The organism is Rhodococcus sp. SJ-3, from assembly GCF_051918125.1.
Lineage (GTDB): Bacteria > Actinomycetota > Actinomycetes > Mycobacteriales > Mycobacteriaceae > Rhodococcus.
In genome coordinates this window covers 3719340-3777010 of the sequence record NZ_CM123306.1, presented here as the reverse complement: position 1 = coordinate 3777010, position 57671 = coordinate 3719340, and the positions used below count along the sequence as shown (strand labels likewise).

The following is a 57671-nucleotide window of genomic DNA, read 5'->3' as shown; positions in this document are numbered from 1 at the left end:
GACCCGCAGGGTCACGGGTTCGATTTCACCGAGGCCGGGCGCCATGGGCTGCACGAGAGAACGCACGGTCGCGACGATGACGCGCAGTTCGGAGCCGAGGTCGCGGTCGTCGGGTCGTGCCAGCCGGCGCAACACCTGCAGTCGCTTACCCACGGTGTCGGCGCTCGGCGACAGGCGCTCGTGCGGCAAGGTCTCCCACGACGGGAACTGCGCGACGGACTCACCGAGCATCTCCGCGAGTTCGGCGGTGAGATCATCGGCTTCGCGGCCTGTGGCAGTGACGACGAGCAGCGGGGCCTTCTCGGCAAGGGCTGCGGCGACGAACGGACGCACGGCAGGCGGCGCGACCAGTGCTTGCTCGGCGGATCCGGCGAGTTCGGAGACCTTCCGGAACTGATCGTCGGCGAGCGCGATCCGCGCCAATCCGGACAGAGGGGTGGCGGCCGGGGACACAGCGGACAAGGAAAGCGCTCCTGAGTGTGAGACGAAGACCGTGACAAGTCTATGCGGTGGGGCCGACATGTGTGGACGGCCAGGGCCCCGGCGCTACCGGAACCGCGCCTCGTCCGCATAGGCGGCGAGGAGCCCGGCGCAGCTGGGGCCGAGTTCCCGCCCCGCCCACGCCGAGAGCCGGCCGAGCAGTTCGGCGTCGGTGGGAGCATCGGCCTCGACGGCCTCGGGAGCCCGCGACGGGTCGGGCTGCGGTGGCAGCCAACGGCGCCGCACCAGAGAAAGGAGGGTGCGCTGCGCGGCCTCGGGAGCCGCGTCGAGAACGAAGGTGACGAATGCGTCGGCGGTCCACGGTTCGACGTCGACCCGTTCGAGTGCGTCGGCCAGGGCGGGGGTCTGGGTGACGACGGCGTCGGCGTGGGAGAGCAGCGCCACCGACATCATGTGTGTCTCCGCGGGGTCGACGACATACGGCACCTCCCGCAGCACGGTCGCCGGCCACGTCACCCTCGCCTCGGGGAACGCGCGCTCGAGCTCGGCGAACAGGTAGTCCCGTGTCGCGCGGGACAGATCCGCAGGAAGCCGGCGGTCGACCTCCGCAATGATGCCGTCACTCCAGAAGGGTTGGCAGTGGCCGTCTTCGGCGAAGGCCAACGCGATGTCACGAACTCGTGGCCGGACCAGCGCAGTCGCCCCCAGTACCACCCGGACCGGCACGGCTGTCCCCCTTTTTCGTAGATCGTCAGAACTCGTCGTACAGGCCTTCTCGCCGAGACAGTTCGGCGAGGCTGTCGAGCACCTGGGTGCGGATCCGGCTCTGCCGCTCGGCGAGGGCCAGCACATCGGCACGCGACACCCTGCGGTGCAGGCCGTGGAACTCTGCGGGTAAGGCACCGGAGTCGATCAGTCGTGCGACATGATGCCGTGAACTGCCGAGGACCTCCGCTGCTTGCCCGACGGTCAACAGTGCGGGCACCGCCGAGAAGGTGATCGCGGCGTCGGGGCCGAGGTCGTCGATGGCGCGCGCGAGTGCGCTCGGGGCCTGCTTCGCGTCGAAGGGTCCGAAGTTCACAGCGCGACCCTACGAGACGCGCAACCGCCGCGACACGAACTGGAGGAAATAGCCGAGTTTGTCTGCGGGGACGAGCGCGGGCAGCATGATCGACCACATCGATTCGATCTGCTCGGTCAGTTGCTCGTTCCTGCTGAGTGCGGCGGCCACGGTGCGCGCACCGATAAGGGACTGCAGGAGCAGATACGCCAGAGCATCGACGTCGATCGAGGGCTCCAGGTCGCCTTCGTCGTGGGCGCGCTGCATGAGCTCGAGCATGGACGTGAACCATGAGCCGAACGGGGCTACCTCGTTGCCGTGGTAGTCACCGATCTCCACGACCAGCCGGAACATCGCCCGCACGATCCGGTCGGATTCGGACAGGCTGGCGTTGAGGACGGACACTTCGATGGCGGTTTCGAGTGCGGGCGCACGCTGTTCCATCTTGCTGCGCGCAGCGGCGGCGAATCGTTCGCAGCCTGCATCGATCACACCGCGGGCGAGCTCCTCCTTGGAACCGAAGTGGAAGTACAACGCGCCCTTGGTGACGCCTGCTTCATCGATGATCTCGTTGAGGCTCGCATTGGCGTACCCGAGCCGCACGAAGACTTCCGCTGCGCCACCGAGTACCGCTTCGCGCGTTACTTCCGCCCGAACCTGGCGCCCCATTCCACCGCCTCCTCGCTCGATGACCGTGTCGGCTGAGCCAGCGAAGCCGACGGCAGGTACGAAATCAGCAAGTATGCCTCACATGCACCTCGATGTCGCCCCTCATAGACGACGTCTTGCATACCGTAACATCCCAGGACAGACCGCATACATGCCACATAGGGCGCAAAACCGGCTCACTCCAATGGACATTCGTCCAGTGGTTCAGTCGGTTCCGAGCGTCGGATCGGCCTCGAGCCGGGTCAATCCGTTCCAGCACAGGTTGACCAGATGCGCGGCCACCACTTCCTTCGAAGGAGTCCGCTCGTCGAGCCACCACGTGGCGGTCGTTGCAACCATGCCCACCAGCGCCTGCGCGTACAACGGCGCGAGTTCGGGATTCAGTCCCCGCCGCGAGAAGTCCCCGGTGAGCAACTGGCCGACCTGACGCATGGCCTCGTTGAGCAAACTCGAGTAGGTGCCTTCCTCGGCCGCCATCGGCGAGTCACGCACCAGAATGCGGAAGCCCTCGGTGCGTTCCTCGATGTAGGTGAGCAGGGCGAGTGCGGCCCGCTCGACGCGGACGCGCGACCGGTTGCGCGTCAGGGATTCGGTGACCATCGACATCAGGATCGTCATCTCCCGATCCACGACCACCGCGTAGAGGCCTTCCTTACCTCCGAAATGCTCGTACACGACAGGCTTGGACACTTGCGCCCGCTGCGCGATCTCCTCGATGGACGCACCCTCGTATCCCCGCTCGGCGAACAGGGCACGGCCGATCTCGATGAGTTGCTCCCGCCGCTGGGTACCGGTCATGCGGGTGCGCGGATTCCGTTCGACCGGGGGTTGCGATGATCGCGACACCTGACTCCTTCTCCCCACGGCACCACACCGGGACCGTCGTTCGGTTGCTCCGTGTCACCCTAGCGATACCCGCGGAGCGGGCCCCCACATTCGACGTCCGTGCGGTCGCATGCGAAGATCGGGGACGCATACTTCGGAGCTCGGGCTCCGAGGGTGTCGCAGTCCGCCGTGGTGTAATCGGCAGCACCTCTGATTTTGGTTCAGATAGTTCAGGTTCGAGTCCTGGCGGCGGAGCGGGGACATTTGCCGGAGCCACGAGCTCCAGTGCGCACGTCGTCGGGGCGTGTGCACGCACGCCGCGCCGAGGGAGCTACATGCAAGTGCAGACCGCGATGATCGTCCTGGCCGCCGGAGCGGGAACGCGAATGCGATCCAAGACGCCGAAGGTCCTGCACGCACTCGGCGGCCGCTCGATGCTCTCACATTCTCTGCATGCCGCCTCCGCGGCCGACCCGAGCCACCTCGTCGTGGTGGTCGGGCACGAACGGGAACGCGTCGAGGCTGCCGTCTCCGACATCGCGAACGAACTCGGCCGCACCATCACCCTCGCGGTCCAGGACGCCCAGAACGGAACCGGGCACGCCGTCCGATGCGGTCTGACGCAACTCCCCAAGGACTTCACCGGGACCGTCGTCGTCACCGCGGCCGACGTGCCACTGCTCGACGCCGACACCATCGGTGAGCTGCTCCAGGTACACGCCGATCCCGAGCCCGCCGCAGTCACCGTCCTGACCACGACGGTGACCGAACCCACCGGCTACGGACGCATCATCCGCACCACCGACGGCGACGTCGCCTCGATCGTCGAGGAGAAGGACGCCACCGCTGCCGAGCGCGCCATCACCGAGGTCAACTCCGGGGTGTACGCATTCGATGCCGCCCGGCTACGGACCGCGCTCGGCGAGCTGGGCACCGACAACGCACAAGGTGAGCTCTACCTGACCGACGTGATCGGCATCGCGCGCCGCCACGGCGACATCGTCCGCGCGGTACACACCGACGATGCGCTGCGTGTAGCCGGTGTCAACGACCGCGTCCAGCTCGCCGCACTGACATCAGAACTCAACCGGCGCATCCTCGAGCGCTGGATGCGCGACGGAGTGACCGTCCTCGACCCGTCGACGACGTGGGTGGATGTCGAGGTCGTTCTCGCCCCCGACGTGACCCTGCATCCCGGCGTCCAGCTCTGCGGACGCACCGTGATCGCGGAGGACGCCCGGATCGGCCCCGACACCACACTCACCGATGTGCAGGTGGGTTCGGGGGCATCCGTGATCCGCACCCACGGCTCCGAAGCGGTCATCGGTGCGCACGCAACCGTCGGCCCGTTCACCTACCTGCGCCCCGGCACCGAACTGGGCGCGCACGGTAAGCTCGGCGGATTCGTCGAGACCAAGAACGCGCAGATCGGTGCCCACTCGAAGGTCCCCCACCTCACCTACGTCGGCGACGCCGAGATCGGCGAACATTCCAACATCGGCGCGTCGAGCGTGTTCGTGAACTACGACGGGGTGGAGAAGTACCGCACCGTGGTGGGATCACACGTCCGCACCGGGTCCGACACGATGTTCGTAGCGCCGTTGAACGTCGGTGACGGGGCCTACACGGGTGCCGGGACGGTGCTGCGTCGCGACGTTCCGCCGGGGGCACTCGCGGTGTCGGGTGCGCCACAGCGCAATATTGAGGGGTGGGTCCAGCGAAACCGCGCTGGGACCGCGGCTGCCGAGGCAGCATCGCAAGCACAGCAAGCAGAGCACGAAAACGAGCGTCAGAAGGACGGCCAGGACCAGTGACCAATTGGATCGACAACCAGAAGAACCTGATGCTCTTCTCCGGCCGGGCACACCCCGAGCTGGCAGAGCAGGTCGCTAAGGAACTCGGTGTCCCCCTGACCCCGCAGACCGCCCGCGACTTCGCGAACGGCGAGACCTTCGTCCGTTTCGAGGAGTCCGTCCGCGGCTCCGACGCATTCGTACTGCAGAGCCACCCGTTCCCGCTCAACGAGTGGGTCATGGAGCAGCTCATCATGATCGACGCGCTCAAGCGTGGTTCGGCCAAGCGCATCACCGCGATCCTGCCGTTCTACCCGTACGCGCGCCAGGACAAGAAGCACCGCGGTCGCGAGCCCATCTCTGCCCGTCTCATCGCCGACCTGCTCAAGACCGCAGGCGCCGACCGCATCATCACGGTCGACCTGCACACCGACCAGATCCAGGGCTTCTTCGACGGCCCGGTCGACCACATGCACGCGCAGGGCCAGCTCGCCGAGTACATCCGTGGCAAGTACGGCGTCGACAACATCGCCGTGGTCTCCCCCGACTCCGGGCGCGTGCGTGTCGCCGAGAAGTGGGCCGACACCCTCGGTGGCGCTCCCCTGGCCTTCATCCACAAGACCCGCGACCCGCTGGTGCCGAACCAGGTGAAGTCGAACCGCGTGGTCGGTGAGGTCGAAGGACGCACCTGCATCCTCATCGACGACATGATCGACACCGGCGGCACCATCGCGGGCGCCGTCAAGATCCTGCGTGAGGCCGGTGCGGGCGACGTCATCATCGCCGCAACACACGGCGTGCTCTCCGACCCGGCCGCCGAGCGCCTCGCCGCGTGCGGCGCTCAGGAGGTCATCGTCACCAACACGCTGCCGATCCCGCCGGAGAAGCAGTTCGATTCGCTCACGGTGCTCTCGATCGCGCCGCTGCTTGCGCAGACGATCCGCGAGGTGTTCGAGAACGGCTCCGTCACGTCGCTCTTCAACGGCGTCGCCTGACACCCGGCGTCACCGCACGGCACACTGGCGGGATGTTCTCAGGATTTCCCGTCTCGGCGCTGGACTTCTACGAAGATCTCGAGGCCGACAACAGCAAGGCATTCTGGGCCGCGCACAAGGCCGTCTACGACGACTGCGTGCGCGGCCCGATGCTTGCGCTGCTCGGCGAACTCGAAGACGAGTTCGGCCCGGGCAAGGTGTTCCGTCCGTACCGGGATGTCCGGTTCAGCAAAGAAAAGACCCCGTACAAAACCCACCAGGGCGGCTACGTCGCGACGGGGCCGGGGGTCGGGTTCTACGTCGAGATCAATGCTGCGGGATTGCGGATCGCCGGAGGGTTCTATCACGGCAGTTCTGTTCAGCTCGCGACCTTCCGCTCCGCGATCGACGACGAGCGCCGCGGTACCGAACTCGAGACTCTCGTGCGCCGTCTGACGCGCACCGGTTACGAGATCGGTGGTGACCGGCTGAAGACCCGGCCCCGCGGCTTCTCCGCGGATCATCCGCGCATCGAACTGCTTCGGCACAGGGCGCTGCACGCCGGCCGCACCGATGTGTCGCCCCCGTGGCTCGACAGCGCCCGCACTCTCGACGAGGTTCGCGGCGCGTGGCGTTCTTTCCGCCCACTCGTGCAGTGGCTCACCGCTGCAACTGCGACCTGACCACCGAGCAAACCGGTCGGTATGCAAATACCGTGCGGCGCAATGCTTTGTCGTCATCCTCACGTCCTCCGGCCGTCGCCGCACGTACACGGATGATCTTCGTCACGCCGCCGCGAAACAGTGCAGGTCGGATCGGACCCCGGCCGACGGAGCCCCGGGGGTTTGACCTAAGGTGGCTCCTCGTGATCGACGCGCAGACTCTCGAGGCCCCCATGGAAACCCCGACAAATCGGATTGCGCGAAGGTGGTCGCCCGGCGCATGCGTGTGGTGCGGCGACACCGACTCGGTCGAAGAGTTCCGAAACGAACCCCGTTGCGCCACTTGCCTCCGCCACGAATCCGTGATCGACGAGGCCCGGCGGTTCATGGGCACGTACGGTCTGCGCCCCATCGGCGGAACCCTGCAGTCGGACGACGAGGAGGAGTACGAGCACCGGGTCGCCGCACGCGATGCACGCCGCGCGCTCAACGACATTCGGCTGGCCGAGCAGCCCGACCCCGCGCTCGTCCGTAAGGCGCTGCGTCCGCGCGCCGCAGCCATCGTCGCCGACAAGCCCGCCGCGACGAAGTCGAGTTCCGCATCGGGTTCGTCGGGTTCGGCGTCGTCGGCCCCGCGCCGCACCCCCGCTGCCGCCGCAGCGACCAAGAGCGTCGACCTGGACGAGATCCAGAGCCGCGCACTCGTGTTGCTCGATCAGCTCTCCACGATCGATGCACAGCTCGCGTTGGTCGCCGAACAGTCCGGTCTCGCGGCCCGTGCTCGTCGCAGCGATCTGGAGAAGCAGAAGGCGACGGTGCTGCGCACTCTCGCCGCATTGGAGAAGGCTCGGCTCAGCGCCGCGAAGTAGACACTCCGCCGTTTCGGGTCTCGGGTGCTTCGATCACGTGCCCGAGATCGCGACGGCGAGCCGTCAGGTGAGCGCACCGTCGGCAATGTCGACTGTCAGCGGGACCAGGTCGTCGCAGTTCGGGGTGTCGCTCATCAGGATCACCGCCGGGACGTTACGGCCGCGCGACCTGTTGTAGCGCTCGGCGCCGGGTCGATTGGTGTCGATCACCGATTCGATGGGCGCCGAGATCCGGCAGGAATCCCCTGTCTCGCGGACCTGCAAGGTGAGGCCTTCGAACGTCACTTCTCTGACGTCGTCGCGATCCGGCGGCGCGAACTCGGGTTCGAGTCCGTAGTAGATGCTCCATGACTCCGGCGCGACGCCGTCCTGGTGGGGAGTGAGGACACACCGATACGGGTCGCTGCCGATCTGCCATCCGACCAGTTCTTCGGGTGCGAAGCTGCCGACTATCTCGCACGGGTCTGCCGCTGCCAGCCGGATTCGGCCCGGACCGCTGGTCGGCCGCCCGGGCAGCGATGGCACGAGTGCCAGCGTCTCCGACAGAACATCTGCCGCGACCGCACATACCGGAACGCTTTCCCCGCTCGACTCCGCGGAGCGGTACTGCGTGACCGCGATCGTCGCGAACCGTGAGGGTGGTACCGCATCGGCTGTCACGGTGACGGGGATGTCGAGCGCGAATGTCAGCGTGCAGTCGAGGGAGTTCTCGTGGACGCTCGTGGTCCGATACACCTCGGTGTCGCCGAAAGACCGGTCGCGCTGGCCGTCGGTGGACGGCACAGGCGAGAGGTCGATGGTGACGTCCAGCTCGTCGTATTTCGCTCCCCCGGATGGATGTGCGACGGCGGTGCACGTGTCGAGCGCTCGTTGCGGTCCGAACTGACGTATTTCGCCGTACCGGGCAACCACCGGTTCCGGGAGCAGCCCGCACGGATCGAGTCGTCGTAGTCTTTCCGCGACCTCGAGGAGCATTTTGTCGGACGGGCCGATCGAGCGACTGTGGGTGTTGGGGGCGAGGTAGTCGACGGGGGCCGGTGGTGTCTCGACCGGGGTTCCCGCCATGACCGTTGCGCATCCGGTCAGGACCGAGGGCACGAGGATGCACGCGAGGACAGCAGCTGCCGTCGAACGCGCCTCTCCCCACACAGGGACCACCGACTTCCCAAGTATTCGTCAACCGATCGTCAAGGTCGACGGGCACCAACCTACGCCATTGTCCGCAGATCGGCCTCGCTCAGCGCGCGGCGTAGCGCGTGCTGAGCGAGGCGCGCTTCATGGTGCTCGGGTCATCACACCCCGCTGGGCTCCGTGATGGATCCCAGATAGTCGCACACTGCGGCGAGGACTTCACTGCTCCGAGGCACCGCTCCCGACATCCAGAACACACCGTGAACGAGCCCGCCGAATCGACGCACCGCGGTGTCGACCCCGGCTGCCTTCAGCTTCGCCGCGTAGTCCTCTGCTTCGTCGCGGCCGACCTCGTACTCGTTGGTGAGCACGAGTGCGGGTGGCAGCCCGCTCAGATCGTCGGCGCGGGACGGCACGGCGTACGGGTTGCCCGCGTCGCCGGGTCCGGGCAGATAGTGAGACCAGAACCAGTCCAGAGCCGGCTTCGTGATGATGTAGCCCTCCGCATATTCGCGGGCCGACGGGAAATCCGCGTTCGGGTCGATCACCGGATAGATCAGCACCTGCCCGCGCAATCGCGGCCCACCTTCGTCCCGGGTGCGCAGCGCGGTCACGGCTGCGAGGTTGCCGCCCGCGCTGTCGCCTGCGATCACGATGCAGTCCGGATCGCCGCCGAAGTCCACGATGTGAGCGGCAACCCATCTCAGCGCGGCCATGGCGTCGTCGGGCGCGGCGGGGAACTTGTGTTCGGGCGCCAGTCGGTACCCGGCGGACACCACGATGGCTCCCGTCCCATTCGCCATCGCCCGGCAGGGCTCGTCGGCGACGTCGATGCTGCCTCCGATGAAGCCCCCACCGTGCAGGTAGAGCACGACGGGCCGCGGTCCTGGCCGTTCGTGAACATGTTCGGGAACATATAGCCGCAGCGGAAGGTCCCCGTTTCCTCCCGGGTAGGTGAGGTTCTCGATTCGCGAGACTTCCTGCGCGGGCGCCTGAAGCCCGGTGAATGTGTCGACGACTGCGCGCGCCTGGTCGACGGAGAGTTGTTCGAACGAGGGCACCCCCTGCGAATTCAGGGAATCGATGAGCTGAGATACGTGTTCGTCCAGAGCCATGGGGAATCCTTCGTTGTCGGTGGTGGACAAGGGTGAGCTCAGGAGGCCATCGACACTTGGTGGGTATCCGCACCGGTGAGGGCAAAGCCCTCGTACCCGCGCTCGACCACCTCCGCGCACTTGGCCCGGTAGGTCGGGGCGCCACCGAGGTACACGAGGCACGCCCGCGGCTTGCCGTGGATGTTCGCGCCCATGTACCAGGAGTCCGTACCCGGCATCAGCGTCGCGTTCGCGAGCTCGGCGCAGTGCTCGACCCACAGTGTCTCGGCGTCTGCGAGCGGTTCGATGGTGTCGAGACCGTCGGCACGCAGGTCTGCGATGGCTTCGGCCGCGAAATCCACATGGTCCTCGATGGCCAACGGCATGTTGTAGAGCACGGACGGCGACTGCGGGCCGGTGATCAGGAAGAGGTTCGGGAAGTCGTGCATCATCAGGCCCAGGTAGGTGCGGGGGCCGTTCTCGAACTTGTCCTCGAGGCGGTGTCCGTCGCGCCCGACGATCCCCATCGCAAGGAGCGGACCGGTCATCGCGTCGAATCCGGTGGCGAGGACGAGGACATCGAGTTCGTGTTCGACGCCGCCGGTGCGCACACCCGCTGGGGTGATCGCGTCGATCGGCGCGTTCTTCACATCGACGAGGGTGACGTTGTCGCGGTTGTAGGCCTCGTAGTAGTCCGTCTCGAGCGGGGGCCGCTTCGTGGCGTACGGGTAGGTGCTCGGTGCAAGGAGCTTTGCGACCTCGGGGTCGTTCACCCGCTCGTGGATACGCTCGCGGATGTACTCGGATACGGTGTCGTTGGCCTCCTTGTCGAACAGGATGTCGCGGAAGCTGTCGATGAAAAGACGGAATCCACCGGCGTCCCACCTCTCGTCGAATACCTTGCGCCGCTCCTCCGCAGACACCGCGAGTGCGGAATCCTGAACTTGGTGGTACGGCACACCGAGAAAGTGATTGCGCGCTGCATCTCGCAATTGTCTGTAGTTCGCCTTCGCATGCGCGGTTTCTGCTTCGTTCGCGGGTGCGTTGCCGATCGGCGTCGCATAGTTCGGGGTGCGCTGGAAGACCGTGAGGTGACCGGCCTGCTTCGCGATCTCACTGATCGCCTGGATTCCGCTCGACCCGGTTCCGATGACACCGACCCGCTTGCCTGCAAAATCGACTCCGCCGTGCGGCCAGTTGCCCGTCATGTAGACCTCGCCTGCGAACGTGTCGATGCCCGGGAACTCGGGGGTCTTCGGCACCGACAGGTTTCCGGCGCCTGAAATGATGTACCTACTGGTCACGACCTCACCGGTGTCGGTGGTCACGGTCCAGAGGCGGGCTTCGTCGTCCCACACCACCGACTCGATACGCGTGTCGAACGTGATGTCCTTCCGGAGTTCGAAACGGTCGGCCACGTGTTCGAGATATCGCAGAATTTCGGGTTGCGCGGCGAACTTCTCACTCCAGGTCCACTCCTGCTGGAGCTCGTCGGAGAAGGAATACGAGTAGTGCACCGACTCGATGTCGACTCGGGCACCCGGATAACGATTCCAATACCAGGTACCTCCCACGTCACCCGCGGCATCGAAGACCCGAGTCGACAGACCCAGCCGGTCGCGGAACTTGTGTAGTGCATACAGCCCGGTGAAGCCGGCCCCCACTACGAGGACGTCGATATCGGGAGTCGCGGGACGGAATGTGGACATAGCTTCGCTCCTTGTGAAGTGCGGTGATGCAGGTCGCGAGGCCGGCGACCAGGTGGGCCGCTCGGGCCGATAGCAACCATGACGCACGTCACACACCCCCGGCACGGGGTGAATCACCCCCTTCACTACCTGTGTTGCACGACACACCCGGTGGAGTAAGTTCGGGCGGCAACCGGAAAACACAGGAGCCCGCCCTGCCTTCGAACACACTGCCTTCGAACACACTGCATCGCAGATCCATGACCAGCTTCGTCGGGCGCAGGCACGAACTCGACGCGGCTCGCGTGTGCCTGGAGCAGTCGCGGCTGGTATCGCTGGTCGGTCCCGGAGGTGTGGGTAAGACCCGGGTGGCCGAGGAACTCGTCGACCGCACCGCGCGGGTGTTCCGCGACGGGTCGGCATGGATCGATCTGGCCCCGGTCCGCGAACCGGATGCGGTGCCGTCCGCGGCCGCCGCGGCACTCGGGGTCACCGACCAGTCGAGCAAGCCGGTGGTCGGCAAGATCACCGACCGCGTCCGCGACCGGCACCTGCTGATCGTCATCGACAATTGCGAACACCTGCTGACACCTGCCGTCGAACTGGTTTCGCTCCTCCTCGCGGCGGCTCCCGAATGCCGGATCGTCACGACGACCCGTGAGCCGTTGCGCGTCGCCGGCGAGAAGATCTACGACCTGCCTCCTCTCGCTCTCCCGGAGCCCTCGGACCATTACCGCGCCGCGGAGGCCGCTCACTACGAGGCCGTCTCGCTGCTCGTCGAACGTGCACAGAACGTCATCGACGCTTTCGAGCTCACCGAAACCAATGTCGTTGCAGTGGTTCAGCTCTGTCGCAGACTCGACGGTATTCCGCTGGCCCTCGAGCTCGCCGCCGCGAAACTGCGCTCGCTCTCCCCGGCTCAGCTCGTCGAACGACTCGACCGCCGCTTCGCCCTGCTCACAGGTGGTGATCGGAACGCACTCCCCCGCCAGCAGACACTCCGGGCGCTGGTCGACTGGAGCTACGAATTGTGCTCCGCCCCCGAACGTTCGCTGTGGGCGCGATTATCGGTCTTCGCAGGCGGTTTCGATCTCGATGCCGTGGAGTCGGTGTGCGGGTTCGGCGATATCCCGGTCGAGGACGTCGTGGATCTGCTGGACCGGCTCGTTGCCAAGTCCCTCGTCGTCGTGGAGCGGTCGCCCGGGTCGGTCCGCTACAACCAGCTCATGACGGTGCGCGAGTACGGAAGCGAACTGCTCGACGCTGTGGCCGACACCGAGGCCGTCGGTCGCAGACACCGGGATCACTTCGCAGCACTCGCGTCGCGGTCTGCCCGATACTGGTGCGGTCCGGACCAATCCGAGCTTCTTGCGCAACTGCGGCGCGACCACGCGAACCTCATGGCCGCCCTCGATTGGTCGCTGCGCACGCCCGGAGAGGTGGCGATCGCAGCCGAGTTCATCGTGGCATTGCGTTACCACTGGATCGCAGGCGGCAATCTGTCGTACGGTCGGCGCCGGGTCGAGCAGGTGCTGGACCATCTGACCGATCCGGTGCGTGAACGCGGAGACGCACTGTGGGTGGCCGCGTGGATTGCATTGATCCAGGGCGACCGCGACGCCGCACGTCGGCATCTGGACGAATGCACTTCTCTCGCCGTCGCGCTCGATGATGGTGCGCTGCATGCGCATGCCGATCACTGGCTGGGTCTGCACGAGCTGTTCAGTGGTGACACCGCGCATTCGATCGCGCTCTACCGCTCAGCGATCAGGGTGCACCGCGACAACGACGATCCCGCGTCGACGCTCATGGCCGAGTTCCAGCTCGCGATGGCCGAATGCTACGAAGGTCTCTACGACGAGGCATTGGAGACGTGCAACCGCGTCCTCGAACTGGCGAATCGATACGGGGAGAGGTGGAACCGCGCGTACGCGTTGTGGGTGTCCGCGCTCGTGCACGTACACCGCGGCGACACCGCGAAAGCTGTGTCTGCCGCGCAACTGGCCTTACGGATACAGCAGCACTACAAGGACAAGATCTGCACCGCGCTGTCCATCGAAGTCCTCGCGTGGGCTGCGGTCGCCGATGCCGATGCCGAACGGTCGGCGCGCCTGTTCGGAGTCACCGCAGTCGTGTGGACGCGGCTGGGCACTACTGTGGCCGCGTTCGGCCCACACACCGCCGACGATTCGCGTGCCGCCCGCGAAGCGGCCCGTACGAAACTCGGCCACAACGCATTCGACAGGCTTTCGGCTCCCCCGGCCGACATGACGATCGATCAGGCCGTCCTGTTCGCGCTCGGTGAGCACACCGTCCCACCGAATCGCTCCGTCCGGGACACCTCGCCACTGACCAAACGCGAGTTCGAGATCGCCCGCCTCGTGGCCGACGGAATGAGCAATCGTGCCGTCGCCGACAAACTCGTCATCTCGCGCCGCACGGTCGACGGCCACGTCGAACGGATCCTCGCCAAACTCGGCGTCACGTCCCGGACGCGCATCGCGACGTGGGTGGCTGCTCGTGACGGCTGAGCCGCAGGTCGGTCGACGACAACGCGGCTGCGCACCCGTCGAGCAGGACTTCGAGACTGCCGTAGGCTTCGCCGGGACGGGAGGGAGCGGCGTGGAGACGCATACACAGTGGAGTCGACGACGATTCTTGGGAGGTGTCGCCGCGACCAGCGTGGCACTGACCAGCGTGGCCTGGTCGTTCACCGGTGAGGCCGCAGCGCGGCCGACGTCGCCGAACCCCTCCGTCCGCGACACGATCAACGGGATCCTCGCGTTCGTCGTCCCCGGAAACGATCCGTACTCGCAACACCAGGGCGTGTCGACCGAGGCGCCCGGCGGCGTCACACAGGGTGCCGCCGAGACCCTGGAGCGCACCTTCGATCTGGCCGTGCCGATCCCCCTGATCGACGTGCTCGGAATCGACGTCACCGGCTCCGCGGCGATCGCGGCACTGGTGAACCTTTTCGCGGTCACCGCCGCCCCGAATGCCGTTGCGGGACCGTTCGCATCACCGTTCGCGAACCTCTCGTACGCCGCCAAAGCGCGCGTGTTCGAACTCCTCGACACCGAGCCGCAGTTCCCCGGCCGCCCCATCGAATACGCGGTCAATGCCATTCCGACACTCGCTGCGTTCGTCGCCTACTCGGAGGTCTCGACGTTCGACGGAGCACGCCGCCAGCTCACCGGCCGCCCGGTGGGCTGGGAGCTGACCGCATACCAGGGCGTCAGCGACGGGTGGGACGAGTTCCAGGGTTACTACGGTGGCGTCGAACGCGTGGAGGAATGACGTTGACCGATGTGATCGTGATCGGCGCAGGCGGTGGCGGGCCGGTCGTCGCGAAGGAACTCGCCGCACGTGGACTCGACGTACTGGTACTCGAATCCGGGCCACGCTTCGAGGACCCCGAGAATCAGTGGACCCACTTCGAGAACGACGCGAACAACCCGATCACCGGGTTCCTCCGCGAAGGGCCGGGCGACCGATCCGAGGGTCCGTGGCTGCGCGATCTTCCGCAGAACTCGTTCGTATGGCAGGTCTCCGGTGTGGGCGGCGCGACACTCCACTATTTCGGTAATTCGCCCCGGGCGTACCCCGGTGTGTTCGAAGGATACGACGGCGCCGACCGCGACATGTACGACAACGAGCACCTGTTCCCCTTCGGCTACGAGGAACTACGCCGCTACTACGAATGGGTCGAGGCGACGCTGCCCGTGCAGACAGCACCGATGGGGACGAAAGAACAGGTGTTCCTGCGGGGTGCCGCGGCAATGGGTCTCCCCCACCAGATCTCGCCCGACACCGCCGGGCCTGCGCATCGCGCGCAGCAGAACGCGATCCTGCAGCCCGGCGGCACGGCCGGGCGCACCCGCGACCCCGCGCTGCTCCGTCACCCTCACGCCCGCGGATGCACCATGTGCGGCCACTGCTACCAGGGCTGTTACCTGCCGTTGGGTGCGCCGCGGAATCTGAAGGCCCGCCGCTCCACCGACAACTCGTACGTGCCGATGATGCTCACCGCCGATGCTTGGTCACCGCACGGCAAGTCCGCGACCCTCATGACCGGTGCCGGTGTCACCAAGATCCTCGTCCACGAGAAAGGCGGCGAGACGGTCGCGCACGGCGTGCGGTTCCGGACGGCCGACGGCGAGGAACACGAGGCGGAAGCGAAGGTCGTGGTGCTCGCCGCGGGCGCCATCGAGTCGCCGCGTCTGTGGCTCAACTCGGAGCTTCCCGACCCGGACGAATGGGTGGGTCGCGGGTTGACCGACCACTACATGGACGCGGTGTTCGGCGTCTTCGATGAGTACACGGGCGAGACGCGCGGCGCCGGTTCCAATGCGCGCGTGGATCTTCCGGGATACGGCGCAATCGAGCAGGTGGGTATGCCGCCGGCACTGCTGGCGTACTCGCTGGGCTACAGCGACTCCGGTATCCACGGCTATGGTCGCGCGGGCGGCGTGGTCGACAACGCGGGTGCCGACAGCCTCGGCCGGCTGGTCGGCCGCGATCTGCTGACCACGCTCTCCGATGCCGACCGTGTGCTCGGCGCACTGGTGATCACCGACGACGACGTCGAATCCGGCAACCGTGTGAGCGTACCCGGCCTGCTGCCCGCCGACGAGCACGGTGTCGTTCCTCGGGTGACGATGCAGCACCGTAAGAGGTCCGAACGCACCCGACGCAACCGGGAGTACTGCACCCGCAAGGCTGTCGAGCTGATGCGCGCGGCGGGTGCGAAATCTGTGCATCGCTGCGACTGGCCGCCGCTGATCCTGCACGCACAGTCGAGCATGAGAATGGGCCGCAACGAGAAGGATTCGATCCTCGACTCCTCCGCGCAGGCACGCTGGGTCAAGCAGCTCTACATCGCCGACAATTCGGCGCTCCCCAACAGCCTCGGCGGCCCCAATCCGACTCTGACGACACAGGCCCTCGCGACCCGCACCGCCGAGAAGATCATCGAGACGTACTTCGGTGGCGAAGGGTGGGTGGGACGCGAAACTCCGGTGTCGTCCATCGACGATCGGGTCACCCAGGCCGTGGTTGCGCAGGGGCTCTAGAGAGGAAGAAGACCTGGAAAGTCATCGACGCGACGCGGCGAACAGCACGAATCTCCCGTCAGGATCCACCCATTCGTGCCGGACGGTGAATCCTGCGTCGTCGAGTTCTCTGCCGATTCCGTCGAGCCGGAATTTTGCCGAAATCTCTGTACACATCTGCTCACCCGTGGCGAAGGTCAGATCGAGATCGAGATCGCGGACCTTCACCGTCATCGCCTCGGTCGCTTCGAGTCTCATTTCGATCCACTCGTTCTCTGCGTCCCACACGGCGCGGTGCACGAACTTGTCGGGATCGAAATCGGCGTCGAGCCGCCGGTTGACCACCCGCAGCACGTTGCGGTCGAACTCGGCCGTCACACCGGCGGCATCGTCGTAGGCCGGAATGAGGATGTCGGGGTCGACGACGAGTCCGGCACCGAGCAGCAGCCATTCATCGGTTTCCAGGATCGTCCCGAGGTGGGTCAGGAACTCGATGCGTTCGGCGGGTGCGAAGTTGCCGATCGTACCGCCGAGGAATGCGACCATGCGGTGCCCGCCGGCAGGTAGATGTTCGAGAGAACCGGTGAAATCGCTGACGACGCCGCGCACCGTGAGGTCCGGATAGTCGACGGACAGGCGCCGTACCGCCGCGCTCAATGCCGGCTCGGACACGTCCTGCGGTACATACGTATGGATGTACGGTTTCAGTGCGTCGAGCAGCACTCTCGTCTTCTCCGACGATCCCGATCCGAGCTCCACCAGCATCTCGGGTCTCGCTGCCTCCGCGATGTCCGCCGCGTGGCGCTGCAGCAGCGCGAATTCGGTACGGGTGGGGTAGTACTCGGGCAGCGACGTGATCTGATCGAACAACTCGCTTCCCCGCTCGTCGTACAGCCATGTCGGCGACAGGCGCTTGGGGGTCGAGGTGAGACCACTGCGCGCATCACCGCGCAGTGTCTCGTCCAATTGTTCGGGCGTGATGAACACGTCGATGGTCACGTAGCGGACACCTCCAGGGGAGTGACGACGAGCTTGCCGGGTATTGCATGGACGAGATGCTTGTCGGCGACTTCCTGCCAACGCGGGTCGTCGTCGAAACGTTCGGAGCTCACGATCGCGACGTTCTCGTCCACGAGGGTCCACAACGAGTGATACCACGCGGTCGCCCACATACCGTTTCCGTCGCACAGCAGCATGTTCAAGCGGGATTCCGGTGCCCGCGCCAGGACGTCGTGGACGAGGGAGATCAGCGCGGGCTCCGGTTCTGCCGATCGGAGCCGCGACCGCAACATCGCCCACAGCGCAGCAGAATCGGTGGGTGCGTCCAGTTCGAGCAGCTCCGACACCGGGAGGTTCTTCGCGAGGTCCACCAGCGATCCGGGCCAGCCGCGCACCACACCGTTGAGACTGAAGGCCCAGTGTCCGTCCGAGAACGGCGCACTGGCGCTTCGTTCGACCGGCATCCCCTCCGTTGCGGATCGGAGCGCGATCATCACGGCCCCGGACCGGATGGTGGGCAGCCCTTCGGTGACGAACGGATCGGACCACACCGGCAGGGACGAGCGGTAGCGGCCGAGAACACCGACGTCCGACCACCAGGCGACGCCGAACCCGTCGGCGTTGATGGTGCCGCCACCACGCATGTCGGTCGGCGCCCACGATTGCCGCATGAGCGAATTGGGGCCGTCGGTGAGCAGTGAGGCAACCGATTCGACCGGGCCGAGGTACCCCAGGTGTCTACACATCCGGAGCCTTCTCCACATCGTGCGCAAGGCGGAACCCGGCGAAGATCTGGCGGCGGACCGGGTGATCCCAGTTCCGGAAGGTTCCGCGGCACGCAACGTGATCGGTGCCGAAGGAACCACCGCGGAGAACGCGGAAGTCGCCGCCGAAGAACACCTCCGAGTACTCCCGGTACGGAAACGCACTAAAGCCCGGGTACGGTTCGAAGCCCGACGACGTCCACTCCCACACATCACCGATCAGCTGATGCACACCGAGCGGCGACACACCCGCCGGGTACGCACCCACCACCGCGGGACCGAGATGTCGCTGGCCGAGATTCGCGTGCGCCGGGCCGGGATCGTCGTCTCCCCACGGATACCGCCGGCTGCGGCCGGTCTCGGGATCCCACCGCGCGGCCTTCTCCCATTCCGCCTCTGTGGGAAGACGTGCTCCGGCCCAGCGCGCGAAGGCATCCGCCTCGTAGAAACACACATGCACGACGGGTTCGTCCGGGTGCACGGGTGCTTCTCGCCCGAAACTGCGGCGCCACCAACGCCCGTCGGATTCGCGGTGCCAGAATTGCGGCGCTTCGAGCCCCGCGTCGCAGCGGTGCGCCCACCCCTCGTCGCTCCACAGGTCTCGGCGCCGGTAGCCGCCGTCCTCGATGAATCGAGTGAACAACCGGTTGGTCACCGGCAGGGTGTCGAGCGCAAAGGCGGGCACATGAACCCGGTGCGCCGGCTTCTCGTTGTCGAGCGCCGACCGGTCGGCCGAGGTGCCCATCTCGAACTCCCCCGCGGGGATCACCACCCGCTCGCACACCGGAGACGCCGCCTCGCGGGGCGCCTCCGGGGCATCGAGCAAGGGGGGTCCGGCGCGCAACTGGTGGGTCGCGAGCATCGTCTCGTCGTGTTGTTGTTCGTGTTGCGCGATCATCGAGAAGACGAAACCGTCGCGAGTGAGTTCTTCATCGAAGTTGTTGCTTTGCAGTACTTTCTGCGCCAGGTCACGCACCTGCGCTGCGTAGCGGCGCGCCTCGCCTGGGCCGAGCAACGGCAGCGTGGTCCGGCTGGCCCGGGGGTGCAGAAATGCATCGTAGAGTTCGTCGATCCCCTGACGCACCGGCTCTCGGCCCGCGACTTCACGCAGCAGCCAGCGCTCCTCCTGATTCGCGATATGCGCGAGGTCCCACACGAGGGGACTCATCAAGGTCGAATGTTGCTGCACCAGTTCGTCATCGTCGATATCCGTGAGCGAACATGTCCGTGCGCGAGCGCGTTCGAGGTCGCGTTCGAGACGGTCGCGCAGCATCCTCACCGGTCGGCCACCCCCGGCGACTGCCCGCGCATGCAACGTGCCGCGGCCGCGTCGAGCGCAGTGGTGAACCTCATGTCGGGTGACGACTCCGCAGCCAGAGACAGCAATCCCACTGCTGCAGCACGTAATTCGACAGCAGCGAGCCCTTGCTGCGCGGCCTCCACCCAAAGCTGCCGAACCGGCTCGGCGATCGCCGATGCCTCGGTCATGACCTCCGGACTCCTCAGCAGAGCTTCGATCGTCGCGATCGGCACCTGCCACAGGTTGTCGGGCTGAGCATCCAGGTACCGGACCTCGAGATGTCCATACGGGCGCACCGGCGGAAACAGCGTGGTCAGGTGATAGTCGAGGTCGGCGAATGTCGGCCGACGACCGATCTCGCCGTCGAGACCGCCACTGAGCCAATCGGCGAACGACGCCCCGGGTGGTGCATGCCATTCCGGGCCTGCCGACCGGACACACAACAAGGGGGCGTCGAGCGCCCAGGCCGGGTACTTCTGCGGGTCGGCCACGGTCGCGGTGCGGTCCGGGTCGAGCGACAACCACGTGCGCATCCGCTGCGAGACCCACTCGCCTTCCGGAGCGCCCTGCAGCGTGGCCGAACGCCCGAACGCGGCGATCAACGCCGGACCGATCGCGTGGAGCAACTCCCAGCGTCGGGCGAGTTCGGCGTCGTCGGCTCCCGCATCGACGCTGACCTGTACCGCGGCCGTGCTGTTCATCATCAGCCGCCCGAGGGGACCGATCCGGTCGAAACGCAATTCCATTGCGGAGTACCGCGGTGTGCGGAGAAGACGATGGGGCGGCCGAATCTCATCGGTCGCGCTGTCGAGCATCGACACCGCGCGGCGGGCGAGCAACGATCGCAACATCTTCGCGTCGGCGACGAGACGATCGACCGTTTGCCTGGCCGACGTGCACGGCACACTGGCCAACTCCACCTGCCCGCCCGGTTCCAGACTCACCGCGCTCCCCGACGGCAGCGGACGGGCCGACGACGACGGAGCGATGGTTTTCGGGGCGTGAGGCCCGAGCGCCTCGACGATCGACGTGAGTTCCGGCCGTGACGCCGTTCCGTCCGCACGCGCAGTCAGCCATTCGAGTTCCGCGCCGATCAGCCGCGGTGGACCGAACCGGAAGCTCACCCGACGTACGTACGCTTCGGCGGAGGCGCGCGGACCGAGCTCCCTGTCGGCGCGCGGCATCGCCGCGTCCATCGCCATCACCACTCGATCCACCCTCCTTTGTCGGTGGGCCAGGTCACTGAGCGAGCCTAACGCGCGCATCGCCGCAACGCCCGTAGAACGCTCCGGCGGCGCACTGACCACACTAGATTCGGTCGAAGGATCTTGCCGACAGGAAATGGAGGCCACCTTCATGCTCGACGTGCAGCAGGCCCGGCGCGATACCCCCGGTTGTTTCGACCGGGTGTTTCTCGACAGCGCGGGCTCGTCGCTCCCACCGACTCCGGTGGTCGACACCGTCGTCGCCCATCTGCGACGCGAGGCCGAGATCGGCGGATACGCAGCCGCCAACGAGCGCCTCGACGACCTGGCCGGGGTGAAGACCTCCCTCGGACGCCTGTTCGGGGTCGATGGCGCCTCCATAGCGTTGTCCGACAGCGCGTCGCGGGCATGGACGTCGTTCTTCTACGCGGTGCCGCTGGAGCCGGGCGACCGCATCCTGCTGTCACAGGCCGAGTACGCCGCCAACGCAGTCGCAGCGCTGCAACGCGCCCGCGCCACCGGCGCGAGCGTCGAGGTGGTTCCTTCCGACAGCGACGGCCGCATCGACACCCAGGCACTGGGCGGACTGCTCGACGAGCGCGTCAAGATCGTCTCGGTCGTGCACGCACCGACCAACGGCGGTTTGGTCAACCCGGTCCGCGAGGTCGCCGACGCCGCCCACGCCGTGGGCGCGCTGGTGCTGCTCGACGCATGCCAATCGGTGGGGCAGCTTCCCGTGAGCGTGCCCGAACTGGACGTCGATGCGCTCTCGGGGACCGGCCGCAAATGGGTGCGCGGCCCTCGGGGCACCGGGTTCCTCTACGTGCGGCCGCGACTGATCGCCGACCTCGAGCCGGCGCCGATCGATCTGCACAGTGCGACGTGGACGTCGCCCGACACCTACGAACTCGCGTCCGACGCGTCGCGCTTCGAGATGTGGGAGGCCGACGTCGCGGCCCGGCTGGGACTCGGCGTCGCGATCGACTACCTGCTCGATCTCGGAATCGATGCCGTGGCGGAGGCCATCGGCTATCGCGCCGAGCACACCCGAGACGGGCTCGAGCGGATCCCGGGCGTCACCGTGCACGATCGCGGCGCACCGCTCAACGGGATCGTCTCGTTCACCGTCGACGGGATCGAACCGAGCGCGGTACGCGACGCGCTGGCCGAGCAGTCGATCACCGTCACCGTCAGCTCACGCAGCTCCACTCTGCTCGACATGTCACAGCGGAAACTCGATGCCGTGGTGCGCGCGTCGCCGCACTATTTCGTCTCCCCCGCCGACGTCGATCGTTTCCTCGCCGCCGTTCGCTCCCTCGCATGATGAGGCCCGTTCGCATTGCGCAATCGGATCCGGTAAAGTATGTCGAGTTGTCTCGGCGAGGGTGAACCGCGTTATCGCTGGCTCACCGTGATCGACGCGGCTGCGGCTCCGTCAGAGCGTAGAAGCGCTCCTACTGCCGCGCGTGTCCGGTCCCGCATTCGCCGAGAAGACCGACCCCGTGAGAGTTCACTAGCGTAGGAGCCGTTGCACCATGTCCAACGAGAACCGTCTCGTAGCCGCTGTCCGCACCGAGTTCGGCAAGGGCGCAGCCCGTCGCACCCGCCGTGCAGGCCAGATCCCCGCCGTCCTCTACGGCCACGGCACCGATCCCAAGCACCTGTCGCTTCCCGGCCTCGAGTTCGCCGCTGTCCTGCGTAACCACGGCACCAACGCCGTCCTGACCCTCGAGGTCGACGGCACCGAGCAGCTCGCCCTCACCAAGTCCGTCACCACGCATCCGATCCGCCGCAACATCGAGCACGCCGACCTGCTCGTCGTGAAGAAGGGCGAGAAGGTCACCGTCGAGGTTCCCGTCGTCCTCACCGGTATTGCAGGCCCCGGCGCGCTGGTCGTCCACGAGGTCAGCACCATCAAGCTCGAGGCCGACGCCCTCAACATCCCCGAGGAGATCTCGGTGTCGGTCGAGAGCGCTCCCATCGGCACCCAGATCCTCGCCGGTGGCGTCGAGCTTCCCGCGGGCGCGACCCTGCAGGACGATCCCGAGCTGCTGCTCGTGAACATCGTCGAGGCCGCTGCTCAGGCGAGCGCCGAAGAAGCAACCGACGAGACCGAGGGTGCAGCAGAAGAGGCCTGAGCCTCGACTGCGTGAACCTTTCGGGCTCAGTGAAGTCTTTCGTGCGGCGCGTCATCCTTCGGGATGGCGCGCCGCACGCGCGTTCTACCGAGCGGAACACCGCCACACATGATTCGAGGAAGGACCCGCACGTGAGCGAGGACACCGCGCTCGTCGTAGGGCTGGGAAATCCCGGCCCCAAGTACGAGACCACCCGGCACAACATCGGTTTCATGGTTGCCGATGTGCTGGCCGATCGGGTCGGCGGGAAGTTCAGCGCACACAAGAAGAGCAACGCCGAGATCGTGCAGGCACGCCTCGACGGGCGACAGGTCATCATCGCGAAGCCCCGCACGTACATGAACGTGTCGGGTGGTCCGGTCGCAGGTCTCGCGAAGTTCTTCTCGGTCTCGCCGGGAAACATCATCGTGATCCACGACGAACTCGATCTCGATTACGGCACGATCCGGCTCAAGCAGGGCGGCGGTGAGAACGGGCACAACGGCCTGCGGTCCACGTCGTCGGCGCTCGGCACGAAGGACTACCTGCGAGTGCGCATGGGGATCGGCCGGCCGCCGGGCCGTCAGGATCCGGCGGACTTCGTACTCAAGCCGTTCTCCTCCGCCGAGCGCAAAGATCTCGGTGTGCTGTGCGAGGAGGGCGCCGACGCCGTCGAACTGCTCCTGAAACTCGGCCTCGAGGGCGCACAGAACCGCATCCACTGACTCCTACGGCGCCGGAGGCAGTGCCAGGCACAGGGCTTCCAATGCCGACGAGAAGGCGTGTTCGGCCGGTGTGCCGTAGCCGACGACAAGCCCGTCGAGGTGCGGCATCGTGCTGTCGGGGTGCCGGTAGGCGGACAATCCGTCGACGGCCACACCCTGTCTGCGAGCGGCCGTGAGAGTGGCGTGTTCCGTACCTTCCGGCAGTTCGAGCACGGCATGCAGACCGGCCGCGATTCCGCTGACCCGCAGGTGCGGGGCGTGCACGGTGAGCGCGGCCGCCAGGTGGTCCCGGCGTCGCCGGTAGACACCGCGCATGCGGCGCAGGTGTCGCTCGTAGGCACCGCACGTGATGAAGTCGGCCAAGGTGAGCTGATCCCACGCGCTCGACCAGAGTTCACGTCTCCCTTTCACGGCGAGAACGTCGTCGATCATTCGGTCCGGCAATACCATCCACCCCAGGCGCAGGGACGGCGACAGACTCTTGCTGATCGACCCGAGGTAGATCACACGGTCCGGGTCCAGTCCCTGTACCGCACCGATCGGTTCTCTGTCGTAGCGAAACTCTCCGTCGTAGTCGTCTTCCAGAATCAGGCCGTCCACCGTGCGCGCCCAGTCCACCACCGCGGCCCGGCGCAGGGCATGCAATGGACCACCGGTCGGGTATTGGTGTGCGGGGGTGAGCAGAACCGCACCCGCCGATGTCTCGGACAGGTCGCCTACGCGGGCGCCGTGCTCGTCGATGGACAGCGGTACGGTTCGTATCCCCGCGCCCGCGATGAGATCTCGGTGGAATGCCAGCCCGTAGGATTCCACGGCAACGGTGCCGGGCAACAGCGGCCCGAGCAACTGCAGCGCGTGGGCGAAGCCGGCACAGATCACGATGAGTTCGGCATCGACGCGTACTCCCCGGGCCCGCGCCAGATAGTCGGCGAGAGCATCGCGCAGTTCCGGGCGACCTCGTGGATCTCCTACCCCGAATGCTTCACTGGGTGCCGCGTTGATCGCCCGGCGGGCCGACGTCGACCAGGCGGCCCGCGGAAAAGCCGACGCGTCGGGGGAACTCGGCGCCAGGTCGTGGATCGGGCGGCGAGACGACGGCCGAGGTCGCCGCCGGACAGGTGCCGGTGGAGCAACTCGCCGGGCCACCCGGGTCCCCGAACCCTGCCGCGCCGTCAACCACCCTTCTTCCACCAACTCGGAGTAGACCTCGGCCGCGGTGTTCCGGGCTATGCCGAGATCGGCGGAGAGTGCCCGGTAGGACGGTAGCCGGGTATCCGGTGGGAGGCGACCCGAGCGGATTGCCTCCCGCAAGGCGTGCAGAAGCTGGGAGCGCAGGCTTCCGGAGCCGGACAGCTCCAGATGCAGATCACTGCCCGTCGGTGAATTGACCCCAGAATTCGTCATCGAAATGAACCATACCAATGGTCAATACCGGACTTAGCTTTATGACATGACAACTTTTCACGTAGCCCAGCGCATGGATTTCGCCCAGGTCGCGCCGAGAATCTTCAAAGCCGTCCTCGCCCTCGACGCCGCCGCTCGCGTCGGTCTCGACCCGGTACTGCTCGAACTGGTCCAGATCCGTGCATCGCAGATCAACCGCTGCGCATACTGCATCGACTACCACACATCCGACGCGCGCCGGGCGGGTGAGCGGGAGGAACGGATCTACCAGCTCAGCGCATGGGAGGAATCCAGCGTCTTCACCACGAAAGAACGTGCGGCACTGGCCCTCACCGAGGCGATGACACAATTGGCAGGCGGCGTCTCCGACGAGGTCTGGGACGAGGTCGCCGACGAGTTCGACGAGACAGAACTCGCCCAGCTCATCGCGTTGATCTTCACGGTGAACACCTGGAACCGAATGAACGTGACGACCCGCAAGACGCCCGGGGCGCTGTGACCGCGGAGGCGGAATCATGTCCGCCACCCTCGGCGTCAGCCGACCCCGCGGCACCGAGTGGGACGGCAGCCGGCCCCTCACCACTGAAGGGCTGGCTCGCCGTCCTGGCGGTGACGCTGGGCATCTTCTCCCTCATGACATCCGAACTGCTCCCCGTCGGACTGCTCACTCCCGTGGGCGATGCCCTCGACGTGTCCGAAGGTCGCGCCGGGCTGATGGTGACAATTCCCGGTCTCGTCGCCGCCCTCTCCGCGCCCCTGATCACAGTGGCCGCCGGGCGGATGGACCGCAGGCTGGTCCTGGCTCTGCTGATCGGCATGATGGGGGCCGCCAATCTCGCATCGGCCTTCGCAACAGATTTCGCGGTCCTCCTGGTCGCCCGGTTCCTCATCGGCATCAGCGTCGGAGGTTTCTGGGCGCTGGCCGGGGGCATCGCCCTCCGACTGGTGCCGCAGCGGCACGTCGTGCGTGCCACCGCCGTGATCTTCAGCGGTGTCGAAGCCGCGTCCGTTCTCGGGGTGCCTGCCGGCACGTTCCTCGGCGACCTCAGCGGCTGGCGCACAGCGTTCGGCGCGGTCGGCGTCCTCGGCCTTGTCGCGCTGACGGCCATGCTTTTCCTGATACCTCGGCTGCCACCGCAGCGCACCCTCGGCCTCACCGACCTGCCCGGGGTGTTCCGGAGCAACGCAGGCGTGCGTGTGGGAATCACGATGACGGTCCTGCTCATCACCGGCCACTTCACGGCGTACACATTTCTGCGCCCCGTCCTCCAGGGCAGCGGCGTGGACGGCGGATCGATCGGCATGCTGCTTCTCGTGTTCGGTGTCGCCGGTCTCTGCGGCAATTTCATTGCGGGAGCCCTGGTCGACAGATGGTTGCCACAGACCGCACTGGGAATCTCGCTCGTCCTCACCGTCGCCATGGTCGCGGTCGCGGTCAGCGACGCCACAGCCTTCTCCGCGGCAGGCATGCTCGCCCTCTGGGGATTGGGCTATGGCGCAGTGCCTGTCACCCTCCAGACCTGGATGTTCAGGTCGGCTCCGGACGCCGTGGAGGCCGCGAGTTCACTGTTCGTCTCGGCGTTCAACCTCTCGATCGCAGCGGGTGCTCTGATCGGTGGGCTTGCCGTCGATGCGCTGTCGCCGACGAGCATTCTATGGATCGGTGGTGTCCTCACCGCACTCACCGTCCTCGTCGTCGGAACCTCCGGGCGGGCCGGGCGTCGTGCCACGTCAGCGCCGGAGCAATGATGCCGACGTCCCGCGGCGGAGCTTGCCCGACGATGTCTTCGGGATGTTGCCGGGGCCGACCACTGCAACCGTGCGGGGGCGCGCTCCCACTTCCGCACACACCGCATGGACCACTTCGTGCTCGATACGGCGCACTTCGTCGAGGTCGTCGATGAGGTTGGTCTCGACCGCCACCGCGAAGGATTCCCGCTTGTCGCCGGCATCGAGCCGGATCGCGACCGCGTTACCCGGTCGTACCCCGGCCACGCCGCACGCGGCGCGCTCGATATCGGTGGGATAGATGTTGCGTCCGCCCATGATGATGACGTCCTTGACCCGGCCGCACACGACAACGAGACCTTCTTCGGTGAAGTAGCCGACGTCACCGGTATCGAGCCAGCCGTCGCTGTCCTGCGCGGATACAGGACCGTCGACCGTGACGTATCCGTGTGTGACGGCTGTGCCCCGCAACTGGATGACCCCGACCCCTCGGGTAGGAAGTTCCTGCCCGTCGTTACCGACGATTCTGCCTTCGAGACCGGAAACGAGGTGCCCGAGCGTCGGCAACCTGCGGGCATTCGAGTGGACGGACGGCACGGCCATCCCACCCGACTCGAGCAGATCCGGGTCGACGGCATCGAGCACCTGGCCGTGGCCGGGGTCGGGTACCGATACCGCCAGCGTCGTCTCCGCCATCCCGTAGACCGGGGCAAGTGCCATCGGGTCGAGCCCGAACCGGGCACCTGCCTCGGCGAGAGCGTCCATGGTGTCGGGGTCCACGGGTTCGGCCCCGTTCCACATCCACTTGACCGACGACAGATCCACCGCACCGTCCTCGGCCTGCGCCAGTTTGCGGGCCAGCAACGAGTACGCGAAATTCGGTGCTGCCGTGACTGTTCCACGATATTTGGTGATGAGATCCGCCCACAGCATCGGTGTCCGCAGGAAGTCGAGCGGAGTCACCGACACCACCTCGCCGCCCATCTGCATCGGGACGCTGAGGAATCCGACCATGCCCATGTCGTGGAACAGCGGCAACCAACTGATCATGACGTCGTCGTCGAGCGAGAACTTGATGCGTTCGAACATCGCATACGCGTTGACGTAGAAGTTCTCGTGCGTGATCTGCACGGCTTTCGGTGACCCGGTGGAGCCGGAGGTCAGTTGCTGCAGCACGATGTCGGATTCTGCGGTGTCGACGGGGTCGATCGCTGTGCCTGCGCGCAGTTCCGAGGTGGTGACGACGTCGATGCCCCGCTCACGCAGCAGCGGTTCGGCGATGTCGAACGGTGCGCCGAGCACCACGACCCTCGCGCCGATCATGCGCAATACGGTCTCGGTGTCTCGCGTCCACCCATCGAGATCGGTGCGCGGGGTGGGCTGGTGCAGCATCGTGATGCTCGCGCCGCGCATCCACACGCCCTGGCTGATCGGGGCGATGTCGACCGGGAACCCGGCCAGGATCGCGACCGCATCGCCCGGTGCGACCCCGTTCGCAGCCAGACACCCCGCCATGCACCGTGCCTGCTCGTGGATCTGCTTCCAGGTTTGTCGCCGCGGCGAGTCCGGCTCGCCGGTGACCAGACCCCGTGTGCTCTCGCGCCCCGTCGCATACATCTCATCAGTGAACCTGCTCACGAACACTCCTCGCTCCGATGCGCACGGGCCTTCCCGTGCCGAAATCCCGGCCTTACGAATCAGGGTGGCCCGAAAATGAGCGATCGGAAGCGTCCCCTGGGAAACGTGATCGAATCTGCGGGAAAACGACACCGAATCGCCTAGTAACATGGAGGAGTTGCCTGCGATAGAACACCGACCAAAAAGTTTCGAGAGGTTTCCGCGTTGAGTACCCCGCCCGCCTCCGCCAGCGAATCCACCAACGCCGCGAAGCCCCCTTCGTCGAACGAAGTCCGTTCCGAAGCGCTGCGTCGGCGCACATTCGCCGTCATCTCCCATCCGGACGCCGGTAAGTCCACTCTCACCGAGGCCCTCGCACTGCACGCGAAGGTCATCTCGGAGGCCGGCGCCGTACACGGCAAGGCCGGTCGCAAGTCCACCGTCTCCGACTGGATGGAGATGGAGAAGGCCAGAGGCATCTCCGTCAGCTCCACCGCGCTGCAGTTCAACTATTCGTCGTCCGAGGCCCCGGAGTCGGCGGACGGTGTCGACACCGTCAACGTCATCAACCTCGTCGACACCCCCGGCCACTCCGACTTCTCCGAGGACACCTACCGCGTGCTCACCGCGGTCGACGCGGCCGTGATGCTCATCGACGCCGCGAAAGGCCTCGAGCCGCAGACGTTGAAGCTGTTCCAGGTGTGCCGCCACCGCGGCATTCCGGTGATCACGGTGATCAACAAGTGGGACCGCCCCGGTCAGACGCCACTCGAATTGCTCGACGAGATCAGCGAACGAATCGGACTCACCCCGACCCCGTTGTTCTGGCCGGTCGGCATCGCGGGTGACTTCCGCGGACTCTTGCGTCGCGGTCTCGACGCGCACGCAGGCGAAGCCGTCGAATACATCAAGTTCACGCGCACCGCAGGTGGCGCGAAGATTGCACCCGAGGAACACCTGACCCCCGAGGTCGCGCTCGAGCGCGAAGGCGACACCTGGGCCGAGGCCGCCGAGGAATCCGAACTGCTGTCGGCGAGCGGGCAGGATCACGACCAGGAACTGTTCCTGGGAGGCCAGACGTCGCCGGTGATCTTCGCCTCCGCCATGCTCAACTTCGGTGTCCGTCAGATCCTCGACACGCTCGTCGCGCTGGCCCCGCCGCCGCGGGCCCGCCTGGCGATCGACGACACTCCCCGCGACGTCGACGACCCGTTCAGCGCCGTGGTGTTCAAAGTGCAGGCCGGAATGGACACCGCCCACCGCGACCGTCTCGCGTTCATGCGCGTCGTCTCGGGTGTCTTCGAGCGCGGGATGGTCGTCACGCACGCCCAGACCGGCAAGCCGTTCGCGACGAAGTACGCACTGACCGTGTTCGGGCGCGAACGCACTACCGTCGAGAACGCCTATCCGGGCGACGTGGTGGGCCTGGTCAACGCCACGGCCCTCGCGCCCGGCCACACCCTGTTCGTCGACAAGAAGGTCGAGTTCCCGCCCATCCCGTCGTTCGCACCCGAGCACTTCGCGATCCTGCGGGCCGAGAGCGCCTCGAAGTACAAGCAGTTCCGCAAGGCCGTCGATCAGCTCGATTCCGAAGGCGTCGTGCAGATCCTCCGCAACGACATCCGAGGCGATGCGTCGCCGGTGATGGCGGCCGTCGGCCCCATGCAGTTCGAGGTGGTCGCGGCGCGGATGAAGGCCGAGTACAACGTCGACCCGAAGATCGAGCCGCTCGGATACGCGCTGGCCCGCCGCACGGATGCGGAGTCGACCATCGAACTCAACCGTCAGCGCGGTGTCGAGGTGTTCGAGCGGTCCGACGGCGTGTTGCTTGCACTCGTCAGCGACAAATGGCGGCTGCAGTACATCCAGAAGGAGCTTCCCGAACTCACCCTCGAGCCCTTGGTCGCTGCGACGGACTGACCCCGGAACAGCAGATACCGGACATACGGGGTGACGCGGACACCCTCCGGCTGGTAATTTGCTGCCGTCGAGCACGCACGCTCGGGTGATTTCAGGAGCTTGTCATGAACGACGATGCATCGTCCGTGCCATCGGGTGAACAGCCCAACAGCGGCACGACCGAGTCCAGCACCGCCGAGGCCGGTCATTCCCGCTCGGGTGAGCGGTCGAAGGGCCCGAAGCGGTCGGGCACCTTCGTCTACCCGCTGCCGAGCACGCCGCTCCCGAGCAGTACACCGATGACGGTGCTCACCCCGGGTGATACCCCAGGTGTGCACGCGATCGACCGCAACCCGGCCGGCGGGGTGGGCGCCGGAACCACGAACGAAGGGACGTCCTCGGTGACGAGCACCAGCACCAACGGCAGCACGACCGGCACCAACGGCTCGACCGCCGATACCTCCGCCGCGTCGAGCACACTCGGCACTGCTTCGAAGTCCAGCGTGCCCGCCCGCCGCAATTCGATGGGTGTCGCGTCGGTGCGGATCGCGGCCCGTCTGGCCCACGGCGAGCTCGGTTCACGCTCGTCCCACGGCACCGACCCGACGATCGACAATGACGAACTGCTGCAACTGCTCGGTGAATACCTCGTGGCGGGCGGGCTCGAGAAGCCCGAGATCCACGCGATGCTCGGTGGTCAGCCGATCGTGGTCGATCTGCAATCTCCGAACCGCTTCACGCGCTGAACCACTCGCGACCGCTGTACCGCTCAGCTGAACAATGCGGCGATGGTCGCCGGATCGACCTCCTCGATCCGAGGGGGCGACCATCGCGGTGAGCGGTCCTTGTCGATGAGCACAGCGCGCACGCCCTCGACGAAATCGGGTACCGCGCTGATCCGCACAGCCACCTCGAGCTCGCGTGCCAGGCACTCTTCGAGAGTGCTCTCGGCGCCACGGCGCAACAGTTCCACGGTGGCACGCACGCTGGTCGGCGACGCGGCGCGAAGGGCCGCATACGTCCGCTCGGCCCACTCTGGGTCGATGTCCGCGTCGGTCGCCGCGAGCCGGCTCAGGATGTCGTCGATCGTTCCGTCACCGAACACCGTCTCGATATCAGCGAAGCGTTTCTCCAGTTCGGATTCGGGTGCGGGAGCGACGAATTCGTCGAGTGCTGCCCGCCAGTCTCCCGCGCGGATACGGTCGACAAGATCATCGACGCGGTCGCGTGGTACGAAATGGGTGGCCAGACCCACCGCGAGCGCGTCGCCGGCACCGATGCGGGTCCCCGTCACGCCGAGGTACATTCCGACGGCGTCGCAACGTACGGCGGTGCCCCTCAATCGGGGAAGGAAATGGCTCGACCCGACATCCGGGATGAAGCCGAGCGCCGTCTCGGGCATCGCGAACGACGCCCTCTCCGTCACCACCCGCACCGCGCCGTGCACCGAGATCCCGAGCCCGCCGCCCAGGGTGACACCGTCCAGAACCGAGAGATACGGCTTCGGGTAGGTGGCTACGAGTTCGTCGAGCCGATACTCGGCGGCGAAGGATTTCCGCACTGCGTCGAAGTCCCCCGCCAGCACCGCATTGCGAGCAGGTTTGATGTCGCCGCCCGCACAGAAGGCCCGATCGGACCGGCTCGTGACGAGCACCGCCGTGACGGACGGGTCGGTGCGCCACTGCAGCAGCGCAGCATGCATGTCCCGGATCATCGACGGGTTCAGCGCGTTGAGCGCTTCGGGCCGGTCGAGTTGCACCTCGGCGACACCGTCGGCGACTCGGGTGCGGATGAACGACTCTTTCACGGGCGGGAGCCTACCGGGCGCATGCGAAACAGACGTGAGGTACGGCACCGCCGAGGTCAGGGTTCACCTATCGGGTCTCCGGTCAGCGGACCGACGAGCATCCACCGATGCCCGAACGGGTCGATCAATGTGGCGTTACGGTGACCGTGGTTTTCCGAGATCCAGCGCTCGACCCTGCCTCCGGCTGCACGGGCGCGCTCGAGAACGGTGTCGGTATCGACGACCGGAAGCATCAAGCTCACCGAGGTGGCTCCCCCGGCCGGTGCGGTCAGGCCCATTTCCGGGAACTCCTCGGCAAGATAGACCATCCCGGTCGGGAACCCGAGTTCGGCGTGGCCGAGCCTGCCGTCGTCCATGAAGATCGGCTCGCCATGCAGCGTTGCGCCGAACGCGCTTACATACCAGTCGATTGCGTCACGGCCGCGCCCCACCGTGAGATACGGGATCGCGCCTGCCGGGGGAAACAGCGTGCCGTCCGGGGTTGCCATGGACATCTCTCCTTTCGAACGTCTCACCGCCTCGGGCGATTCAGGACGCGCGCGGAGGCTGCTGGAGCAGTGCCCATTTGTTGCTGCTGAGCCGGAACGAGGGCATGTCCGCGAGAGAAACGACCGTCTCCCAATTACGTTCGTATCCTGTGTGCACGATCCGCCAGGCGCCGTCGTCACAACGGACGTACCGATCGTGGTAGTACGCCGACCCGCGCAGAATCATGCCGTCTTCCGGAACGATGACGGTATCAGCGAGCAGCCAGGTCCCCGTTGCTGTTCGGCCGCTCTCGTCGATCCGGATCTCGGGGTGGCTGCAGTGGTGTTCCGTGACCATGTGGAGGCCGAGCGTGTTCTCGAGAAAGTTGATGAAGACCTCGCGAGATTCGAAACTGAGATGTTCGCCGTATACCGCGGTGGCCTCGGGTACGAGAGTGTCGGCGAGCTCCTCCCAGTTCTTGGTATCGAGAGTTCGCGCGTAGCGATACTTGACCTGCGCGATCTGTTCCGTGGCCTCCAGATCCATCGCTGATCTCCCATCACCGGCTGTCTGTTGTCAGGCTAGCCCGGATCACCATCTCGCGGAGTCCGATTCGAAGACCCGCCGGTCAGCTCGATTGCATTTCGGTCACAGACCGGTACCGATGCTCGGGCCCGGAGACCTTGCCGGTATTTCCAGCGACCGCAGGACCACATCGACGATGAGCACCGCGTAGGCGTCGTCGTCGCCGGGCGCGGGTTCGGACAGCCCGAACAGGGCGTGACTGAGCACCGCGCCGGTCACCATCTCGAGCAGTAAGGTCACGGAAGTCCCGGAATCGAGTTCGCCGCGGTCGACCGCTCGGTGCACGATGGTGCGGGCCGCGAGAACCCGACTGCGATTGAGCGTCGCGGTCAAGCGGGCGAGCAGCTCCGGGTTCACTCGCGAATCGAGCGCCACCCGCAGACTGACCAGTCCTGACGGGGTGCGATATCCGCGCAGGAGTTGTCGCGCCAATTCGATGAGGTCGGAGCGCAACGCACCGGTGTCGATCGGTTCGGGAAGCGGACTGCGGGCTTCGAGTGCGTGGACCAGGAGGTCGTCCTTGGTGTCCCACCTGCGATACAGCGCCGCGCGGCCGACACGCGCTCTGCGCCCGACCGCATCGAGAGTGAAGCCGCGCCAACTCGTCTCGGCGTAGACCTCGAGCACGGCGTCGAAGACCCGGCCCTCGAGGTCGGCGTCGCGGGGCCTGCCGCGTCGGCGGGGAGCGGGGAGGTCGGTCACGCCATGAGTGTGCCAGACCGCCCCCGATATACAGACTCGATCAGTCCGTATTACGCTCCGGGTGCCATTACCCGACCACCAAGAGGCAGCAGCGATGAGAGATCCGGCACACACACCCGTCGTCATCGGTGTCGGCGACCTGCGATCCGGACGCGCCGGGTTGCCCGCCGACCCACGAGAGCCACTCGACCTCATTCTCGAAGCGACGCGCGCCGCGCTGGCCGACACCGGCGCCGCCGACCTCGCCTCCCGCATCGACACCGTCCGCGCCGTGAAGACCGCAAGCTGGTCGTACGACGATCTCCCCGGCCTGCTCGCCGAACGCATCGGCGCCACCCCCGAGCACACGTCGACGAGCCCGATAGGGGGTCACTGGCCCGCAGCGCTGCTCGACCGGATCGCACACGATATTGCGGCAGGCACCAGCTCCGTCGCGCTGCTCGTCGGCGGCGAGGCACAAGCCTCGGTCACCAATGCCCTCAAGGCCGGGACCGACCCGAGCGCACTCGGCTGGGTCACCGCGCCTGGCGGACCACCGGCGTTCGATCCCGACGACCTGGGCAGTGCGGCAATGCAGCGCGCCGGGATGGTGGCCCCCACACGCGTGTATCCGCTCTTCGAGAACCGGTTCAGCAGCCGCCTCGGGCACTCCCGCGAAAAGTCGATCGAATGGTCCGCTGAGCTCTACGGTAAGTTCTCCGCGATCGCCGCGGACAATCCGGCCTCGTGGAATCCGGACGCACGCACCTCCGAGGACATCCGCACGGTCGGACCGAAGAACCGCGCGGTGACCGACCCGTATCCCCTGCTGATGAATGCGATGCCGTTCGTCGACCAGGCCGCAGCCGTCGTCGTCACCTCGCTGGCGACGGCACGTGAACTCGGGGTGGCCGACGAACGCATTCTCTACGTCTGGGGTGGTGCAGGCGCGACCGAACCGGCGGACGTGCTCTCCCGCGCCGATCTCGACCGGTCCGCCGCACTCGCCGACGCCCTCCGTCGCCTCCTCGACCGCGCAGACCTCCGCGCAAGCGACTTCGACATCATCGATGCATACAGTTGTTTTCCGGTGGTCCCCAAATTGCTCGTCGAGCACCTGGGTCTGCCCCGCGACACCGTCCCGACCGTCACCGGAGGCCATTCGTTCTTCGGTGGGCCACTGAACAGCTACACACTGCATTCGATCGTCGCGATCGCGCGTCGGCTGCGTGTCGACGGTGAACTCGCCCTCGTCCACGGCAACGGCGGGTATCTCACCTACCAGCACGTCGTGGCGCTCGGATGCGCACCGCACACCGACGGGTACATCGGCGATCCGGAACCGGTACTGATGCCCGCGTCGGCGACGGAGGTCGCGGTCGACTATTCAGGTGAGGTCGAGATAATCACAGCCACAGCAGAATTCGGCCGTGATGGCGACCCTTCGATCGGCTTCCTCATCGGCGCGACCCCGGATGGGCGTCGCGTCGCAGGTCATACCGACGCGGCGGGGGCCCGAGTACTCGCTGCGGGCGCCGACATCATCGGCACCAGCGTGCACATCGTCGACCGCGGCGGCAGTCTGACTGTCACACCGACGACTTCGTAGACACGCAACCGCGGGCGAATTGGACAGATACACACCGTCGTTTCTGTGTGTACCTGCCCAATTGTGGTGTACCTGCCTCACCCGAGCCAGGCCACGGTCTCTCGGGGTCCGACACTAGACACGGACGCGCATCTTCTCCAGCCCGAGCACGGCCACCACAGCGATGACGACGTGCATCAGCACGAGGGTGACGGTGCTCGCCGCGTCGAAGTCCGCGCTGAGCGTCCCCTGGATCGTTGCGAGCGGCAGCAGCGCCCCGACCACCTGGGCGATCCGCACGATCGGATTCCACCACAGACTCAGCAGAGCGGCGACGGTGAGCCCGACGGTGAGCGGAACGACGGTCATGAGCACCACGCCGCCCGGCGCCGCGCTCGCGACCGTCCCGGCGTCGGTGTGCTCGAACGATCCACCGGCCAGCAGGCCGACCAGCCAGAGCACGAGGTTGGCGATCAACGCAGCGAGGACCGAGGCGACGACGACCGTGGGCCGCCCGTATTCGCGCGACCACACGGATGTCGATGAAACAGACGATGTTCGGGTGACAGACATGTTTCTCTCCTGATGGGCGTGTTCAACTGACTGCGCCCAGCCTGCAACCTCGAGCAGACTCGAGGTCAAGGGGAAAACATGGACCCGGAAGACTTTCCTTGCCCTGTGGGGGGGTGGAAACCGTTCGCCGCGTCAGTCCAGCGTGTCGGCGAGCTCCATCCACTGCTCCTCGGCCGCTTCCTTGTCCGCGACCACCTGACGCAGCTCGGCATCGAGCTTCTGCAAGCGGTCGGGATCGGTTGCCGCGTCGGCCAGTTGCACGTGCAGCTTCGATTCGCGCTCGTCGAGCTTGGCGATCGCCCGCTCGAGTCGTGAGAGTTCCTTACGCGCAGCACGCTCCGCGGCGCCGTCCCGCTTCGGCGCCGACGCTTCTGCCCCCTTCGACACCTGGGACGCCACCGACAGCACCCCACCGTCACCCATCGCCGCGCGTCGACGCAGATACTCCTCGATACCGCCCGGCAAGTTGGTGAGCTTGCCGTCGCCGAACAGCGCCCATGTCGAGTCGCAGATCCGCTCGATCAGGTACCGGTCGTGACTGATGACCACGAGGGTCCCTGCGAAGTTGTCGAGCAGGTCTTCGAGTTGCTGGAGGGTGTCGATGTCGAGATCGTTGGTTGGCTCGTCGAGCAGCAGCACATTGGGCTCTGCCATGAGTACGCGCGTCAGTTGCAGGCGACGTCGTTCACCACCGGAGAGGTCGCCGACGGGAGTGCGCTGGCGGGCAGGGGTGAACCCGAGCCTCTCCGCCAGCTGACCCGCCGATACCTCCTTGTCGCCCAGCATGATTCGTTCGGCCACGTCTTTGACCGCGTCGAGCACCCGCATGTCGGTGGGCAGATCGTCGAGTTCCTGCCGTAGCCAGCCGATCTCGACCGTCTGCCCCTCGATCCGCTTGCCGGATGCGGGCTCGCGCTCGCCGGCGAGTGTGCGCAGCAACGTCGTCTTCCCGGATCCGTTGACGCCGACGAGACCGATCCGCTCCCCCGGGCCGAGCCGCCACGTCAGATCGTGGACGAGTTCACGGCCGTCCGGAGTGGCCAAGGTGGCGTCCTCCAGCTCGATCACGACACGCCCCAGCCTGCGCTTCGCGAACGACGCGAGGGCCACCGAATCACGCGGCGGCGGCACGTTGGCGATGAGCGCTTCTGCAGCCTCGATGCGATATTTGGGCTTGGACGTGCGTGCGGGAGCGCCGCGACGCAGCCACGCCAACTCCTTGCGCGCCAGGTTCTGACGCCGCTCCTCCATGGCGTCGGCCTGACGGGCGCGCTCGGCCCGCGCGAAGATCCAGTCGTTGTAGCCGCCTTCGTATGCCTCGACCTTGCCGCCGACCACTTCCCACGTACGGTTCGCAACGGTGTCGAGGAACCACCGGTCGTGGGTCACGACGACGAGCGCACTGCGTCGCGACAGCAAATGCTCGGCAAGCCACTGCACTCCCTCGACATCGAGGTGGTTGGTGGGCTCGTCGAGCACGAGCAGATCGAGTTCTTGCACGAGCGCGGCAGCGAGCGCGACCCGTCGCCGTTCACCGCCGGACAGTCCGTCGACGACGGCGTCGAGACCGAGCTTGTCGATGCCGATCCCGGCGAGCACCGAGCGGATGCGCGCGTCACCCGCCCACTCGTGTTCGGCTACGTCGAGGGGACCGAGCACGACGTCACCGACGGTCGAGCCTTCGGGAAGCACGCCGCGCTGGGTGACCACCGCCATGCGCAGGCCACCAACCCGGCTGACACGACCGGAGTCCGGCTCCTCGAGGCCGGCGAGCACCTCGAGCATCGTGGTCTTGCCGCCGCCGTTGAGGCCGACCACGCCGATGCGCTCGCCCTCTTCGACCCCGAGCGACACGGAGTCGAGCAACGGCTTGATACCGAAGGATTTCGAGACCTGTTCGAGGTTGATCAGATTCGCCACGTGGTGCAGAGCCTTCCGGAGTTGTGAATCGGTGTATCGGGAATGGGGTGTCAGGACCGATCGTGATCGACGATGCGCGCGCCCGGCACCGGGCCGGACGCGATCCGCACGGTTCGGCACACCCCGGCGCCCGCGAGCTCGGCGCTCACCTCGACCGCGGCGCGTTGATCGTCTACGAGGAATGCGCAGGTGGGCCCGGAGCCGGACACGATGCCGGCGAGAGCTCCCGCTTCGACCCCTGCGCGCAGGGTGCGACGCAGACCGGGGTTCAACGACAACGCGGCCGATTGCAGGTCGTTGCCGAGCAACTGAGCGAGCGCGCGAGCGTCACCGGCGCCGAGCGCATGCAGCAGATCGTCGGTGTCGCCCACGCGCTGCGGGTCACCGCTGGCGCGCAGCCGGTCGAGTTCGCGGAAGACGACGGGCGTGGACAGGCCTTCTTTCGCGATCGCGAGCACCCAGTGGAAGGTGCCGCGCGACAGGACGGGCACGAGTTGTTCACCGCGTCCGGTTCCGAGTGCGGTATTACCGTGCAGGCAGAAGTTCACGTCGCTGCCGAGCAGTGCGGCGATCTCGTCGAGATCGTCGCGGCTTGCTCCGGTCCTCCACAGCGCGTCGAGGGCGACGAGCGTCGCGGCCGCGTCGGCGCTTCCGCCCGCCATGCCTCCGGCAACGGGGATCCCCTTGTCGATGGTGATCTCGACGTCGGGTGTGCGTCCGGCGCGTTCGGCGAGCATCTCCGCGGCACGCCAGACGAGGTTCGACGAATCGGTGGGCACCGAACCCGCGTCGGGTCCACGGACCTCGACGCGGAGAGTTCCTGCGGGGGCGACGGTCACCTCGTCGTGCAGCGACAGCGCTTGGAACACTGTGCGCAGGTCGTGATAGCCGTCGGGGCGGAGGTCCCCGACCGCGAGGTGCAGGTTGACCTTGGACGGAGCCCTCACGCTGACGGAGGCGGGGACGACGGAAAGCACGAATACACAGCTTACCCGCGCTGCGGGACCGGCAACGACCACAATCGAGGACGGAAGTCGTCCGTTATTCGTGACACAGTCTGATCATGCGCGAAACCTCCGCCCGCCTGTTGCGTCTGCTGTCGCTCCTGCAGATGCGACGGGAATGGTCCGGCACCGAACTCGCCGAGCGTCTGCAGATCACCACCCGCACGGTCCGACGCGACGTCGAGAAGCTCCGCTACCTCGGCTACCCCGTCGATGCGAATGTCGGCGTCGGCGGCGGCTACCGGCTCGGCGCGGGCGCCGAGATGCCGCCGCTGCTGCTCGACGACGACGAGGTCGTGGCCGTCGCACTCGCGTTGCGTTCCGGCACCAACGACGCGGTCACCGGCCTCGGGGACGCCGAAGCACGTGCACTCACCAAACTGAGGCAGGTCATGCCGTCACGGTTGCAGCACCGGCTCGAATCCTTGCACATCGACGTCGTCGATCGTGGCCCGGTGGCATCCGCGGTCGACGCCGAGCTGCTCGCGACCGTGACGGCCGTCTGTCACCGCCACGAGCGCTTGCGCTTCGATTACCACTCCCACGACGACACGGCCTCGCGCCGGGAGGTGGAGCCGTACCGGGTGGTGCGTGCGGGACTGCGCTGGTATCTCGTCGCGTGGGACCTCGCACGCGAGGATTGGCGCTCGTTCCGCGTGGACCGCATGGAACCGAAGATCCCCACCGGCCCGCGGTTCGTTCCGCGCGAGCTCCCGCCTGGAGGTGCTGCCGAGTTCGTCTCGCGGGGCATCACGCGTGGCGCAGCACCGGTAACCGCGAGGGTGCTGCTGCACGCACCGTTCGAGACGATCACCCCGATGGTCGACGACAGATGGGGGACCCTCGAGCAGGTCGACGCACGAACATGCGCACTCGTGCTCGGCGGACAGTCCCTGGAGAGAATCGCCGAGTGGCTCGTCGCCTTCGACGTGGACTTCACGGTGCTCGAACCCGCCGGCCTCCGCGATGCGTGCCGGGCGCAGAGCGAGCGGCTCCGGTTTCTCGCGGAGAGGTACACGCGCGCGTGAACATCGGGCGCATCTATGCTCGGGCGATCGCCGTCATCACGTCACGGCGCCGGATCTGGAGGAAATACATGAGACGAGTTCTGCGAAGCACCGTCGCGGTCGGAGCGCTCGCACTGGCAGCTGCTCTGGGCACAGCAGGCCCTGCGTCGGCGGAGCCCGCACCTGCACCTCGCGTGTGCTCCCTGGGCGATCTCGTTCTGCGGTCGTTGAACATGGTCGACTGCGTGAACCCCCCGACGGGATCCGCTGGGATCGCCACCGGTTCGGCCGACGGAGCAGGGTCGTCGACCGGTTCGTCGAACGTCGGCATCGTCGGGCACGGCGCCGTCATCGGCTGACGCACTTCGGTTCTCGGCAACAACACATCAGGGCCGGCACCCGAAACGGGTGCCGGCCCTGATGATGAGAAGCCTGGTATCAGCCGATGACGTTGACGCCGGTGGCCTGCGGGCCCTTCTGGCCCTGGCCGATCTCGAAGCTCACGCGCTGGTTCTCCTCGAGGGTGCGGAAGCCGCGGCCCTGGATCTCGGAGAAGTGCACGAAGACGTCAGCCGAACCGTCGGACGGAGCGATGAAGCCGAAGCCCTTTTCGCCGTTGAACCACTTCACAGTACCTTCAGCCATTGCTGTTCCTTCACTTACAGGCAGGACGCACAGTTGCCGCCCTGTCTCGTCGGAAGCCGGTCTCGGCTTCCGGGTCTGTCACTCGACGGCTGAACCGATTCCGTGGTGGTATCGCATCCGCTCGCAACTAGAAATGTGCGAGGGTTAACCACAAACACACTACCTAACGACCAGGTTCAAGTAGAGCACACATCGGGTCTCGATGCCACCGCAAGGTGACTCAACCCTCAGTTGCGATCGACGCCAGCCGGACGAAGGCGGCTGCATCGAGCCTCTCCCCCCGCGTCGACGGCTCGATACCCGCTGCGACCAGGCGCCGTTCGGCGTCTGCGGGCGAGCCGGCCCAACCACTCAACGCTGCGCGCAACGTCTTTCGCCGCTGAGCGAATGCCGCGTCCACCACCGCGAAGACCGCCTTGCGGTGCGCCGGATCAGTGGGCCACGGCGGGGTTTCGTAACGGTCGATGCGCACGAGGCCCGACTCGACCTGCGGCACAGGCCAGAACACCGAACGCCCGACCGAACCCGCGCGCCGGACATCGCCGAAGTATCGGGCCTTCACGCTCGGCACGCCGTAGACCTTGCTACCCGGTTGCGCCGCAAGACGATCGGCCACTTCGAGCTGCACCATCACCAGGGCAGTGCGCAATGACGGAATTTCGGCGAACAGGTGCAACAGCACCGGCACAGCCACGTTGTAGGGGAGATTCGCGACGAGCGCGGTCGGTTGCGACGGGAGATCGTCCACCGAAACCTTCATCGCATCCATCGGCACGACATCGAGGCGACCGGCGAGTTGCGGGGCACGCGCAGCGACCGTCGCAGGCAGGCGCTCGGCCAGCCTGGGATCGATCTCCACCGCGACCACGCGGTCGACGACGTCCAGCAGGGCCAGGGTCAGTGACCCCAGCCCCGGCCCGACCTCGAGCACCACGTCGTCGGGGCCGACTCCCGCGGCCGACACGATGCGCCGCACCGTGTTGGCATCATGCACGAAGTTCTGGCCCAGCTGCTTGGTCGGACGCACCCCGAACTCCTCCGCGAGAGTCCGGACCTCTGCGGGGCCGAGCAACGCGGCGAGGCCGCGCGGAGAAGCCGGGGTGGCGTCTGAATCGTCTGCTTGCACGAGGCGAACCTAGCGCACCGGAGTCGGCGGCATGTCGCCTCAGCGCAGGCCGAGCTTGCTGGTGCATGACGGCCATGCACCCCAGCCCTGTGCTGCCTGAACCTTCTCGGCGACGGCGATCTGCTGTTCGCGGGTGGCCATATCGGCGCGCGGAGCGTACTCGGTTCCGCCGAACCCGGCCCAGGTCTGCTGCGTGAACTGCAGGCCTCCGTAGAAGCCGTTTCCGGTGTTGATGGCCCAGTTTCCGGTGGCCTCACACTGCGCAAGGGCGTCCCACGTGGATGCCCGGCCGGATGCGGGAACTGCAGGCTTGGGCATGGTGCCGACCCGAAGGATCGCGGGCTGAGGTTCGGAGAGAACCGTCGACGCGGTCTCGGTACGGCCGACCTCGACACCGTTGACGGTGTGGACGTCGAAGGTGACGGAACGCTCACCCGGAACACCCGGGTTGTCGAGTGCGGTCTCGCCCTCGGTCATGTTCGGATCGTCGACCCGGTTCTGCGGGGCCTCGATCGGCAGGGTCTCGATGCGGCTCTCGACACGGTCGCGGGTCACGACGATCTCCATGCCCTCTTCGAGCGCGGCATCGGCCGGGACGTTCACGCTGTCGGCCTGCTCGAGGGCAACATTGTGCGCGGTCAAGAACTCACCCACGGTGGGTGCCGCGAGGCGCACGGGCGCGGCGGGCGCGCCGTTGTCGGCGAACTGCACGGTCTTGGGATTGACGACCTCGAGTTCGGTGCCGTCGAGCGGCAGACGGTGCGAACGGGAAGCCGACACGTACACGTCGTCGTTCAGCTCGAACTGCGCGAGAGCTTCGTCGACGGTGAGCGCAGTGGTCCACACGGTGCGCTCCGCACCGTCGACGGTGAGCGTGACCTCGCGGGCCTGGCGCAACACGATGGTGTCCCCGTCGGACACGGCGGAATCGACGGCCGGGGCGACGACGTCGTGCTCCTCCACCTGGTATCCGGCAGCGGCAAGGATGTCGCCGACGTTCGAGCTCATCGTGCCGAAGGCTCGTTGCTCTCCGTCGATGTCGAGCGTGACGTCCTTGTGCTTGACGAGCGCGGTGATCCCGCCGGCCGCAATGGTTACGAACAATGCCGCAACGAGCGCGAAGAACACCGGCGATTTGATTCGGTTGATCTTGGTGAAGGGTGACACAACAATTCCAGACAGACGACGACTGTGATCACGGCACGGTAACGAACGTGAATTGATATGGCAACTACACCCAGTTCACCAGGGATTATGTGCGTAACCATTCGGTGATAAACCGATATTTTCAATCACAACTCGTGCTGATACAAAGCTCATCGGCCAACGGGATTCGCAGGTATTGTGGCCGGAGTTACATTGTTCTCGATTTCGATGAATTTCCTACGGCCGGCCAGGAATGCCGTTGATCTTCCTGCCTCGGGCGACACCGCGGATGTCGGGTGGAAACGAGAGAAGGGCGCATCGCGGGTGAAGAATCACCCACAATGCGCCCTCCGGCTGCGATCGACAGTCGCCGCCCGATCGACGGGATCGACTACACGGCGCTGCGAGCCGGCGCCCGCTGCGCCTGCGCCGACTGCGCGAGGAACGGAAGCTTGGGCCCGAGAATGTGGTCGATGCTGAAACGACCCGCACCCACGACAGCAAGGAGCAGCGCCCCGAGGCCGAGCGCAGCGACGAGCTCGAAGCCGCCGTCGGCGACATAGACGCCGTTTCCGACGTGAACGATGACGAACGCACCCGCCATGACGAGGAACAGCAGCGCGCCGAAGACAGGCACCAGCAGACCGAGAATCAGTGCGATGCCGCCGAGGATCTCGACCCACGTCGCAACGAACGCACTCACCGAGGCCGCGGGCACACCCATACCCTCGAACGCGGCGGAAGTACCGGACTGGCCCCACACCGTTTGCTTCTGCAGGCCGTGGGTCAACAGGATGATTCCGAGGCCCAGCCGCGCGATGAGAATGCCGATGTCTCGAACGAGGGGATTGTTCACGAAATGACCTTTCGGTTGCGAGGCCGAAGGCCCCTTCTAGTTGACAACGCAACCAAAAGTAGCAGCGCGAGGTTGTAGGTTCAACCTAGCGCGACGGGTGTAATCGACGTCACGCCGGACGTCTCCCTGTAAACGCCTCGCCGAGCAACCGCCGCACACCCACGTTGGTGACCTCTCTCGGGTTCGGATACGTCTTCTCGGTCGCTCGTCGTGCGGCCTCGTCGAGATCGCCCTCCCGTAGGCCGAGCTCCGCCAGACTCGTCGGCCCGCCTGCAGAAACGATGAGGTCGTACACGCCCGCGGGAGCCGAATCCACCTCGAGCGCCTCGGCGATCCGGGCCATCACGTCCGGAACCGACGGCGCGTTGTACGCCATGACGTGCGGCAGCATCACGGTGTGCGTCGCAGCATGCGGCAGATCGAACGAACCACCGAGAACGTGACACAACTTGTGGTGCAGAGCCATCCCCACCGATCCGAGACACACCCCCGACAACCACGCGGCAAGCAGCAGATCGGAGCGGCCTTCCAGGTCGGCACCGTCGACACCGAGCGCAGGCAGACCGCGCCCGATCGACACGATCGCCTGCAACCCGAGAGCATCGACAATCGGATTGGCGTGCTGTGCATACAACGCCTCGACCGCGTGCGCCAGCGCATTGACGGCGCTGGTCACGGCCATCGGCACCGGCAACCCGGCGCTGAACTCCACGTCGTAGATCACCGTCTCCGGCAGGATGTCCGGCGACGACCTCGTCGTCTTCACCCCGTGGGCCGTCTCCCCGAGGGTGGGCGTGACCTCCGAACCCGCGTAGGTGGTCGGCAGGATCACCTGATCGATCCCGGTTCGCACCGCCAACGCCTTCGCCAGGCCCGTGGTCGATCCACCACCGACGGCGACGACCGCATCCGCCCGATGGTCGGTCACGTACTTCAGAACACGCTCGGTCACGGCGACCGGAGTGTGCATCACCGCACCGTCGAACCGCGCCACCTGTAACGATCCGAGTGCGCGCTCCACGAGATCCGCCTGCGGACGCACATGCTCGCCGCCGAGCAGCAACACACGCGATCTACCGAGCCGGCGCACCTCGTCGCCGACCTTCGACGCGGTGCCCGTACCGAAGATCACCCGGGCCGGTTGTGCCGTATAGACGAAGTTGTGCATGCGCCCACGGTCTCACGTCCGGGGCGCCGATGCGGGCGTCACTCACGAAAGTCCGTACACCCGCTCGGCATTCGCGGTGGTTGCTGCGGCCAGCTCAGGCGCGCTCTCGCCGCGCACGTCGGCGAGAGCGCGCACCGTGTAGGGCAGGCAGTAGGGCTCGTTGGGTGCGCCCCGGAACGGATGCGGTGTGAGAAACGGCGCGTCGGTCTCGACGAGGACCTGAGTGCGCGGCACGAGAGGCGCCGCCTCGCGCAACGCCTTGGCGTTTCTGAAACTGACGGTGCCCGAGAAGCTCAGGTGGTAGCCGGCGTCGACGCAGGCCCGCGCCATCTCGGGGCCGGAGGAGAAACAGTGGAAGATGACGGTCTCGGGTGCGCCCTCGCTGTGCAGCACCCGCAGCAGATCGTCGTCGGCCTCGCGGTTGTGGATCATCAGCGGCTTGCCGAGCCTCTTCGCGAGATCGATGTGCCAGCGGAAGCCCTCTTCCTGTTCGGCCGGCTCGGCGCAGCCGTCGAGCTTCCCCGGCCAGTAGAGGTCGAGGCCGGTCTCCCCCACTGCGACGCACCGCGGGTCGGCTGCGAGCCGCTCGATCTCGGTGCGTGTCGTGTCGTCGAGGCTGTTCGCGCGCGTCGGATGGATCGCCACGGCCGCGAACACCCGCGGATCCCAGTGCGCGGCCCGCACCGCGAACTGCGCGGCATCGAGGTCGTCGGCCACCGTGACCACCCGGCCGACGCCCACCGCGGCGGCCCGGTCCACGATCGTGGCGGTCGTCGCAGCATCGGTCGCTCCGCACGCATCGAGATGGGTATGGGCGTCGACGAGCGGCGCCAGCGGTTCCGGAGCTTCGGGGGCAGGACGGCTTTTGCTCACGCCCTATAAAGTAGTTGCCACCATGACTGCCGCCGCTCCCACCCGCCCGCCGTTCGCCGAGTCCGCTCGCCCGCCGTTCTACGTGACCACCGCGATCGCGTACCCGAACGGCGTCCCGCACATCGGGCACGCGTACGAGTACATCTCCACCGACGCCCTCGCACGGTTCAAGCGCCTCGACGGCTTCGACGTCCGGTTCCTCACCGGCACCGACGAACACGGCTTGAAGATGCAGCAGACAGCCGCCAAGGAGGGCATCTCCGTCACCGAGCTGGCGCGACGCAACTCCGACGTGTTCGAGGCCCTGGACAAGTCCCTCAACGTCTCGTACGACCGGTTCATCCGCACCACCGACGACGATCACCTCGAGGCCAGCAAGGAGATCTGGCAGCGCATGGTCGACAACGGCGACATCTACCTCGACACCTATGCGGGTTGGTACTCGGTGCGCGACGAAGCGTTCTACACCGAGGCCGAGACGACCCTGCAGGACGACGGGTCGCGCCTGTCCACCGACACGGGCACGCCCGTGGAGTGGACCGAGGAGTCGACGTATTTCTTCCGCCTGTCGGCGTACCAGGACAAGCTCCTGAAGCTCTACGACGAACACCCCGAGTTCATCGCTCCCGCGACGCGGCGCAACGAGATCGTCAGCTTCGTCTCGGGCGGGCTCAAGGACCTGTCGATCTCACGCACCACCTTCGACTGGGGCGTGCCCGTCCCGGGCCACCCCGATCACGTCATGTACGTGTGGGTCGACGCCCTGACGAACTACCTCACCGGCGCGGGGTTCCCCGACACCGAGTCGGAGTCGTACAAGCGGTACTGGCCGGCCGATCTGCACATCATCGGCAAGGACATCACCCGCTTCCACACCGTGTACTGGCCTGCGTTCCTCATCTCGGCCGGTCTCGAACTGCCCAAGCGGGTGTTCGTGCACGGCTTCCTGTTCAACAAGGGCGAGAAGATGTCGAAGTCGGTCGGCAACGTCGTCGACCCGATCGAGATGGTCGAGAAGTACGGCCTCGATCCGCTGCGTTTCTTCCTGCTCCGCGAGATCTCGTACGGACAGGACGGCAGCTACAGTCACGAGGCGATCGTCACCCGGATCAATGCCGATCTCGCCAACGACCTGGGCAACCTTGCGCAACGGTCGCTGACGATGATCGCGAAGAACCTCGACGGGCAGGTTCCGACCCCGGGCGAGTTCACCGCCGAGGACGACGCGATGCTCGCGCAGGCACACGCGTTGCTCGAGCAGGTTCGCGCCGAGTTCGACGCACAGCAGATCCATCTCGGGCTGGAAGCGATCTGGCATGTGCTCGGGGAGACCAACCGGTACTTCTCGGCGCAGGAGCCGTGGGTGCTCCGCAAGACGGATCCGGCGCGGATGGCCACGGTGCTGTACGTGACTCTCGAAGTCGTACGTGTCGTGGGCATCCTGGTTCAGCCGGTGATGCCGGACGCGGGTTCGAAGATCCTCGATCTGCTCGGCCAGGGTCCTCAGGCTCGGCAGTTCTCCGACATCGCGACGCGTCTCGTGCCGGGCACCGCGCTGCCTGCGCCATCACCGGTATTCCCGCGTTTCGTCGACGAGGAGTAGTCGAACGTCGCCGAGCGAGGATCGCATCGCCGGAGTCCGGGCCGCAGCGTGACGCGGCCCGGACTCCGGCGTTTCGGGGAGCAGCCACACCGAACCGGAACTTGTCGGTGGCTTCCGCCACACTCTCCCCCATGCCCAGCAATGGAACATACATTCGAACCGACGAGGTGCGCGCCGAGGTCCTGCTCGTCGAGCTGAACGGCGCCTACGAGCGCGGCTGGCAGCCCGCCGACGTACTCCACATGGCCGCACACTCTGGAGATCCCACCGATACGCCGCTCGCTGCCGCGTCCGTGCTGTTCGACGCCCATCGCACCCGCGCGTCCCACCGCGCGCCCACCGAATGGCTGCACCAGGTCCGCACGATCGGCGATCGCCACCCCGCGATCGCCCGCATCGCCGAAGCCGGCCACCCGTTCGAGACGAGCCTGTTGCGCGTACTGCCGCACGTGTCGCGGTTCCAGGTCGACGGACTCGCCTACACGTGGAAATACCTTCCGCGGTTCACCCAGCTGACCACCCCGCCGTCCCAATGGCCTCAGACGCGCACCACACCGGACGGCACCGCTCCCTCTGCCCCGGATCCACGGGTGCTCGAACGCATCCGCGGATTGCTCTCGAAAGCCGAGTCCACCGAATTCCCTGACGAGGCAGAGGCATTCACTGCAAAGGCGCAGGAGTTGATGACCCGGTACGCGGTAGGAGCGGCTGTACTCGGTGGTGCCCGCCCCTCCTCCGATCCGGTCAGGGGCCGGCGCCTCCACCTCGAGCGTCCTTACGCGAAGGAGAAAGTACTGCTGCTCACCGCGATCGGCGATGCGAACCGGGTCCGCACGGTGTGGTTCACCCGGGTGCAGATCGCGACCATCGTCGGCACCGTGGTCGATCTCGAGCAGGTCGAGATGCTCTTCACATCTCTGCTCGTCCAGAGCACGCGCGCCATGAACACGGCCGGGACTGCAGGCAGGCGGGGTGGCGGGGCCACGTCGTTCCGACGCGCCTTCCTCACCGGTTTCGCGAACCGCATCGGCGAGCGACTCCGCGAGGCCCAAGCTCACGCCACTGCGGAAGCCGCCGCCGATGCGCGCGTACCGATGACCGATCTCGCCCCCATCCTCGCGCGCCGCTCCGAAGCGGTGGATGCGGAGTTCCGGCGTCTGTTCCCCACCACCCGCTCCTCCGGTGGTCGCGGTGTCGACGCCGACGGTTTCCATGCCGGACGCGATGCCGCCGAGAACGCATCCCTGGCACCGGGGCAGTCTCCGCTGCGACGCTGACCACATTTCCCACCGAGATGTCACGTTCCCGGCCCGCGCGGTGTCCAATGACCGACACATCCGAACGAATGGATCGAGGCGAGAACCATGAGCAACACACACATTCATGTGGTGGTCGTCGGCGCCGGATATGCGGGCGTGATGGCCACGAACCGGCTCCTCTCCGAACACCCCGACGTCGCAGTGACCGTGGTGAATCCTCGATCGGTGTTCGTCGAACGGACCCGGCTGCACCAGCATGCGGCCGCGACCGGCTCCGCGACACACGAACTCACCGACCTGCTTCATCCCCGTGCCGAACTGCGAGTGGGCACCGCCGAACGGATCGACGACGGTGCAGTACTCCTCACCGACGGCTCGGTACTGACCTGCGACGCCGTGGTGTACGCGGTCGGTAGCGGACCGGCCCGGATCGACGTCCCGGGCGGCGAGCGGGCGCATTCGGTATCCGACCTCGAATCCGCGTCGGCGTTGCACACCGCGATCGAAGCATTGCCCGCCGGTGCTGCGGTCACGGTCGTCGGCGGCGGATTCACCGGCATCGAGACCGTGACCGAACTCGCCACGGCGCACCCCGGCAATCGCTACACACTCGTCGGTGATCCCGGCCCGGGCCTGCCCGACCGCACCCGCCGGTACCTGCGACGCACCCTGACCGGATTCGGCATCGACATTCTCACCGGCGTCACCGTCACCGAGATCGACGATGCCGGTGTGCGATTCGACGACGGCACCGAGGTGCCCTCCCACCTGACGGTGTGGGCGGGAGGATTCTCGGTACCCGATCTCGCTCGCCGCAGCGGACTCGACGTCGACGATTTCGGTCGCCTGCGCGTCGATGCTGCTCTGCGGTCGACGAACCGTGCCGACGTGATCGGCGTGGGCGACGCCATCACGATCGCGCAGCGGCCCTACGTCCGGATGAGCTGCCAGGCCGCGATTCCGCTCGGTGTACACGGTGCGGGAACGGTGTGGGACGTGTTACAGGGTCGCGAACCCGAACCGTTGTCGCTCGGGTTCGTCGCGCAGTGCATCTCGCTGGGTCGTGGCCGGGCCGCGTTGCAGTTCACCACATCCGCCGACACACCTCGCGCGACGGCGGTACGGGGGAGGCCGGCGACAGTCGCCAAGGAGGGCATCCTGCGTGGCACCATCTGGTTCATGCGACGCCAAGCCCGCGGCCACGCACCGTTCGTCCCGGCAGGCCCCGCCCTCGACACGGCCGGCGTACGGTGACCTCCGGCGACACCTCGCCGTCGCGGGTCTTCACCGAACACCGCGGCCTGTTGTTCTCGATCGCCTACGAGATCACCGGTAGCGTCGCGGACAGCGAAGATGTCCTCCAGGACAGCTACCTGCGGTTCGCGAAGGTCGACCCAAGCACGATCGCGGAACCACGCGCCTACGCAGCGCAGGTCGTCACGCGGCAGGCACTCAATTCGTTGCGAGCTGCGCAACGGCGGCGTGAGGAGTACGTCGGGCCGTGGCTGCCCGAACCGCTCCTCACCGCGACGGACGAGCGCCATACCGATCCGTCGGCGGAGGTCGAACTCGCCGAATCGGTGTCGATGGCGATGCTCCTGGTTCTCGAGACGTTGAGCCCCCTCGAACGAGCGGTGTTCGTGATGCGCGAGGTCTTCGGATTCGACTACACGCACATCGCCGACGCCGTCGACCGCACCCCGGCTTCCGTCCGGCAGATCGCTCACCGGGCCCGCGACCACGTGCAGGAGCGGCGACGGCGGTTCACACCCGCGAGCGACGAGACCGACCGCGTGGTCGGTGAGTTCTTCACGGCCGCAATGACCGGCGATCTCGACGGCCTGCTCCGGCTGCTCGCGCCCGATGCCATGTACATCGCGGATGGCGGAGGCAAGGTCACCGCGGCCAAGGTGCCGGTCCACGGTGCGCAGAAGGTGGCGCGCCTGTTCTCCGGACTCGCACGTGTGGGACTACCGGACATGACCGTCTCCGCCGCGACGGTCAACACGGCACCGGGTGTGCTCGTGTACTCGCGCGGCGTGATCGACCTCGTCTTCCTCTTCGAGATCGCAGAGGGCCTGATCACCGGCGTGTACGCGGTGCGCAATCCCGACAAACTGACCCGCTTCGGGGCCTCGCCCGCGTCGTGACAGGCTGGTCCGATGCGGATGGAACGACTCGGACACGGAGGTACACCTGCTCAGGTGCTCGCCACTTTCGGTGAGCACGCCCGGCGTCTCGGTACACCCGCGCCCGCGGCGCTCACCGGATCGTGGTTCGGTGCCGCAGCGGTGATCGCACCGTCGCTCGATGTGCAGCCGGTCTCGGCCACCGACGCATTCACCTGCCCGGACACACAGCTCCGGGCAGGCGGCCCACACATCGGCGGCGGATGGATGGGGTACCTCTCCTACCCGGACCCGGCCACCTCCGGGCCCCCGGCACTACCCGTCGCGGCAGGTGGCTGGACCGACACCGTCCTGCGTCTCGACCACGACGGATGCTGGTGGTACGAAACACTCACCGACAGAAAATGTCCCGATGCACTGGCCCGCGCGGCCCTCGCAGTTCCTGCAGACAGGACGGACGCCGTCGACACTGCAGCGGTGCTCGAAGCACAGTGGAACATCGACTGGTCGCTGCCCGAGCGTGACACCCACCGGCACGGTGTCGAGCAGTGCCTCGACGCCATCCGGGCCGGCGAGGTGTACCAGGCATGCGTGTGCACCCGGTTCACCGGCGACTACACCGGCGACCCCCTCACCTTCTTCGTCGACGCGATCACCCGCACGAACCCGGCCCGCGCCGCCTACCTCGAAGGATCGTGGGGTGCGGTGGCGTCACTGTCACCGGAACTGTTCGTCGCCCGCCACGGCCGGCGGATTGTCTCCAGCCCGATCAAAGGCACACTCCCGCTGGACCGGGACCCCGACGACCTGCGGGCCTCCGTCAAGGATGTCGCCGAGAACATCATGATCGTCGATCTGGTTCGCAACGACCTCGGCCGTGTGGCCGAACCAGGCAGCGTCGTCGTGCCCGAACTCCTCGCAGTCCGGCCCGCGCCCGGCGTGTGGCACCTGGTCTCGACCGTCACTGCGACAGCCCGCCCCGGCGTATCCGCCCGTGATCTGCTCGAGGCCACCTTCCCGCCCGCCTCGGTCACAGGGTGCCCGAAGAGCCGCGCCCGTGAACTGCTGCAGCAGTGGGAACCATCCTCGCGCGGTGTCTATTGCGGCACAGTGGGAATGGCGAGTCCGCTGGCGGGCACCGAATCGAACGTCGCAATACGGACCGTCGAGTTCGACGCCGACGGGACCTGCGCCCTCGGGGTCGGTGGAGGCATCACCATCGACTCCGACCCCGACGCCGAATGGCAGGAATGTCTCGACAAGGCAGCGAGCATCCTGGCTCTCAGCACACCTCGTCACGCAGAAACGGCAGTCCGAACTGCGGTAGGAGTTCCCTGAACTGCCCCGACGTCGCGGAGCAGATCCTCTCGACGACCACGTCGGGGTCCAGACTCCAGGTGCGCAGCACACCGTCGCCGCCCGCAGCGATCACCGTGCCGTTCGGATGGAACATCACCTGCCAGCGCCCCGAACCGGTATCGGTGATCGGTCCCCCCACCGCGCGCATGCCCTCGGGATCCGACACGTCCCACAACCGGACCGTGCCATCGTCGCTGCCACTGACGACGTGCTTGCCGTCGGGCGACACCGACACCGAGTACACCGTGCCGGTGTGACCGCGGAGCGGCGTGTCGCGTGCGACGAAACCTCCTGCGGGGCCGCGGTCCCACACCACGACCTGATGATCGTCACCACCGGTGACGAGAACCGAACTGTCGGGAGCGAACGCCAGTCCGTTCGCTCCGGCGGTATGCCCCTCGGTGACGGCCACGGAGCGGGGGGCAGACCGGTCGGTGATGTCCCAGGCGTAGATCCGGCCGTCGGCGCTGGTTACCACGAGACTGCGTCCATCGGGGCTGATCGCCGTGTGTCGCACCAGGTTGGTCGGCCCGCCGAGCGGTTCACCCCACGGCTTCGGCGCTGCCGGATCGGACAGATCCCACAACTGCACCGAAAAGTCGTCGTTGCCCGTGACCAGGGTGGTGCCCTCGGGCCCGAATGCAAGGGCCGAGGTGAATCGGGTTGCGAGCGCGAGCGGCTCACCCAGCTGCCGTGGCGCCGCAGGTTCGGCGACATTCCACAGTTCGATGCTTCCCCCGGAGGTTGCCGCCGCCGCCAGCACCTCACCCGACGGAGACAGTGCGCTCACGTAGCCGCCGCCGAGTGGACGCGTGAGCTCCACCTGGCCGACGCGGGACCATCCACCGTCGTCGACGTGCCACAGCCGGACGACCGAGTCGTAGCTTCCGGTGGCGACGAGATCGCCCGAGCGGTCGGCGACAGGCAATGTCAAAGGCGCCTGCGAGACGAACACGCGGCGATGCGGCATGGTCCAGATTCGCAGATTCGCGTCCTGGCCTCCGGTGATGATCGTGTCTCCGGTGGGGGTGACCGTCAGCGCGGGTACACCACCGCCGTGCCCTGTGAGCGCGGGCGTGAGCTCATCGATCCGCCGAGCGTCCTGATCCACCGACCACAACTTCGCGGTGCCGTCCCACGACGCACTGGCGAGGGTGAGCCCGTCCGGAAGAAAGGACACGCTCCACACCCCTCCGGTATGGGCCTGCACCGGAGTGCCGATCTGCCGGGGGTTCCGAGGGTCGGTGGTGTCGAACAACCACAGCACACCGTCGTCGCTACTCGCAGCCAAGAGGGTGCCGTCCGCATTGAAGCTGACCGAATGGGCGACGTCACCGAACCCGGTCAATGGGTCGCCGAGCGGAATCGGCGCCGAACGATCGGACAGATCCCACAGTCGCACCGTGCGGTCGTCGCTCGCGGTGGCCAGAACCGAACCATCGGTACGGAACGAGACCGTCCGCACACCGCCCTCGTGTCCGCGTATCTCCGTCACAGGGAACCGGCCGGCTGCAGGCGCCGAGGTGTCGAGCAGGACGACGGAACCGTCGTCGTAGGGCACCGCCAGCGTCCGCCCGTCCGGGCTGTACCGAACGTTGTGCACAGCACCCGATCCGAGAACGCGATGGTCCAGCACAGATCGGGGTGCGCCGCGGTCCGAGATGTCCCAGAGCCACACACCCCCGTCGCCGCCGCCTGCGGCGAGATAACGGCCGTCCGGACTGAACGACACCGACGCCATGTAGTTCGACGACGACACCAGCGGGGGGCCGATCGACGAGATGTCACCCGTCAACGACCACAAGCGCACGGTGCCGTCGTCACTGGCCGAGGCCAGCGTCGCGCCGTCGGGCGAGACCGCGGTTCCGTAGATCGGCCCGGTATGCCCCACCAGGACGCGTGCGAGCGGCACACCCTGCGTGGCGAGGAGCCGCGAGTAGGCCACCTCACTGTCGCCTTCGAGTGAGCTCGCGGCGAGCGCGAGATGCGCCGACATCGTCGGATCGTCCGATCGGCTCGAATCCGACAGCGCCACGACCTGCTGGAATTGCGCGGCCTCTCGTTCCTCGTCTGCTTTGTTCTTGCCGACCCACGCCAGGCCACCCATCACGAGCGCGACTATCGTCAGCAGGACCAGTCCTGCCAGTGCTCCCCCGCGGCGGCGGCGCTGCCAATCGATCTGTCGTCGGGACGCTCGGAGAAATTCACGGGCGGCCGGACTGACCGCGGCAACGGACCGTTCCTCTGCCGCACTGCCGCCGAATCGCGCGCCCTGTTCCGAGAGCAGATCCATCCGCCCGCGCTGATAGAGCATGCCTTTGTTGCGGTCGCTCTCGATCCAGTTCGCAGCGTCGGCCTCGATCTGCTGGCGAGACGCAGCGAACTGCCTGTCCTCGTGGACCCACGCCTTCAGGCGCGGCCATGCCACGATCACCGCGTCGTGGATGAGTTCGACGTGCCCCTCGTGGACGACGAGCACGCGCGCCGACACAAAATGGTCCACGACTCTCGCGGTGGCCGCGCGGTCGTCGCTTCCCACCGCGAGAAGCACGGAGAGCGGGCGGGCCATCTTCACGTCCGTGCCGGTGTTCGTCACGTAGACGAGGTGGACCATCACCGTCCGCACGATCTCGCGGTCGCGTTCGTCGAGGCTTTCCCAGGCCCGCTCGGCTCCTGCCGCGATCGAACCACGCACACCACCGGTCGCGCGATAGCCTGCCACGGTGAGCGCGCCACCGGTGCGTTTGTCCCACATGGTGTCGAGAAGATGGGACAGGAGCGGCAGCTCGGTGCCACTGATGTCCCCCGGTGCCAGCACACCCAGGTCGTGCAGGATCAGGTCGACCAGTCCCGGTTCGAGTCGTACACCGAGGAGCTTGGCCGGCGCTGAGATGACCTCGACGAGATCTTCCCGGTCCAACGGCTGCACGGCCTTGCTTCGGCGTTCGAGCGCACGAGCGAGCGCCGGATACGTCACGGCCTGCTCGTAGAAGTCCGAACGCATCGTCGCAACGACATGCGCGGGCGCATCGGAGTCGCCGGCCGTCGACATGTGTTCGAGCAGCGTCAAGAAGTGCGCGCGGCTGTCGGGATCGTCGCATTGGGTGAACAGATCCTCGAGTTGGTCGACCACGACCAGCAGCGTCGACACCGATGCCTTCTCCGCTTCGGCGGCCATGGCCTCGTGCACCGCTGCCCGATCGGCCACAGGTTTGCCGGAGGGGCCATCGAGTCCGGCGAAGGCAGGCAGTACCTCCACGAGGCGGCCGACCGGGTCGGAGCCGGGGGTGAAGACCACCGGGGCGCACTCGCCACCACCACACATCAGCGGGATGAGACCGGCCTGGACAAGTGAGGACTTCCCGACACCGGACGCACCGGTCACGATGACCAGCCCCTGACCGTGCGCCGCGACGACCGTATCGGCCAGCATGCGCATACTCGTGGTCCGGCCGAAGAACATCCGCGCGTCGTCCGCTCGATAGGCGGACAGCCCCTTGTAGGGGCGCGTGTCCACGATCACCACGGGTGGTCTGTCGGCCGACCGGGCTCCACCACTCTCGCCGCGCGCGGCTTTCCACCATCGCTCCCACTGCTTGAGCGAGTAGAGGCCCGGGGCCGGAGGTTCGGCGGTGAGCTCGCGAGCGGAGCGGATCAACACGACGAGCACCGGGTGGACGGATTCGAAGCTCGCAGGCACGCGCTTGCCGCTACGCCAATCGCTGACCCGCTGCACCGATACCGTGCGGTCGTTTCCGACCGCGCGAGAGATCGTCGACGCGCCCGACACCACCTTCTTCAACGCCGGACGGCCTGCAGCGGCGAACAGGATGCGGAGCTGGTCGGCGAAGAAGCGCCGGTGATCTGCGTCCTGCGTCGTGCCGTCGTCCGCACTCACCTTCCGCGCCCTTCCGATCCGTTTCCGCGAGGGGAATCCGCCGAGGAAAGTCCGCTGCGGAAAAGTTCCTCACCATGCCCGACCTGGGATGATACCCGTTCCGCGACGGTCCGCGATTGGAGAGCTTTGCCATCGGGTACGAAACTGGTCACCACGCAAGGTCACCTTGCACCAGGGCGAGTGCTCTGCATCGAGTGGAACTGATCGAGGGGTAGTTCCATTCGGTACAGCGAGCGCCCTGAATCGGGAGAGCAACGGCCGGACGATCGATGATCGTCCGGCCGTTGCGTATCTCCGCCACCTTCCGTTCCGGTCAGGCCTTGTCCGGTTCCCGGGCAGGTGGCTCCCCCAGCAGATAAGGATCGCGGTCGAGATACGCCTTCGTCTCCCGCGCGATCATCCCGGACAGCAGGATCAGGCCGATAAGGTTCGGCAGCGCCATCAGACCGTTCATCACGTCGGAGAAGTTCCACACCACCTGGAGTTCGGTGGTCGCGCCGATGAACACGACGACCACGAAGATCGCGCGGTACGGCACCACACCACCGCGGCCGACGAGACGTTCGACGCACCGCTCGCCGTAGTACGACCATCCGAGGATCGTCGAGAAGGCGAAGAACACGACGGAGATCGCCACGATCCAGTGGCCCCAGTCGCCGCCGAGGCCGTCTGCGAACGCCGTGGACGTCATCGCGGCGCCCTCCTCGCCCGACTGCCAGGCGCCGGTGGTGATGATGACCATGCCGGTGAAGGTCACCACGATGATGGTGTCGATGAATGTCTGCGTCATCGACACCAGGCCCTGCCGGACGGGGTGCGTCGTCCGGGCCGCGGCGGCCGCGATCGCGGCACTACCCATGCCCGACTCGTTGGAGAAGATGCCGCGTGCGACGCCGTAGCGCATCGCGGCCATGAACACCGAGCCGATGAAGCCGCCGGTCGCCGCCGTTCCGGTGAAGGCGTCGGAGAACACGAGGCCGAGGGCTGCGGGAATATCGCCGAAATTCACCGCGAGCACGAGAATGCCCGCACCGACATACAGGACGATCATGGCGGGCACGAACCCGGCGGTGACCCGCCCGATCGACTTGATTCCGCCCAGGAGCACAGCGGCGGCGAGCACCGTCATGACGGCCCCACTCACCCACGTCGGCACCCCGAACGTGCCGTCCATCTGCGTCGCGACGGTATTGGCCTGCGTCATGTTGCCGATACCGAAGCTCGCAAGCACCGCAAACACGGCGAAGACGAGACTGAGGACGAGCCCGAACTTGTTCGGGATCGCGCGTGCCAGGTAGTACTGCGGGCCACCGCTCTGCTCACCCTTGGCATCTCGGGTGCGGTACTTGACCCCGAGGAAAGCCTCCGAATACTTGCTCGCCATGCCGAGCAGGCCGGTCACCCACATCCAGAAGAGCGCTCCGGGACCGCCGAGATAGATGGCCGTCGCGACACCGGCGATGTTGCCGACGCCGACCGTGGCCGCCAGAGCGGTCGTCAACGCCTGGTACTGAGAGATGTCGCCTTCGGCGGCACCGGGATCGTTACGGGTGATCAGCCCCAATTTGAGGGCGGGGCCCAACTTGCGGAACTGCACACCACGAAGCCGGATGGTCAGGAGCAGACCCGTCCCGAGCAGCAGAGGAATCAGCAGATACGGACCCCACACCACCCCCGCCACCTCGACGAGGAAATCGTTGACAGCGTCCATACACTTCTCCTGCTCGTCGTCCGGTGGGTGATCCGATGGACGGAAAGTGTATGCCCGCGGTGTACCGGAGTTGAGGTCAGACGCGCCGAGCGGCCAGCACCGCGTCGTACAGTTCCTTCTTCGATACGGAGGTCCCCGCCACCTGCGCACAGGCGTCCTTGAGCCGGACACCATCGGCGACGAGCTCTTCGACGTCATCGACGAGATCGGCGGGATCGCTGCTGCGTGGGGCGGCGCCTTCGAGCACGAC

52 protein-coding genes and 1 tRNA gene (2 of these 53 cut by a window edge) are annotated in these 57671 nt (G+C 66.7%); 23 read left to right on the top strand and 30 right to left on the bottom strand.

Annotation, left to right across the window (positions count from 1 at the left end; genetic code table 11):
• From mfd to ACTDXD_RS17605, 5 genes are all read right to left on the bottom strand, one after another.
• On the bottom strand, window positions 1-462 hold the 5' end (the start) of the coding sequence (mfd, locus tag ACTDXD_RS17625; RefSeq protein WP_440123591.1) for a transcription-repair coupling factor. It extends 3195 nt beyond the left edge of the window; 462 of the gene's 3657 nt are visible here — the first part of the coding sequence; it begins with the start codon at window positions 460-462; its stop codon lies beyond the left edge, outside the window.
• A gap of 84 nt (window positions 463-546) precedes the next feature.
• The gene (locus ACTDXD_RS17620; RefSeq protein WP_440123590.1) at window positions 547-1167 is read right to left on the bottom strand and encodes a PIN domain-containing protein; all 621 of its coding nucleotides are present in this window, start codon (window positions 1165-1167) and stop codon (window positions 547-549) included.
• Between the two features lie 25 nt (window positions 1168-1192).
• Window positions 1193-1522, bottom strand: a complete 330-nt coding sequence (locus ACTDXD_RS17615) for a helix-turn-helix domain-containing protein (protein ID WP_440123589.1) — start codon at window positions 1520-1522, stop codon at window positions 1193-1195.
• A gap of 9 nt (window positions 1523-1531) precedes the next feature.
• The gene (locus ACTDXD_RS17610; protein ID WP_440123588.1) at window positions 1532-2170 is read right to left on the bottom strand and encodes a ScbR family autoregulator-binding transcription factor; all 639 of its coding nucleotides are present in this window, start codon (window positions 2168-2170) and stop codon (window positions 1532-1534) included.
• 204 nt (window positions 2171-2374) lie between these two features.
• The gene (locus ACTDXD_RS17605; RefSeq protein ID WP_054715858.1) at window positions 2375-2968 is read right to left on the bottom strand and encodes a TetR/AcrR family transcriptional regulator; all 594 of its coding nucleotides are present in this window, start codon (window positions 2966-2968) and stop codon (window positions 2375-2377) included.
• Between the two features lie 210 nt (window positions 2969-3178).
• On the opposite strand from ACTDXD_RS17605, the gene ACTDXD_RS17600 reads away from it, so the two are divergent.
• The 5 genes from ACTDXD_RS17600 (at window position 3179) to ACTDXD_RS17580 (ending at window position 7293) form a co-directional block, all read left to right on the top strand.
• Window positions 3179-3250, top strand: a tRNA-Gln gene (locus tag ACTDXD_RS17600).
• 80 nt (window positions 3251-3330) lie between these two features.
• Window positions 3331-4809 carry a bifunctional UDP-N-acetylglucosamine diphosphorylase/glucosamine-1-phosphate N-acetyltransferase GlmU gene (gene glmU, locus ACTDXD_RS17595; protein ID WP_440123587.1) on the top strand — a complete coding sequence of 493 codons (1479 nt, stop codon included), beginning with the start codon at window positions 3331-3333 and terminating at the stop codon, window positions 4807-4809.
• A complete protein-coding gene (locus ACTDXD_RS17590) occupies window positions 4806-5783 on the top strand; it encodes a ribose-phosphate diphosphokinase (RefSeq protein WP_169687776.1) in 978 nt (325 codons plus the stop codon). Before glmU ends, ACTDXD_RS17590 begins: the two co-directional genes overlap by 4 nt.
• A gap of 32 nt (window positions 5784-5815) precedes the next feature.
• The gene (locus ACTDXD_RS17585) at window positions 5816-6445 is read left to right on the top strand and encodes a DUF2461 domain-containing protein (RefSeq protein ID WP_440123586.1); all 630 of its coding nucleotides are present in this window, start codon (window positions 5816-5818) and stop codon (window positions 6443-6445) included.
• A gap of 182 nt (window positions 6446-6627) precedes the next feature.
• Entirely contained in the window at window positions 6628-7293 is a 666-nt protein-coding gene (locus tag ACTDXD_RS17580; RefSeq protein ID WP_440123585.1) for a hypothetical protein, read from the top strand.
• A 63-nt stretch (window positions 7294-7356) separates the two neighbouring features.
• Here the strand turns inward: ACTDXD_RS17580 and ACTDXD_RS17575 are convergent, their stop codons facing one another.
• From ACTDXD_RS17575 to ACTDXD_RS17565, 3 genes are all read right to left on the bottom strand, one after another.
• Window positions 7357-8451: a hypothetical protein gene (locus ACTDXD_RS17575; protein WP_440123584.1), complete on the bottom strand. Its 1095-nt coding sequence runs from the start codon at window positions 8449-8451 to the stop codon at window positions 7357-7359.
• Window positions 8452-8585: 134 nt separating this feature from the next.
• Window positions 8586-9539 (bottom strand): alpha/beta hydrolase, encoded by a 954-nt coding sequence (locus ACTDXD_RS17570; RefSeq protein WP_440123583.1) that lies wholly within the window; start codon window positions 9537-9539, stop codon window positions 8586-8588.
• Between the two features lie 38 nt (window positions 9540-9577).
• On the bottom strand, window positions 9578-11227 hold the full coding sequence (locus ACTDXD_RS17565; protein ID WP_440123582.1) for a flavin-containing monooxygenase: 1650 nt from the start codon (window positions 11225-11227) through the stop codon (window positions 9578-9580).
• A 239-nt stretch (window positions 11228-11466) separates the two neighbouring features.
• Here ACTDXD_RS17565 and ACTDXD_RS17560 point away from each other — a divergent pair, with 239 nt between their 5' ends.
• From ACTDXD_RS17560 to ACTDXD_RS17550, 3 genes are all read left to right on the top strand, one after another.
• Complete coding sequence (locus ACTDXD_RS17560; RefSeq protein WP_440123581.1) at window positions 11467-13737, top strand: ATP-binding protein; 2271 nt, start codon at window positions 11467-11469, stop codon at window positions 13735-13737.
• Between the two features lie 151 nt (window positions 13738-13888).
• Complete coding sequence (locus tag ACTDXD_RS17555) at window positions 13889-14503, top strand: hypothetical protein (RefSeq protein ID WP_440123580.1); 615 nt, start codon at window positions 13889-13891, stop codon at window positions 14501-14503.
• 2 nt (window positions 14504-14505) lie between these two features.
• Complete coding sequence (locus ACTDXD_RS17550) at window positions 14506-16278, top strand: GMC family oxidoreductase N-terminal domain-containing protein (RefSeq protein ID WP_440127680.1); 1773 nt, start codon at window positions 14506-14508, stop codon at window positions 16276-16278.
• Window positions 16279-16299: 21 nt separating this feature from the next.
• On the opposite strand, the gene egtD is transcribed toward ACTDXD_RS17550, so the two are convergent.
• Genes egtD through egtA form a run of 4 tightly spaced genes read right to left on the bottom strand, consistent with a single transcriptional unit; the run spans window position 16300 to window position 20522 of the window.
• Complete coding sequence (egtD, locus tag ACTDXD_RS17545) at window positions 16300-17256, bottom strand: L-histidine N(alpha)-methyltransferase (protein WP_440123579.1); 957 nt, start codon at window positions 17254-17256, stop codon at window positions 16300-16302.
• Complete coding sequence (egtC, locus tag ACTDXD_RS17540; RefSeq protein ID WP_440123578.1) at window positions 17253-18002, bottom strand: ergothioneine biosynthesis protein EgtC; 750 nt, start codon at window positions 18000-18002, stop codon at window positions 17253-17255. The genes egtD and egtC overlap by 4 nt, the downstream gene beginning before the upstream one ends.
• Entirely contained in the window at window positions 17995-19293 is a 1299-nt protein-coding gene (egtB, locus tag ACTDXD_RS17535) for an ergothioneine biosynthesis protein EgtB (protein WP_440127679.1), read from the bottom strand. The genes egtC and egtB overlap by 8 nt, the downstream gene beginning before the upstream one ends.
• A gap of 2 nt (window positions 19294-19295) precedes the next feature.
• Complete coding sequence (egtA, locus tag ACTDXD_RS17530; RefSeq protein WP_440127678.1) at window positions 19296-20522, bottom strand: ergothioneine biosynthesis glutamate--cysteine ligase EgtA; 1227 nt, start codon at window positions 20520-20522, stop codon at window positions 19296-19298.
• Between the two features lie 154 nt (window positions 20523-20676).
• Between egtA and ACTDXD_RS17525 the strand changes: the two genes are divergently transcribed.
• The 3 genes from ACTDXD_RS17525 (at window position 20677) to pth (ending at window position 23367) form a co-directional block, all read left to right on the top strand.
• On the top strand, window positions 20677-21849 hold the full coding sequence (locus ACTDXD_RS17525; protein WP_440127677.1) for an aminotransferase class V-fold PLP-dependent enzyme: 1173 nt from the start codon (window positions 20677-20679) through the stop codon (window positions 21847-21849).
• Window positions 21850-22060: 211 nt separating this feature from the next.
• Window positions 22061-22663 (top strand): 50S ribosomal protein L25/general stress protein Ctc, encoded by a 603-nt coding sequence (locus ACTDXD_RS17520; RefSeq protein ID WP_440123577.1) that lies wholly within the window; start codon window positions 22061-22063, stop codon window positions 22661-22663.
• A gap of 131 nt (window positions 22664-22794) precedes the next feature.
• The gene (gene pth, locus ACTDXD_RS17515) at window positions 22795-23367 is read left to right on the top strand and encodes an aminoacyl-tRNA hydrolase (RefSeq protein WP_440123576.1); all 573 of its coding nucleotides are present in this window, start codon (window positions 22795-22797) and stop codon (window positions 23365-23367) included.
• Between the two features lie 3 nt (window positions 23368-23370).
• Here the strand turns inward: pth and pdxR are convergent, their stop codons facing one another.
• On the bottom strand, window positions 23371-24771 hold the full coding sequence (pdxR, locus tag ACTDXD_RS17510; RefSeq protein ID WP_440123575.1) for a MocR-like pyridoxine biosynthesis transcription factor PdxR: 1401 nt from the start codon (window positions 24769-24771) through the stop codon (window positions 23371-23373).
• A gap of 46 nt (window positions 24772-24817) precedes the next feature.
• On the opposite strand from pdxR, the gene ACTDXD_RS17505 reads away from it, so the two are divergent.
• Window positions 24818-25270, top strand: coding sequence for a carboxymuconolactone decarboxylase family protein (locus tag ACTDXD_RS17505; RefSeq protein ID WP_440123574.1), 453 nt, complete (start codon window positions 24818-24820; stop codon window positions 25268-25270).
• A complete protein-coding gene (locus ACTDXD_RS17500) occupies window positions 25267-26520 on the top strand; it encodes an MFS transporter (RefSeq protein WP_440123573.1) in 1254 nt (417 codons plus the stop codon). Before ACTDXD_RS17505 ends, ACTDXD_RS17500 begins: the two co-directional genes overlap by 4 nt.
• Here ACTDXD_RS17500 and ACTDXD_RS17495 read toward each other — a convergent pair.
• On the bottom strand, window positions 26503-28137 hold the full coding sequence (locus ACTDXD_RS17495) for a fatty acyl-AMP ligase (RefSeq protein WP_440123572.1): 1635 nt from the start codon (window positions 28135-28137) through the stop codon (window positions 26503-26505). The two genes, ACTDXD_RS17500 and ACTDXD_RS17495, sit on opposite strands and share 18 nt — an antisense overlap.
• 204 nt (window positions 28138-28341) lie before the next feature.
• On the opposite strand from ACTDXD_RS17495, the gene ACTDXD_RS17490 reads away from it, so the two are divergent.
• Both ACTDXD_RS17490 and ACTDXD_RS17485 read left to right on the top strand, forming a co-directional pair.
• Entirely contained in the window at window positions 28342-30036 is a 1695-nt protein-coding gene (locus ACTDXD_RS17490) for a peptide chain release factor 3 (protein WP_440123571.1), read from the top strand.
• Between the two features lie 104 nt (window positions 30037-30140).
• Window positions 30141-30761 carry a hypothetical protein gene (locus tag ACTDXD_RS17485; protein WP_440123570.1) on the top strand — a complete coding sequence of 207 codons (621 nt, stop codon included), beginning with the start codon at window positions 30141-30143 and terminating at the stop codon, window positions 30759-30761.
• 23 nt (window positions 30762-30784) lie between these two features.
• Here the strand turns inward: ACTDXD_RS17485 and ACTDXD_RS17480 are convergent, their stop codons facing one another.
• The 4 genes from ACTDXD_RS17480 to ACTDXD_RS17465 all read right to left on the bottom strand — a co-directional run bounded on the left by ACTDXD_RS17480 (window position 30785) and on the right by ACTDXD_RS17465 (window position 33577).
• Window positions 30785-31822: an enoyl-CoA hydratase/isomerase family protein gene (locus tag ACTDXD_RS17480; RefSeq protein ID WP_440123569.1), complete on the bottom strand. Its 1038-nt coding sequence runs from the start codon at window positions 31820-31822 to the stop codon at window positions 30785-30787.
• Window positions 31823-31878: 56 nt separating this feature from the next.
• On the bottom strand, window positions 31879-32310 hold the full coding sequence (locus tag ACTDXD_RS17475) for a VOC family protein (protein WP_440123568.1): 432 nt from the start codon (window positions 32308-32310) through the stop codon (window positions 31879-31881).
• Between the two features lie 40 nt (window positions 32311-32350).
• Entirely contained in the window at window positions 32351-32836 is a 486-nt protein-coding gene (locus tag ACTDXD_RS17470) for a nuclear transport factor 2 family protein (RefSeq protein ID WP_440123567.1), read from the bottom strand.
• Window positions 32837-32938: 102 nt separating this feature from the next.
• A complete protein-coding gene (locus ACTDXD_RS17465) occupies window positions 32939-33577 on the bottom strand; it encodes a TetR/AcrR family transcriptional regulator (protein ID WP_440123566.1) in 639 nt (212 codons plus the stop codon).
• 94 nt (window positions 33578-33671) lie between these two features.
• Between ACTDXD_RS17465 and ACTDXD_RS17460 the strand changes: the two genes are divergently transcribed.
• The gene (locus ACTDXD_RS17460; RefSeq protein WP_440123565.1) at window positions 33672-35165 is read left to right on the top strand and encodes an acetyl-CoA acetyltransferase; all 1494 of its coding nucleotides are present in this window, start codon (window positions 33672-33674) and stop codon (window positions 35163-35165) included.
• A gap of 114 nt (window positions 35166-35279) precedes the next feature.
• Here the strand turns inward: ACTDXD_RS17460 and ACTDXD_RS17455 are convergent, their stop codons facing one another.
• From ACTDXD_RS17455 to ACTDXD_RS17445, 3 genes are all read right to left on the bottom strand, one after another.
• Window positions 35280-35717, bottom strand: a complete 438-nt coding sequence (locus ACTDXD_RS17455) for a DUF6069 family protein (protein WP_440123564.1) — start codon at window positions 35715-35717, stop codon at window positions 35280-35282.
• A 132-nt stretch (window positions 35718-35849) separates the two neighbouring features.
• Complete coding sequence (locus ACTDXD_RS17450) at window positions 35850-37637, bottom strand: ABC-F family ATP-binding cassette domain-containing protein (RefSeq protein ID WP_440123563.1); 1788 nt, start codon at window positions 37635-37637, stop codon at window positions 35850-35852.
• Between the two features lie 50 nt (window positions 37638-37687).
• A complete protein-coding gene (locus ACTDXD_RS17445) occupies window positions 37688-38614 on the bottom strand; it encodes a 4-(cytidine 5'-diphospho)-2-C-methyl-D-erythritol kinase (RefSeq protein WP_440123562.1) in 927 nt (308 codons plus the stop codon).
• Window positions 38615-38700: 86 nt separating this feature from the next.
• Between ACTDXD_RS17445 and ACTDXD_RS17440 the strand changes: the two genes are divergently transcribed.
• Together ACTDXD_RS17440 and ACTDXD_RS17435 are read left to right on the top strand one after the other, a co-directional pair.
• A complete protein-coding gene (locus ACTDXD_RS17440) occupies window positions 38701-39669 on the top strand; it encodes a helix-turn-helix transcriptional regulator (RefSeq protein WP_440123561.1) in 969 nt (322 codons plus the stop codon).
• Between the two features lie 68 nt (window positions 39670-39737).
• Window positions 39738-40007 (top strand): hypothetical protein, encoded by a 270-nt coding sequence (locus ACTDXD_RS17435; RefSeq protein ID WP_440123560.1) that lies wholly within the window; start codon window positions 39738-39740, stop codon window positions 40005-40007.
• A 79-nt stretch (window positions 40008-40086) separates the two neighbouring features.
• Here ACTDXD_RS17435 and ACTDXD_RS17430 read toward each other — a convergent pair whose 3' ends face one another.
• From ACTDXD_RS17430 to ACTDXD_RS17405, 6 genes are all read right to left on the bottom strand, one after another.
• Complete coding sequence (locus ACTDXD_RS17430) at window positions 40087-40293, bottom strand: cold-shock protein (protein ID WP_006553820.1); 207 nt, start codon at window positions 40291-40293, stop codon at window positions 40087-40089.
• A gap of 220 nt (window positions 40294-40513) precedes the next feature.
• Window positions 40514-41419 (bottom strand): 16S rRNA (adenine(1518)-N(6)/adenine(1519)-N(6))-dimethyltransferase RsmA, encoded by a 906-nt coding sequence (rsmA, locus tag ACTDXD_RS17425; protein ID WP_440123559.1) that lies wholly within the window; start codon window positions 41417-41419, stop codon window positions 40514-40516.
• Window positions 41420-41458: 39 nt separating this feature from the next.
• Complete coding sequence (locus tag ACTDXD_RS17420; protein ID WP_440123558.1) at window positions 41459-42586, bottom strand: transglycosylase family protein; 1128 nt, start codon at window positions 42584-42586, stop codon at window positions 41459-41461.
• Between the two features lie 370 nt (window positions 42587-42956).
• Window positions 42957-43421 (bottom strand): DoxX family protein, encoded by a 465-nt coding sequence (locus ACTDXD_RS17415; RefSeq protein ID WP_440123557.1) that lies wholly within the window; start codon window positions 43419-43421, stop codon window positions 42957-42959.
• A 109-nt stretch (window positions 43422-43530) separates the two neighbouring features.
• The gene (locus tag ACTDXD_RS17410) at window positions 43531-44589 is read right to left on the bottom strand and encodes a maleylacetate reductase (RefSeq protein WP_440123556.1); all 1059 of its coding nucleotides are present in this window, start codon (window positions 44587-44589) and stop codon (window positions 43531-43533) included.
• Window positions 44590-44631: 42 nt separating this feature from the next.
• A complete protein-coding gene (locus ACTDXD_RS17405) occupies window positions 44632-45462 on the bottom strand; it encodes a TatD family hydrolase (protein WP_440123555.1) in 831 nt (276 codons plus the stop codon).
• Window positions 45463-45484: 22 nt separating this feature from the next.
• On the opposite strand from ACTDXD_RS17405, the gene metG reads away from it, so the two are divergent.
• The 5 genes from metG to ACTDXD_RS17380 all read left to right on the top strand — a co-directional run bounded on the left by metG (window position 45485) and on the right by ACTDXD_RS17380 (window position 51791).
• Window positions 45485-47065 (top strand): methionine--tRNA ligase, encoded by a 1581-nt coding sequence (gene metG, locus ACTDXD_RS17400; RefSeq protein ID WP_440123554.1) that lies wholly within the window; start codon window positions 45485-45487, stop codon window positions 47063-47065.
• A 131-nt stretch (window positions 47066-47196) separates the two neighbouring features.
• Window positions 47197-48342, top strand: coding sequence for a DUF2786 domain-containing protein (locus ACTDXD_RS17395; protein ID WP_440123553.1), 1146 nt, complete (start codon window positions 47197-47199; stop codon window positions 48340-48342).
• Between the two features lie 87 nt (window positions 48343-48429).
• A complete protein-coding gene (locus tag ACTDXD_RS17390) occupies window positions 48430-49578 on the top strand; it encodes an NAD(P)/FAD-dependent oxidoreductase (protein ID WP_440123552.1) in 1149 nt (382 codons plus the stop codon).
• Entirely contained in the window at window positions 49575-50474 is a 900-nt protein-coding gene (locus ACTDXD_RS17385) for an RNA polymerase sigma-70 factor (RefSeq protein WP_440123551.1), read from the top strand. The genes ACTDXD_RS17390 and ACTDXD_RS17385 overlap by 4 nt, the downstream gene beginning before the upstream one ends.
• A gap of 12 nt (window positions 50475-50486) precedes the next feature.
• Entirely contained in the window at window positions 50487-51791 is a 1305-nt protein-coding gene (locus tag ACTDXD_RS17380; RefSeq protein ID WP_440123550.1) for an aminodeoxychorismate synthase component I, read from the top strand.
• Here the strand turns inward: ACTDXD_RS17380 and ACTDXD_RS17375 are convergent.
• The 3 genes from ACTDXD_RS17375 to rsmI all read right to left on the bottom strand — a co-directional run.
• Entirely contained in the window at window positions 51736-55710 is a 3975-nt protein-coding gene (locus tag ACTDXD_RS17375; protein ID WP_440123549.1) for an NACHT and WD repeat domain-containing protein, read from the bottom strand. The genes ACTDXD_RS17380 and ACTDXD_RS17375 overlap by 56 nt on opposite strands.
• 313 nt (window positions 55711-56023) lie before the next feature.
• Entirely contained in the window at window positions 56024-57421 is a 1398-nt protein-coding gene (locus ACTDXD_RS17370; RefSeq protein WP_440123548.1) for an alanine/glycine:cation symporter family protein, read from the bottom strand.
• 76 nt (window positions 57422-57497) lie between these two features.
• Window positions 57498-57671: the final stretch of a 16S rRNA (cytidine(1402)-2'-O)-methyltransferase gene (gene rsmI / locus ACTDXD_RS17365; RefSeq protein ID WP_440123547.1), read on the bottom strand. Its footprint extends 711 nt past the window's final position; 174 of the gene's 885 nt are visible here — the last part of the coding sequence; its start codon lies off the right edge, out of view; the stop codon is at window positions 57498-57500.

Bases quoted from the DNA above. Each gene is read 5' to 3' on its own strand.
- glmU (WP_440123587.1), top strand. From the start codon at position 3,331: ATGCAAGTGCAGACCGCGATGATCGTCCTGGCCGCCGGAGCGGGAACG.
- ACTDXD_RS17440 (WP_440123561.1), top strand. From the start codon at position 38,701: ATGCGCGAAACCTCCGCCCGCCTGTTGCGTCTGCTGTCGCTCCTGCAG.
- ACTDXD_RS17435 (WP_440123560.1), top strand. From the start codon at position 39,738: ATGAGACGAGTTCTGCGAAGCACCGTCGCGGTCGGAGCGCTCGCACTG.
- ACTDXD_RS17610 (WP_440123588.1), bottom strand. From the start codon at position 2,170: ATGGGGCGCCAGGTTCGGGCGGAAGTAACGCGCGAAGCGGTACTCGGT.
- ACTDXD_RS17430 (WP_006553820.1), bottom strand. From the start codon at position 40,293: ATGGCTGAAGGTACTGTGAAGTGGTTCAACGGCGAAAAGGGCTTCGGC.
- egtC (WP_440123578.1), bottom strand. From the start codon at position 18,002: ATGTGTAGACACCTGGGGTACCTCGGCCCGGTCGAATCGGTTGCCTCA.
- ACTDXD_RS17565 (WP_440123582.1), bottom strand. From the start codon at position 11,227: ATGTCCACATTCCGTCCCGCGACTCCCGATATCGACGTCCTCGTAGTG.
- egtB (WP_440127679.1), bottom strand. From the start codon at position 19,293: ATGCTGCGCGACCGTCTCGAACGCGACCTCGAACGCGCTCGCGCACGG.
- ACTDXD_RS17585 (WP_440123586.1), top strand. From the start codon at position 5,816: ATGTTCTCAGGATTTCCCGTCTCGGCGCTGGACTTCTACGAAGATCTC.
- ACTDXD_RS17380 (WP_440123550.1), top strand. From the start codon at position 50,487: ATGCGGATGGAACGACTCGGACACGGAGGTACACCTGCTCAGGTGCTC.
- ACTDXD_RS17505 (WP_440123574.1), top strand. From the start codon at position 24,818: ATGACAACTTTTCACGTAGCCCAGCGCATGGATTTCGCCCAGGTCGCG.
- ACTDXD_RS17605 (WP_054715858.1), bottom strand. From the start codon at position 2,968: ATGACCGGTACCCAGCGGCGGGAGCAACTCATCGAGATCGGCCGTGCC.
- ACTDXD_RS17475 (WP_440123568.1), bottom strand. From the start codon at position 32,310: ATGGCAACCCCGGACGGCACGCTGTTTCCCCCGGCAGGCGCGATCCCG.
- ACTDXD_RS17410 (WP_440123556.1), bottom strand. From the start codon at position 44,589: ATGCACAACTTCGTCTATACGGCACAACCGGCCCGGGTGATCTTCGGT.
- ACTDXD_RS17560 (WP_440123581.1), top strand. From the start codon at position 11,467: ATGACCAGCTTCGTCGGGCGCAGGCACGAACTCGACGCGGCTCGCGTG.
- egtA (WP_440127678.1), bottom strand. From the start codon at position 20,522: ATGGCGATGGACGCGGCGATGCCGCGCGCCGACAGGGAGCTCGGTCCG.
- ACTDXD_RS17525 (WP_440127677.1), top strand. From the start codon at position 20,677: ATGCTCGACGTGCAGCAGGCCCGGCGCGATACCCCCGGTTGTTTCGAC.
- ACTDXD_RS17395 (WP_440123553.1), top strand. From the start codon at position 47,197: ATGCCCAGCAATGGAACATACATTCGAACCGACGAGGTGCGCGCCGAG.
- ACTDXD_RS17455 (WP_440123564.1), bottom strand. From the start codon at position 35,717: ATGTCTGTCACCCGAACATCGTCTGTTTCATCGACATCCGTGTGGTCG.
- ACTDXD_RS17390 (WP_440123552.1), top strand. From the start codon at position 48,430: ATGAGCAACACACACATTCATGTGGTGGTCGTCGGCGCCGGATATGCG.
- ACTDXD_RS17570 (WP_440123583.1), bottom strand. From the start codon at position 9,539: ATGGCTCTGGACGAACACGTATCTCAGCTCATCGATTCCCTGAATTCG.
- ACTDXD_RS17470 (WP_440123567.1), bottom strand. From the start codon at position 32,836: ATGGATCTGGAGGCCACGGAACAGATCGCGCAGGTCAAGTATCGCTAC.
- ACTDXD_RS17370 (WP_440123548.1), bottom strand. From the start codon at position 57,421: ATGGACGCTGTCAACGATTTCCTCGTCGAGGTGGCGGGGGTGGTGTGG.
- ACTDXD_RS17485 (WP_440123570.1), top strand. From the start codon at position 30,141: ATGAACGACGATGCATCGTCCGTGCCATCGGGTGAACAGCCCAACAGC.
- pdxR (WP_440123575.1), bottom strand. From the start codon at position 24,771: ATGACGAATTCTGGGGTCAATTCACCGACGGGCAGTGATCTGCATCTG.
- ACTDXD_RS17460 (WP_440123565.1), top strand. From the start codon at position 33,672: ATGAGAGATCCGGCACACACACCCGTCGTCATCGGTGTCGGCGACCTG.
- metG (WP_440123554.1), top strand. From the start codon at position 45,485: ATGACTGCCGCCGCTCCCACCCGCCCGCCGTTCGCCGAGTCCGCTCGC.
- ACTDXD_RS17520 (WP_440123577.1), top strand. From the start codon at position 22,061: ATGTCCAACGAGAACCGTCTCGTAGCCGCTGTCCGCACCGAGTTCGGC.